Annotated in this window: 57 protein-coding genes (2 of these 57 cut by a window edge); 27 read left to right on the forward strand and 30 right to left on the reverse strand. The window is 59.3% G+C overall.

From position 1 onward, the window contains the following. The 3 genes from AC1RQB_RS14325 to AC1RQB_RS14335 all read left to right on the forward strand — a co-directional run. Positions 1-2,969, forward strand: partial view of a trifunctional serine/threonine-protein kinase/ATP-binding protein/sensor histidine kinase gene (locus AC1RQB_RS14325; RefSeq protein WP_207267341.1) — the 3' portion only. 2,503 nt of this gene lie to the left of the window's left edge; the window shows 2,969 of its 5,472 coding nt (coding positions 2,504-5,472); the start codon falls outside the window, past its left edge; its stop codon occupies positions 2,967-2,969. A 156-nt stretch (positions 2,970-3,125) separates the two neighbouring features. Next, on the forward strand, positions 3,126-3,734 hold the full coding sequence (locus tag AC1RQB_RS14330; protein ID WP_081235318.1) for a lecithin retinol acyltransferase family protein: 609 nt from the start codon (positions 3,126-3,128) through the stop codon (positions 3,732-3,734). 107 nt (positions 3,735-3,841) lie between these two features. Next, complete coding sequence (locus tag AC1RQB_RS14335) at positions 3,842-4,492, forward strand: response regulator transcription factor (RefSeq protein WP_063343354.1); 651 nt, start codon at positions 3,842-3,844, stop codon at positions 4,490-4,492. A gap of 402 nt (positions 4,493-4,894) precedes the next feature. Here AC1RQB_RS14335 and AC1RQB_RS14340 read toward each other — a convergent pair whose 3' ends face one another. Together AC1RQB_RS14340 and AC1RQB_RS14345 are read right to left on the reverse strand one after the other, a co-directional pair. Further along, a complete protein-coding gene (locus AC1RQB_RS14340) occupies positions 4,895-5,389 on the reverse strand; it encodes a GrpB family protein (protein WP_063343355.1) in 495 nt (164 codons plus the stop codon). A 128-nt stretch (positions 5,390-5,517) separates the two neighbouring features. Further along, positions 5,518-6,441, reverse strand: coding sequence for a LysR family transcriptional regulator (locus tag AC1RQB_RS14345; protein WP_063343356.1), 924 nt, complete (start codon positions 6,439-6,441; stop codon positions 5,518-5,520). A gap of 137 nt (positions 6,442-6,578) precedes the next feature. Between AC1RQB_RS14345 and AC1RQB_RS14350 the strand changes: the two genes are divergently transcribed. After that, a complete protein-coding gene (locus AC1RQB_RS14350) occupies positions 6,579-7,634 on the forward strand; it encodes a tartrate dehydrogenase (RefSeq protein WP_008076642.1) in 1,056 nt (351 codons plus the stop codon). 107 nt (positions 7,635-7,741) lie between these two features. Then, the gene (locus AC1RQB_RS14355) at positions 7,742-9,097 is read left to right on the forward strand and encodes a dicarboxylate/amino acid:cation symporter (RefSeq protein WP_008076641.1); all 1,356 of its coding nucleotides are present in this window, start codon (positions 7,742-7,744) and stop codon (positions 9,095-9,097) included. 46 nt (positions 9,098-9,143) lie between these two features. On the opposite strand, the gene AC1RQB_RS14360 is transcribed toward AC1RQB_RS14355, so the two are convergent. Next, a complete protein-coding gene (locus AC1RQB_RS14360) occupies positions 9,144-9,629 on the reverse strand; it encodes a cupin domain-containing protein (protein ID WP_063343357.1) in 486 nt (161 codons plus the stop codon). Positions 9,630-9,817: 188 nt separating this feature from the next. Between AC1RQB_RS14360 and AC1RQB_RS14365 the strand changes: the two genes are divergently transcribed. Together AC1RQB_RS14365 and AC1RQB_RS14370 are read left to right on the forward strand one after the other, a co-directional pair. Then, entirely contained in the window at positions 9,818-10,216 is a 399-nt protein-coding gene (locus AC1RQB_RS14365) for a DUF1801 domain-containing protein (RefSeq protein ID WP_063343358.1), read from the forward strand. Positions 10,217-10,539: 323 nt separating this feature from the next. Continuing rightward, positions 10,540-11,055: a hypothetical protein gene (locus AC1RQB_RS14370; protein ID WP_081235319.1), complete on the forward strand. Its 516-nt coding sequence runs from the start codon at positions 10,540-10,542 to the stop codon at positions 11,053-11,055. A gap of 457 nt (positions 11,056-11,512) precedes the next feature. Here the strand turns inward: AC1RQB_RS14370 and AC1RQB_RS14375 are convergent, their stop codons facing one another. Both AC1RQB_RS14375 and AC1RQB_RS14380 read right to left on the reverse strand, forming a co-directional pair. Further along, positions 11,513-12,160, reverse strand: coding sequence for a helix-turn-helix domain-containing protein (locus AC1RQB_RS14375; RefSeq protein WP_007904465.1), 648 nt, complete (start codon positions 12,158-12,160; stop codon positions 11,513-11,515). Then, entirely contained in the window at positions 12,157-12,318 is a 162-nt protein-coding gene (locus AC1RQB_RS14380; protein WP_008071985.1) for a hypothetical protein, read from the reverse strand. Before AC1RQB_RS14380 ends, AC1RQB_RS14375 begins: the two co-directional genes overlap by 4 nt. 232 nt (positions 12,319-12,550) lie before the next feature. Between AC1RQB_RS14380 and AC1RQB_RS14385 the strand changes: the two genes are divergently transcribed. Continuing rightward, positions 12,551-12,766: a TOBE domain-containing protein gene (locus AC1RQB_RS14385; RefSeq protein ID WP_007904463.1), complete on the forward strand. Its 216-nt coding sequence runs from the start codon at positions 12,551-12,553 to the stop codon at positions 12,764-12,766. 112 nt (positions 12,767-12,878) lie between these two features. On the opposite strand, the gene AC1RQB_RS14390 is transcribed toward AC1RQB_RS14385, so the two are convergent. Together AC1RQB_RS14390 and AC1RQB_RS14395 are read right to left on the reverse strand one after the other, a co-directional pair. Then, positions 12,879-13,019 (reverse strand): hypothetical protein, encoded by a 141-nt coding sequence (locus tag AC1RQB_RS14390; RefSeq protein ID WP_157893831.1) that lies wholly within the window; start codon positions 13,017-13,019, stop codon positions 12,879-12,881. A gap of 68 nt (positions 13,020-13,087) precedes the next feature. Beyond that, positions 13,088-13,948 carry a LysR substrate-binding domain-containing protein gene (locus AC1RQB_RS14395; RefSeq protein WP_063343360.1) on the reverse strand — a complete coding sequence of 287 codons (861 nt, stop codon included), beginning with the start codon at positions 13,946-13,948 and terminating at the stop codon, positions 13,088-13,090. A gap of 252 nt (positions 13,949-14,200) precedes the next feature. Between AC1RQB_RS14395 and AC1RQB_RS14400 the strand changes: the two genes are divergently transcribed. The 9 genes from AC1RQB_RS14400 (at position 14,201) to metC (ending at position 24,290) form a co-directional block, all read left to right on the forward strand. After that, a complete protein-coding gene (locus AC1RQB_RS14400) occupies positions 14,201-15,043 on the forward strand; it encodes a transporter substrate-binding domain-containing protein (protein WP_063343361.1) in 843 nt (280 codons plus the stop codon). A 64-nt stretch (positions 15,044-15,107) separates the two neighbouring features. Further along, positions 15,108-15,959 (forward strand): transporter substrate-binding domain-containing protein, encoded by an 852-nt coding sequence (locus AC1RQB_RS14405; protein WP_063343362.1) that lies wholly within the window; start codon positions 15,108-15,110, stop codon positions 15,957-15,959. Further along, positions 15,956-17,380, forward strand: coding sequence for an FAD-binding oxidoreductase (locus AC1RQB_RS14410; protein ID WP_063343363.1), 1,425 nt, complete (start codon positions 15,956-15,958; stop codon positions 17,378-17,380). The genes AC1RQB_RS14405 and AC1RQB_RS14410 overlap by 4 nt, the downstream gene beginning before the upstream one ends. Further along, on the forward strand, positions 17,377-18,588 hold the full coding sequence (locus AC1RQB_RS14415; protein WP_063343364.1) for an aminotransferase class I/II-fold pyridoxal phosphate-dependent enzyme: 1,212 nt from the start codon (positions 17,377-17,379) through the stop codon (positions 18,586-18,588). The genes AC1RQB_RS14410 and AC1RQB_RS14415 overlap by 4 nt, the downstream gene beginning before the upstream one ends. Beyond that, on the forward strand, positions 18,585-19,319 hold the full coding sequence (locus AC1RQB_RS14420) for an amino acid ABC transporter permease (protein ID WP_063343365.1): 735 nt from the start codon (positions 18,585-18,587) through the stop codon (positions 19,317-19,319). The genes AC1RQB_RS14415 and AC1RQB_RS14420 overlap by 4 nt, the downstream gene beginning before the upstream one ends. After that, entirely contained in the window at positions 19,309-20,097 is a 789-nt protein-coding gene (locus tag AC1RQB_RS14425) for an amino acid ABC transporter permease (protein ID WP_063343366.1), read from the forward strand. The genes AC1RQB_RS14420 and AC1RQB_RS14425 overlap by 11 nt, the downstream gene beginning before the upstream one ends. Then, positions 20,084-20,920: an amino acid ABC transporter ATP-binding protein gene (locus AC1RQB_RS14430; protein ID WP_063343367.1), complete on the forward strand. Its 837-nt coding sequence runs from the start codon at positions 20,084-20,086 to the stop codon at positions 20,918-20,920. The genes AC1RQB_RS14425 and AC1RQB_RS14430 overlap by 14 nt, the downstream gene beginning before the upstream one ends. A gap of 17 nt (positions 20,921-20,937) precedes the next feature. Continuing rightward, positions 20,938-21,534, forward strand: coding sequence for a cysteine dioxygenase family protein (locus tag AC1RQB_RS14435; RefSeq protein ID WP_063343368.1), 597 nt, complete (start codon positions 20,938-20,940; stop codon positions 21,532-21,534). Then, a complete protein-coding gene (gene metC, locus AC1RQB_RS14440; RefSeq protein WP_063343369.1) occupies positions 21,531-24,290 on the forward strand; it encodes a cystathionine beta-lyase in 2,760 nt (919 codons plus the stop codon). Before AC1RQB_RS14435 ends, metC begins: the two co-directional genes overlap by 4 nt. Here the strand turns inward: metC and AC1RQB_RS14445 are convergent. The 4 genes from AC1RQB_RS14445 to AC1RQB_RS14460 form a co-directional block, all read right to left on the reverse strand. Continuing rightward, positions 24,287-25,474 (reverse strand): MFS transporter, encoded by a 1,188-nt coding sequence (locus AC1RQB_RS14445; RefSeq protein ID WP_063343370.1) that lies wholly within the window; start codon positions 25,472-25,474, stop codon positions 24,287-24,289. The genes metC and AC1RQB_RS14445 overlap by 4 nt on opposite strands. A gap of 61 nt (positions 25,475-25,535) precedes the next feature. Further along, positions 25,536-26,234: a dienelactone hydrolase family protein gene (locus AC1RQB_RS14450; RefSeq protein WP_008072007.1), complete on the reverse strand. Its 699-nt coding sequence runs from the start codon at positions 26,232-26,234 to the stop codon at positions 25,536-25,538. A gap of 47 nt (positions 26,235-26,281) precedes the next feature. Next, positions 26,282-26,797 (reverse strand): HvfX family Cu-binding RiPP maturation protein, encoded by a 516-nt coding sequence (locus tag AC1RQB_RS14455; protein ID WP_063343371.1) that lies wholly within the window; start codon positions 26,795-26,797, stop codon positions 26,282-26,284. Between the two features lie 137 nt (positions 26,798-26,934). Then, positions 26,935-27,564, reverse strand: a complete 630-nt coding sequence (locus AC1RQB_RS14460) for a ferric reductase-like transmembrane domain-containing protein (protein ID WP_063343372.1) — start codon at positions 27,562-27,564, stop codon at positions 26,935-26,937. Positions 27,565-27,793: 229 nt separating this feature from the next. Between AC1RQB_RS14460 and glsB the strand changes: the two genes are divergently transcribed. From glsB to AC1RQB_RS14480, 4 genes are all read left to right on the forward strand, one after another. Beyond that, the gene (glsB, locus tag AC1RQB_RS14465; RefSeq protein WP_008072010.1) at positions 27,794-28,702 is read left to right on the forward strand and encodes a glutaminase B; all 909 of its coding nucleotides are present in this window, start codon (positions 27,794-27,796) and stop codon (positions 28,700-28,702) included. 74 nt (positions 28,703-28,776) lie between these two features. Then, positions 28,777-29,895 (forward strand): DUF3616 domain-containing protein, encoded by a 1,119-nt coding sequence (locus tag AC1RQB_RS14470; protein WP_063343373.1) that lies wholly within the window; start codon positions 28,777-28,779, stop codon positions 29,893-29,895. A gap of 82 nt (positions 29,896-29,977) precedes the next feature. Further along, a complete protein-coding gene (locus AC1RQB_RS14475; protein WP_063343374.1) occupies positions 29,978-31,480 on the forward strand; it encodes an aldehyde dehydrogenase family protein in 1,503 nt (500 codons plus the stop codon). A gap of 232 nt (positions 31,481-31,712) precedes the next feature. After that, on the forward strand, positions 31,713-32,054 hold the full coding sequence (locus AC1RQB_RS14480) for a BON domain-containing protein (RefSeq protein WP_063343375.1): 342 nt from the start codon (positions 31,713-31,715) through the stop codon (positions 32,052-32,054). 90 nt (positions 32,055-32,144) lie between these two features. On the opposite strand, the gene AC1RQB_RS14485 is transcribed toward AC1RQB_RS14480, so the two are convergent. After that, positions 32,145-32,804: a carbonic anhydrase gene (locus AC1RQB_RS14485; RefSeq protein WP_008072014.1), complete on the reverse strand. Its 660-nt coding sequence runs from the start codon at positions 32,802-32,804 to the stop codon at positions 32,145-32,147. Between the two features lie 176 nt (positions 32,805-32,980). After that, positions 32,981-33,448, reverse strand: coding sequence for a cyanase (cynS, locus tag AC1RQB_RS14490; protein WP_008072016.1), 468 nt, complete (start codon positions 33,446-33,448; stop codon positions 32,981-32,983). A 117-nt stretch (positions 33,449-33,565) separates the two neighbouring features. Here cynS and cynR point away from each other — a divergent pair, with 117 nt between their 5' ends. Further along, positions 33,566-34,471 carry a transcriptional regulator CynR gene (gene cynR / locus AC1RQB_RS14495; RefSeq protein ID WP_063343376.1) on the forward strand — a complete coding sequence of 302 codons (906 nt, stop codon included), beginning with the start codon at positions 33,566-33,568 and terminating at the stop codon, positions 34,469-34,471. On the opposite strand, the gene AC1RQB_RS14500 is transcribed toward cynR, so the two are convergent. The 5 genes from AC1RQB_RS14500 to AC1RQB_RS14520 form a co-directional block, all read right to left on the reverse strand. Continuing rightward, on the reverse strand, positions 34,457-34,756 hold the full coding sequence (locus tag AC1RQB_RS14500) for a hypothetical protein (protein ID WP_063343377.1): 300 nt from the start codon (positions 34,754-34,756) through the stop codon (positions 34,457-34,459). The genes cynR and AC1RQB_RS14500 overlap by 15 nt on opposite strands. A gap of 126 nt (positions 34,757-34,882) precedes the next feature. Continuing rightward, positions 34,883-35,212, reverse strand: coding sequence for a hypothetical protein (locus tag AC1RQB_RS14505; RefSeq protein WP_008072022.1), 330 nt, complete (start codon positions 35,210-35,212; stop codon positions 34,883-34,885). A 649-nt stretch (positions 35,213-35,861) separates the two neighbouring features. After that, the gene (locus tag AC1RQB_RS14510) at positions 35,862-36,401 is read right to left on the reverse strand and encodes a GNAT family N-acetyltransferase (protein WP_063343378.1); all 540 of its coding nucleotides are present in this window, start codon (positions 36,399-36,401) and stop codon (positions 35,862-35,864) included. Between the two features lie 164 nt (positions 36,402-36,565). Then, positions 36,566-38,515: a DNA topoisomerase III gene (locus tag AC1RQB_RS14515; RefSeq protein WP_063343953.1), complete on the reverse strand. Its 1,950-nt coding sequence runs from the start codon at positions 38,513-38,515 to the stop codon at positions 36,566-36,568. Positions 38,516-38,630: 115 nt separating this feature from the next. Further along, a complete protein-coding gene (locus AC1RQB_RS14520) occupies positions 38,631-38,960 on the reverse strand; it encodes a DHCW motif cupin fold protein (protein ID WP_007907062.1) in 330 nt (109 codons plus the stop codon). 149 nt (positions 38,961-39,109) lie between these two features. Between AC1RQB_RS14520 and AC1RQB_RS14525 the strand changes: the two genes are divergently transcribed. Then, the gene (locus tag AC1RQB_RS14525; protein WP_007907061.1) at positions 39,110-39,472 is read left to right on the forward strand and encodes a DUF427 domain-containing protein; all 363 of its coding nucleotides are present in this window, start codon (positions 39,110-39,112) and stop codon (positions 39,470-39,472) included. 167 nt (positions 39,473-39,639) lie between these two features. Here the strand turns inward: AC1RQB_RS14525 and AC1RQB_RS14530 are convergent, their stop codons facing one another. Together AC1RQB_RS14530 and AC1RQB_RS14535 are read right to left on the reverse strand one after the other, a co-directional pair. Further along, a complete protein-coding gene (locus AC1RQB_RS14530; protein ID WP_063343379.1) occupies positions 39,640-41,262 on the reverse strand; it encodes an MFS transporter in 1,623 nt (540 codons plus the stop codon). 179 nt (positions 41,263-41,441) lie between these two features. After that, positions 41,442-43,091, reverse strand: coding sequence for a GMC family oxidoreductase (locus AC1RQB_RS14535; protein ID WP_063343380.1), 1,650 nt, complete (start codon positions 43,089-43,091; stop codon positions 41,442-41,444). Between the two features lie 133 nt (positions 43,092-43,224). On the opposite strand from AC1RQB_RS14535, the gene AC1RQB_RS14540 reads away from it, so the two are divergent. Beyond that, complete coding sequence (locus AC1RQB_RS14540) at positions 43,225-44,109, forward strand: LysR family transcriptional regulator (RefSeq protein ID WP_063343381.1); 885 nt, start codon at positions 43,225-43,227, stop codon at positions 44,107-44,109. Positions 44,110-44,233: 124 nt separating this feature from the next. On the opposite strand, the gene AC1RQB_RS14545 is transcribed toward AC1RQB_RS14540, so the two are convergent. After that, on the reverse strand, positions 44,234-44,632 hold the full coding sequence (locus AC1RQB_RS14545) for a carbohydrate-binding module family 20 domain-containing protein (RefSeq protein ID WP_219734661.1): 399 nt from the start codon (positions 44,630-44,632) through the stop codon (positions 44,234-44,236). A 227-nt stretch (positions 44,633-44,859) separates the two neighbouring features. Here AC1RQB_RS14545 and AC1RQB_RS14550 point away from each other — a divergent pair, with 227 nt between their 5' ends. Beyond that, positions 44,860-45,075, forward strand: a complete 216-nt coding sequence (locus AC1RQB_RS14550; RefSeq protein WP_063343383.1) for a DUF4287 domain-containing protein — start codon at positions 44,860-44,862, stop codon at positions 45,073-45,075. Between the two features lie 404 nt (positions 45,076-45,479). Here the strand turns inward: AC1RQB_RS14550 and AC1RQB_RS14555 are convergent, their stop codons facing one another. The 7 genes from AC1RQB_RS14555 to AC1RQB_RS14585 are packed head-to-tail and all read right to left on the reverse strand — an operon-like array spanning position 45,480 to position 51,810. Next, a complete protein-coding gene (locus tag AC1RQB_RS14555) occupies positions 45,480-46,883 on the reverse strand; it encodes an ATP-binding protein (protein ID WP_063343384.1) in 1,404 nt (467 codons plus the stop codon). Then, the gene (locus tag AC1RQB_RS14560; RefSeq protein WP_063343385.1) at positions 46,880-47,542 is read right to left on the reverse strand and encodes a response regulator; all 663 of its coding nucleotides are present in this window, start codon (positions 47,540-47,542) and stop codon (positions 46,880-46,882) included. The genes AC1RQB_RS14555 and AC1RQB_RS14560 overlap by 4 nt, the downstream gene beginning before the upstream one ends. An 11-nt stretch (positions 47,543-47,553) precedes the next feature. After that, the gene (locus AC1RQB_RS14565; RefSeq protein WP_063343386.1) at positions 47,554-48,198 is read right to left on the reverse strand and encodes a tetratricopeptide repeat protein; all 645 of its coding nucleotides are present in this window, start codon (positions 48,196-48,198) and stop codon (positions 47,554-47,556) included. After that, on the reverse strand, positions 48,195-49,004 hold the full coding sequence (locus AC1RQB_RS14570) for an SDR family oxidoreductase (protein ID WP_063343387.1): 810 nt from the start codon (positions 49,002-49,004) through the stop codon (positions 48,195-48,197). The genes AC1RQB_RS14565 and AC1RQB_RS14570 overlap by 4 nt, the downstream gene beginning before the upstream one ends. Next, positions 48,991-49,665 (reverse strand): iron-containing redox enzyme family protein, encoded by a 675-nt coding sequence (locus AC1RQB_RS14575; protein ID WP_063343388.1) that lies wholly within the window; start codon positions 49,663-49,665, stop codon positions 48,991-48,993. The genes AC1RQB_RS14570 and AC1RQB_RS14575 overlap by 14 nt, the downstream gene beginning before the upstream one ends. Next, a complete protein-coding gene (locus AC1RQB_RS14580; RefSeq protein ID WP_063343389.1) occupies positions 49,662-51,143 on the reverse strand; it encodes an AMP-binding protein in 1,482 nt (493 codons plus the stop codon). Before AC1RQB_RS14580 ends, AC1RQB_RS14575 begins: the two co-directional genes overlap by 4 nt. Continuing rightward, complete coding sequence (locus AC1RQB_RS14585) at positions 51,133-51,810, reverse strand: thermostable hemolysin (protein ID WP_063343390.1); 678 nt, start codon at positions 51,808-51,810, stop codon at positions 51,133-51,135. The genes AC1RQB_RS14580 and AC1RQB_RS14585 overlap by 11 nt, the downstream gene beginning before the upstream one ends. Before the next feature lie 187 nt (positions 51,811-51,997). Here AC1RQB_RS14585 and AC1RQB_RS14590 point away from each other — a divergent pair, with 187 nt between their 5' ends. Further along, the gene (locus AC1RQB_RS14590) at positions 51,998-52,570 is read left to right on the forward strand and encodes a cytochrome b (RefSeq protein WP_063343391.1); all 573 of its coding nucleotides are present in this window, start codon (positions 51,998-52,000) and stop codon (positions 52,568-52,570) included. Positions 52,571-52,712: 142 nt separating this feature from the next. Here the strand turns inward: AC1RQB_RS14590 and AC1RQB_RS14595 are convergent, their stop codons facing one another. Both AC1RQB_RS14595 and AC1RQB_RS14600 read right to left on the reverse strand, forming a co-directional pair. Further along, positions 52,713-54,521: a monovalent cation:proton antiporter-2 (CPA2) family protein gene (locus tag AC1RQB_RS14595; RefSeq protein ID WP_008071329.1), complete on the reverse strand. Its 1,809-nt coding sequence runs from the start codon at positions 54,519-54,521 to the stop codon at positions 52,713-52,715. A gap of 119 nt (positions 54,522-54,640) precedes the next feature. Beyond that, entirely contained in the window at positions 54,641-55,531 is an 891-nt protein-coding gene (locus AC1RQB_RS14600; protein WP_008071328.1) for a LysR family transcriptional regulator, read from the reverse strand. Positions 55,532-55,699: 168 nt separating this feature from the next. On the opposite strand from AC1RQB_RS14600, the gene AC1RQB_RS14605 reads away from it, so the two are divergent. After that, on the forward strand, positions 55,700-55,749 hold the start of the coding sequence (locus AC1RQB_RS14605; protein ID WP_063343392.1) for a 4-oxalomesaconate tautomerase. The gene runs 1,033 nt beyond the window's last position; the window shows 50 of its 1,083 coding nt (coding positions 1-50); the start codon lies at positions 55,700-55,702; its stop codon lies beyond the right edge, outside the window.

The following is a 55,749-nucleotide window of genomic DNA, read 5'->3' on the forward strand; positions in this document are numbered from 1 at the left end:
GGTCGGCCCATCCGAGCGACGATGAAGTGCGCCAGGAGTACGACCATATCTGGTCGTTACTGGGCGATCGGGAAATCGAGGAACTGATCGATTTGCCGCTGATGGAGGATGCGGGCTCCCTCATGACCGTCAGCGCTCTGAGCAAGCTCTTCCCGCCGGCCTTGCAGACGGATGCGAACCTGACGGACCTGTTGATCTGCAAGGCGATCAGCCTGAGCCTCGAAGGGGGCAACTGCGATGCCTCATGTGTGCATTACGCCAATGCATTCAGAGTCGCCGGACGGCGTTTCGGCGATTATCAGGCAGGATTCCGATTCGGCCAGCTCGGCTGCGAACTCGTTGAACAGCGAGGCCTGAAGCGATTCGAAGCCAGTACCTATCTTTGTTTCTCGAATTTTTCCGTGCGCTGGATGAAGCCTGTAGGGCAATGCCGCGACCTGCTGCACCGCTCATTTGCTGCGGCGAACCGGATCGGTGACTTGCCATATGGTGCTTATGCGGGCAATAGCCTCACCTCCGACGCTCTCTTCGCCGGCGAGCCATTGTCCGAGGTACAGGACGAAGCTGAACGTGGCCTGGCTTACGCCAGGAAAGTGCGGTTCGGGCTGGTTACCGATTTCATTGGCACACAACTGGCGCTGATCCGGATGCTCCGGGGTTCGACGCCAATATTCGGTTGTTTTGATGATGGACAGTTTGACGAGCCAGGCACCGAAGCCCACCTGTCCAGCAATCCGGACCTGGCATTGGCCGAGTGCTGGTACTGGGTTCGCAAATTACAGGCCTGCTACATGGCCGACGACCCCAAGGCGGCCATGCAAGCCGCCGCAAAGGCACAGCAGTTGCTATGGGCGTCATATTTGTTCTTCGAGGAAGCTGAGTTTTACTTCTATGACGCGCTGGCTCGTGCCCGATGGTGCGACAGTGTCCCGGTGGACGAGCGTGCGCAGCACTTGACCGCCATGGCGACGGATCACCGGCAACTCCAGATCTGGGCTGAACAGTGCCCAGAGAATTTCGCGAGCCGGGCCGCGCTGGTCGACGCCGAGATCGCCCGCGTCGAAGGACGCTTGATCGAGGCCGAGTTGCTTTACGAACAAGCCGTCCATTCGGCGCAGAAGAGCGGCTTTGTCCATATCGAAGCACTTGCCAACGAACTGGCGTCTCGCTTCTACGCCGCCCGTGGTCTTGGGAAAGTAGCCCGCGTTTACTTGCAAGACGCCCGCTACGGCTACCTGCGTTGGGGCGCTGATGGCAAGGTGCGGCAGCTTGAGGCGCGGTATCCGTTGCTGAGGACCGAAGAGCAAACGCTCGGCCCGACAACGACGATGGTCGCACCGGTCGAACACCTCGATCTGGCCACCGTGATAAAGGTCTCGCAGGCCGTGTCGGGAGAGATCGTCCTGGAAAAACTCATCGACATGATCATGCGCACAGCCATCGAACAGGCCGGTGCCGAACGAGGCGTGTTGATTCTGTCGGACACGGGTGAGCACCGCATAGCCGCGCAAGTGACCACTGGCAGCCATTCGATGCAGTTGCGCGATGAGCCGATGACTTCGGCGCTGCTGCCGGAGTCACTGCTCTACCATGTCCTGCGCACGGGTGAGAGTGTTTTTCTTGATGATGCCCTGACCGAGGCCCCATTTGCCGAAGACCCCTATATACGTCGGCACCACGTCCGATCGGTTCTCTGCCTGCCGTTGATGAACCAGGCCAAACTGACCGGTGCGCTCTACCTCGAAAACAATCTGACCGCCCGTGTGTTCAGCCCATCCCGGATTGCCGTGTTGAAACTGGTGGCCTCACAGGCTGCTATTTCGCTGGAAAATGCCCGTTTGTACCGCGAGGTTGCCGAGCGCGAAGGGAAGATTCGACGTCTGGTAGACGCCAACATCATCGGGATCCTCGTCTGGAACGCCGACGGTGACATCGTCGAGGCCAATGATGCGTTTCTTCGCATGCTGGGATACGAGCGAGAGGATCTTGTCTCGGGCTGTCTGCGCTGGAGAGATCTGACAACACCGGAATTCCGTGAAGTCAGCGAGCACTTTCTGGCACAAGCCGTGCGGACCGGCTATGCCCAACCCCACGAGAAGGAATATTTCAGAAAGGATGGTAGCCGCCTGCCGGTGATTGTCGGTTTGGCGATGTTCGAAGCCAGCAGCAAGGAAGGGGTCGCTTTCGTGCTGGATCTGACCGAGCGCAAACAGGCGGAAGAAAAAATCCGCGAAAGCGAACGACGCTATCGCGAGGTGCAAACGGAATTGGCCCACGCGAACCGTGTCGCGGCCATGGGGCAGCTTGTCGCCTCGATTGCTCATGAAGTCAATCAGCCGATTGCAGCGGCCATCCTCAATGCCAACGCCGCGCTGCGCTGGCTGAACAGCCAGCCACCGGAGATCGATGAGGTCCACAAAGTACTTGGCAGCCTGATCATGGATGCCAATCGGGCAGCCGATGTATTGGGTCGAATTCGTCGGCATATCCGCAAGGCGCCACCGCAAAAGGGGGCGGTGGACATCAACGCGGCGATTCGCGAGATGATCGAGTTCACCCGTGGCCAGATCATGAAAAGTGGGACCTTGATTCGGACTCAACTCAAAGACGGTTTGCCATTTATCGAAGGCGACCGTGTTGAACTGCAACAGGTGCTGCTCAACTTGATCATGAATGCGCTCGAGGCCATGAATGGTGTGAGCGAGGGTGAACGCCAATTGCACATCAGCGCTCTGTTAAATGACGCCGGTTGTGTGCTCGTCAGCGTGAGCGATTCGGGGCCAGGGTTTGCCTCGGAAAACACCGAGCAGATTTTTGCTTCTTTCTACACCACCAAGCCCACCGGATTGGGGATGGGGTTATCAATCTGCCGCTCGATCATCGAGGCACATGGCGGCCACTTGTGGGCAAGCGTCAACCGACCCCGCGGTGCTACCGTCCAATTCACCCTTCCTGTCGAGCATGGTTGAATCGACTGCACTCTGGTCGCCTGCAACCAAGTGTTCTGTTTAATACTTAGGTTTAGGGGAGGTATATTAATGGTCGCTTAAATTAATCCTGTGTACAAATGAAGCTTCGCAGTCCTGGCGATATATTACATATCAAGGGTCTGTGGAGAATGTGTCGTGAATACTCTGGCTATTAAGTTGATAAGTGGATCTGCATCGCTTCGGTCAGCAATCGTTTTCTGTCTGACGATAATGGCAATAGACCTCGCTGGTTATTTGAAAGCGCTGATGCTCGAAAGTTGTCTGTTTGTCGAGCGCTGCAATGGTAGTCAGTCGCCAAGAAGATCTTTTATGTTTCCATTGGGGTTAGTGCATGTCGAAAAGGATGTGGGTGATTTGCCAATAGGTTCGCACTTGGTTAGTCCGCGCAAATTTTATGCGCATCATGGTATATACCTTGGGCGTGGAGACATAGCTCATTACTCTGGATTTAGTAGTTCACTCAAGCCAGGTCCCATCGAAGTGACTGACCTTGAAAGCTTTGCAAACGGCAAGCCAGTCTGGTTGGTACGGGAGTCGTGTGAATATTCAAGCGATGAAATTGTCAGCCGTGCGCGTTCTAGAATAGGTGAAAGTCAATACAGGATTCTGTCCAATAACTGCGAGCATTTTTGCAACTGGTGCATTAGTGGGAAAAATTGTAGTGTCCAGGTCAGGGCGTTTCTCCATTGCCCACGTTATCTGCTTTCTTTTATTTCAGCGTTGGAACTGTATTTTATTGCATGATTTTTCCCAGTATTTTCGGGTAGTTATAACCATGTTTGTGTACGCGCTTACGCAACGTAAAGTGTTGTGCTAGAATTTTTCCCTCAACCAACCAAAGAGGGCTTTGCATGAACGGAAATCCACCATCCAATGAGCAAGGCAGTAAAGGTTCTATGGTGTTCGTGGTGGATGACGACGCTTCCATGCGCAATGCATTAAGCAATCTTTTACGCTCTGCCGGTATACAAGTCGAGACGTTCGCATCCACTGCGGAGTTTCTTCAACAGCCAAAAACAGAGGGTGCAAGCTGTTTGATCCTTGATGTACGACTTCAAGGTAACAGTGGTCTTGAGTTCCAAAGCCAGTTAGCTAAGTCCAATGCCAGTATTCCGATTGTTTTCATCACCGGGCATGGGGACATCGAAATGTCTGTCAAGGCGATGAAAGCCGGCGCGGTGGATTTTTTGGCAAAACCGTTCCGTGAACAGGACCTTCTGGATGCGGTGTCTGCCGCACTGCAGGCCGATGTCAAACGCCGGCAATTTGAGCAGCAGTTTTCAGATCTGCATGCCCACTATCAGACGCTGACAGCTCGTGAGAAAGAGGTAATGGCCCTTGCAGTCAAAGGTCTGATGAATAAACAGATTGCAGGGCAGATGAATCTGAGCGAGATCACCGTGAAAATTCACCGCGGGCATGCAATGAAAAAAATGCACGCAAAGTCGTTTGCTGATTTGGTTCGGATGGCAGAGTCATTAGGGGAGCGTCTTGATCGTTGATCAGAACAACAGGTTTGAATCGTTCCTGATTTCCTGGACGCACCATGCAGGTGTCTTCGAACCGGCTGCGTAACCTCTACCGCGAATCCATATGCGTTTTTACACAGGCTGGGCCGAAAGCAGCTTATCGCGAGGGCCGCTATCGGTGTCGCACCCGGCTGCACCTCTGCGAGCGGATGTCGAGACTGACCCCATAAGCTCCTCGATAAACGCAATACTGTTCACTTAAGCGAGTTAGCGAGACGCTTCAGTCATGCTGACCTTTGTGGCGAGCGAGCTTGCTCGCGTTGGGCTGCGTAGCGGCCCCAAAATTCTGATAACAATCGCCGATTTTGTGAGTGCTACGCACTCAAGCGGGAGCAAGCTCCCTCGCCACAGGTTTCTCATTGACTCAAGACGTTCTTAAGTGAACAGCATTGCGTCGATAAACGGTGCTTTCTGTGCCAGGTATTCACCTATGCCGCCGGTGTTGCTTGCTTCCAGTTCAAGTTTTAAGTCTTGATACTGCTGGCGAATCACAGGGGCGTCCCTGAGCAAGTCACGAAAACGGAGCATTCTTTCGATTTGACCGTGGCCGGTGATACAAACGTGGGCCTTATGTGTTCGCACACCATCGACATCGCGGCGATAAAAATGGTGTCCCGCGGACAGATCGCTTCCCCGTGCGTAGCCTAGTTCGCGCATGACATTGTCTCGGGAGGATTCGTTTCGATGCTCCGCAACCTCGACCAGGAGGTCGATCTCTGGCTTGGCTGCGAGCCCGGGAACGGCGGTACTTCCGACATGATGGATGGCAACAAGCTCAGTGCCAAACGCCTTCGCGATCTGCTCTTGGGCACTGACGAAGAGCGCGGGCCATCTACTGTCGTAGGGGGAAATCTTGCTGGTTAATGCCATGTGCTTCTTCCTTGTATCCGCGGGTTTGGCAATGGCGATTCCAGGATTGTGCGTGCTCTACACGCCGCCAGGCAGTATCCATGAGAGGGCGGGATGTTAGCGTCTCCAAAGAACCCAGCCAACACTATTCAGTCGAGCGAAGATTCCGGTTCGTCCAGATGATCGATGTGCTTGAAGCGCTCGACCAGGAAATCGATCAGGCTGCGCACTCGCGCCGACAGGTGCAACTGTTGCGGGTAAACGGCATAGACATCGGCGCGGGTCGGTGTCTGATCCTCCAGTACCAGGCGCAGGCGCCCACTGCGCACGTAACGGGCGATGTCCCATTCGGCTCGAAGCAGAATCCCGTAACCTTCCAGCGCCCAATTCAGGGCCACTTCACCGTCGTTACAGCCTAAGGCGCCGCGCACTTTGATGTTTTGCGTGCGCCCGCCGTTGGTGAAGCTCCACACGCCGTAGGGCGTTTCGTTTTGTCTCAGGAAGATGCAGTTGTGTTGTTGTAAATCCGCCAAACGTTGCGGCACGCCATGCTTTTCCAGGTACAGCGGCGAGGCGCATAGCAGGCGGCGATTGGATGCGATCTTGCGTGCATGGAAGGCCGCGTCCGGCAGGGTGCCGAAACGAATGCCCAGGTCAAACCCGTGAGTCGCCAGGTCGAGCGGGTGATCGCTGATTTCCAGCTGTATTTCCACCTCCGGGTACTGCGCGAAGAATGCGCCCAATGCGGGGCCGATGTAGCGCCGACCGAAGCCCAGCGACGCGTTGACGCGAATCAGGCCTTTAGGGGTTGCCCGGCTGCTGCTGAGCAACTGCTCGACCTCATCGATCTGCGTCAGGATGCGGGCGGCATGGGAAAAATACAGTTCACCTTCCGAAGTCAGGCTCATTGAGCGCGTGGTGCGGTTGACCAGGCGGATGCCTAGTCGTGCTTCCAGCGCGGTCAGGCGTTTGCTCACCGCTGGCGGTGTCACGCCCAGCTCTCGAGCCGTCGCCGCCAGGCTGCCCTTGTTGGCCAGCAGGTAGAAAAAAGACAAATCCAGTGTCTGGCTCATTGATAACTCAAATTCATCTATGTAGTTATTTGGAGTAACTCACGCTCATTTGCTCACTACATATACTCCGCTCACACCCTGATTGAACACCCCCGTTCGACAGGCACAACAAGAACGTGACGAGAGTGGAGTTAACGATGAGTGCATACAAAATTGCTGCAGTTCCCGGTGATGGTATCGGTGTTGAAGTGATCGCCGCAGGCGTCGAGGTACTGCAAGCCCTGTCGAAAAAATCCGGTTTTGACCTGACGTTCAAACACTACGACTGGAACTCCGATAACTACCTGAAAAATGGTTACTACATTCCTGAAGGTGGCCTGGAAGAACTGAAAACCTTCGATGCCATTTTCTTCGGTGCTGTCGGTGCGCTCAACGTACCGGATCACATCTCCTTGTGGGGCCTGCGTCTGCCGATCTGCCAAGGCTTCGACCAGTACGCCAATGTGCGTCCGGCTCGCGTATTGCCAGGGGTAAAAAGCCCGCTGCTCAATGGTGATCAAATCGATTGGGTCGTGGTGCGTGAAAACTCCGAGGGCGAGTACTCCGGCAACGGCGGTCGTGTTCACCGGGGCCTGCCTGAAGAGGTCGCCACGGAAGTGTCTGTGTTCACTCGTGCCGGGGTCGAGCGTATTCACCGTTTCGCCTTCGAACTGGCCCGGAGCCGTCCTCGCAAGCACCTGACCATGGTCACCAAATCCAACGCTCAGCGTCACGGCATGGTGTTGTGGGACGAGATTTTCTACGAGGTCGCCAAGGATTTTCCGGATGTGAAGATCGACAAGGAACTGGTCGACGCCGTGACCACGCGCATGGTGCTTAAACCGTCGACGCTGGACGTGATCGTCGCCACTAACCTGCACGCCGACATCCTGTCCGATCTGGCTGCCGCGTTGTCCGGCAGCCTGGGTATCGCGCCGACCGCCAACCTGAACCCTTCGCGTAAATTTCCCTCGATGTTCGAACCCATCCACGGCTCGGCCTTCGACATCACCGGCAAGGGTGTTGCCAACCCGATCGCGACGTTTTGGACAGCGGCGATGATGCTCGAACACCTGGGCGAGACAACCGCGGCCAAGCAGCTGATGTCGGCTATCGAAGCCGTGACCGAAAGCGGTCTGCATACCCCGGATCTCGGCGGTAACGCCACCACCCGACAGATCACCGATGCCGTCATCGCCTTGATCAACCGCTGAAATTTTCCAGCGATTCAAAGTAGTACTGCGGCACAACGCCAAGGGGCGGCTCACTGAGTCCGACCCCTTGGCATCTCCTGACAACAATAAAAAATCAGGGCCCTGTCATGAAAAGAATATTTGGCAAACTCTACGTACAAGTGCTCATCGCAGTCATCCTCGGCGCCATTGTCGGGGTGTTCGTTCCCGAAACCGGAACAGCGCTCAAACCCTTGGGCGACGCGTTCATCAAATTGATCAAAATGCTCCTTGCCCCGGTGATCTTCCTCACGGTGGTGACGGGCATTGCACGTATGGAGAACATGAAAGAGCTGGGGCGTGTTGGTTTTCGTGCGCTGATCTATTTCGAAGTGGTTTCCACGCTGGCGCTGGTCGTCGGCCTGGTCGTGGTCGATGTGTTCAAGCCCGGTGCGGGCATGAACATTGACGTCGCCTCGCTGGATACGTCCAGCCTGGCCACCTACACCACGGCGGTGAAGCATGCGTCGTTCATGGACTTTGTGATGAACATCATCCCCGACACCATCGTGGATGCCTTTGCCAAGGGCAACGTTCTGCAAATCTTGCTGTTCTCCATTCTGCTCGGTGTTGCCCTGGCGCATGTCGGACCACGCGCCAAGGTGTTCGTCGACACGCTGGATAGTCTGATGCAAGGGATGTTTCGCATCGTCAACATGGTGATGCGCCTGGCCCCCATCGGCGCCTTCGGGGCGATTGCCTTCACCATCGGCAAGTATGGCTTCGGCTCGCTGTTCTCCTTGGGCAAACTGATGGCTTGCGTCTACCTGACCTGCGCAGTGTTTGTGATCTTCGTACTCGGGCCGATTTGCCGCTACAGCGGTTTCAGCCTGTGGAAGTTTCTGAAATTCATCAAGGAAGAACTGTTCACCGTACTGGGCACCAGCTCTTCGGAATCGGTGCTGCCGCAAATGATTTCCAAGATGGAAAAGGCCGGTGTTTCCAAACCCGTTGCCGGGATGATCATTCCCTCGGGCTTGACCTTTAACCCGGATGGCCAGGCGATCTACTACACCATCGCTGCCATCTTCATCGCGCAGGCCACGAACACGCCGCTGACCCTGACGGATCAGTTGATCGTTCTGGCGGTGCTGATGTTCACCTCCAAAGGCTCGGCGGGGGTGACCGGTTCGGGGTTCATCATTCTGGCGGCGACGTTATCGTCCCTCGGCACCATTCCGGTGGCGGGCATGGTACTGCTCTTGGGCGTCGACCGGTTCATGTCGGAAGCACGTGCGATCACCAACACCATCGGCAACGGTGTCGGGACCATGGCCATTGCCAAATGGGTGGGGGCGCTGGATACCGTCAAGATGCACAAAGCGCTTAACGGGGAGGCCGCGGAGCAGAAGCCCGAAACGGTTCAAGCGGACATTGTTGCTGTGCCTTCAGCGATGCCAGCCAAAAGCCTGTTGCCGGACTTCAAAAGCGTCTCGCAGGGGTGATAGTGCGGCGGCCAGGCATGATTGATTCATTGTGCCTGGCTATCGCTCACTGCATTTTTTTGTTCCTGGGATCGTCCGCCGGGTTGAGGTAAGTGATCCCCCAGGGCCCTGTGCCGTGGAGTTGAAGCACGGTTTCCTGTTCTCGACTGGCGCCGTACATCGACATGCCCACAGGAATGATCAGGGTGTCACCCGGATGATAGGCCTTGGCCCGTGCCGGATCGAATGTGTCTCCGGTGGCGAAGTAGAAGGTGCCCGAAATAACGGTTACGCGTTCGGTCACGGGATGGGTATGCACGCCGATTTTTGTATTGGCCGGCAGCTTCAAGCGCAGGGTGAAGGGCTCGGCGGCTTTCAGGTCACCTTCAATCACAGCAATCATTGCGCCGGGGCCCACTGCCGGCGCAGGTTTCCAGTTGAGTCCGGATGAGGTGGCGGCAATAAAACCCGCTTCCTCGGCCAGGGCGGTCAATGTCAGAAAGGCAGGGCTGAGCAGGGCCAACAAAACAGCGGCCGCTTTGTGGGCAGTCATCATGGTTTCCTCGTGTCTGGTGGGCTCAACGCACAGGAGCAGAGCCTGTGCAATCAAGTCATATACGTTGACGGTAGCCGAATGCCGGAGTGCGGATATACCCATTGTGAACCGGTGCTATAACGCATAAGCATGAATTTATGCTGGCTCGGTCCTACCGGCGCCCACCCTGAGGAGTGACAACCATCATGAAGAAGATCGACCCAAAAGACGGCGAGGAGGGAGGCTCTGTCTCTGCACTGATAGAAGCAAAAATCAAGGCGCTGACTGACTGGCGGGGTGAGACCCTCGCTCGGGTTCGAACGCTGATCAAGCAGGCCGACCCTGAAGTGGTCGAGGAGTTGAAATGGAGAGGGGTTCCGGTGTGGTCGCACGCCGGCATCATCTGTACCGGTGAGACATACAAGAATGTCGTAAAGATGACCTTCGCCAAGGGTGCTTCGTTGGAGGACCCTTCAGGTCTGTTCAACGCCAGCCTCGAGGGCAACACCCGACGTGCCATTGATATTCATGAAGGCGAAAGGGTTGATGAAGAGGCGTTGAAGGCGCTGATTCGCGCCGCGGTGGCGCTCAATACGTCGACGTAAATTGTTCTATACGGCTAACTGATCGACTCCAGAGTTCTCGGATAAAAAAATCGGCACTGTTTAGATCGATTATTTCTTTCGGTTCTTTATATAGCTCTGGGGCGAATATCCGTAACTGATAAAACCACGTCTTCGTTTTGATTCTGTATGCGATGAAGACGCTGTCGCTGCTATAACAGACGGTGCCGTACCGCCCGCGACACTAAAGCGGTTTCAACATCAAATCCTGCTGCTCGGCCATCATCTTGTCGTCCCTTCGCCAGTCCTTAGAATCCGCCTCCATCAGCTTCGTCCAACTATCGAATCGCTTAGGGAGTTACACCATGATGAACGCCATGCAGATGCCAATGCCGATGATGAACGCCAACATGTCGATGATGCCAATGATGGGCATGCCGATGATGATGGCGACCATGAGCTGCGAAATGATGGACGACGGCATGATGTGCAAAATGATGCCGGCCGCTGGCATGGACATGGCCATGTTCAAGAACAGCGCTGAAATGATGCAGATGATGATGATGAACTGCGGCATGCCGATGATGATGCACTGCGCCAACATGAGCATGATGTGCATGTCCCAGGCGAGCATGGCCATGCCGACGATGAACATGATGATGCCAATGCCGATGATGGGCATGCCGATGCCGTCGATGAAGTGCGTGATGGAGTGCACCATGATGGCCGACTGCATGATGTGCAAAATCATGCCGATGGCCGGCATGAACATGGACATGATGAAAAGCTGCTGCGACTTGATGATGAAAATGATGAACGATTGCAGCATGCCGATGATGATGAGCTGCAATGGCATGCCGCTGATGTGCTGCACCTGCTGATACCTGACAACACAAAAAAGCCCCCGCGACCTAACGGTTACGGGGGCTTTTTCATTCCGGCAGGCACCACATTCCCCCGTAGGAGCGAGGCTTGCCCGCGAAGGCGGCGTGTCAGCCAATATCAATGTTGGATGTGCTGGCCTCTTCGCGAGCAAGCCCGCTCCCACAGGATTTGTGACGTACAAAAATTTTGTTAATGACCGCTTCCCCTGTGGGAGCGAGGCTTGCCCGCGAAGGCGGCGTGTCAGCCAACATCAATGTTGGATGTGCTGGCCTCATCGCGGGCAAGCCCGCTCCCACAGGATTTGTGTCGTACAAAAATTTTGTTAATGGCCGCTTCCCCTGTGGGAGCGGGCTTGCCCGCGATAGCGGTGTGTCAGGCTCGTGGGTGTTGAATATGTCACCGTCATCGTGAGCAAGCCCGCTCCCACCGGGGATCTGCGGTGCTTTCAGGTGTTTAATCCAGGCGTTCCGGATATGTCACCACCAGATAAGCCACGGCCTCACTGTCGGCGGGATTGCGGTAGCGGTGGGGCTGGTCGGCGTAGAACAGGATCGAGTCGCCGGTAGACAGCAGGTAACGTTCATCGTTGACGCTGATTTCCAGCACACCCTGCGACACCACCAGGTTCTCCTGGACACCGGGGCCATGCCCCTCGCTGTGGTCTTCGCCCAAAGGGCTCAGGCGCAGTTCGTAAAACTCCGATTGGCGTGCCACGTCGAACGGGAACAGGGCGCGGCTGACGAAGGCTCCGCTGGCGCTGACCAAGCGTTTGCTCTCACGCGCCGACAGCACGGCCACACCTTCGAAGGCCCGATGCTCCAGAAAGGCGGCCACCGAGACCTTCAGGCCTTTGGCAATTTTGCACAGCACTTTGATGGACGGCACGCTGCGTCCGGACTCGATCTGCGCCAGCATTGCCCGACTCACACCGCATTGTCGGGCCAGCGCGTCGAGGGACAAGTGACGCTTGCCCCGCAGCCGTTGCAGGTTCTGTGCGACTCGCTCGCAGATCGGGTCTTCTTCCAGCGGCTCCAGATTATTCAAGTCCGTCACGGGTTCGTCTGCGCTCGCCAGAAATCGCGAGGGTTGCTGCGCGTTCATGCGTGACGGGTCTCGGTCGAATGGGTGGCCTGGACCCATTGATAGGCCTGTAGACCGGCGTTACGTGCATACATTTCCCACATGGCCCGTGCCCGTTGCTGAGCCTGTTTGCGTTTGCGGTAACTGGCGAAGTCGATGAGGTTGTCAGTCGGATTCATAGGGCACTTCACTGTGGTGATGAATGACGGGATGAGCTGAGAGTACGTGGATATTTTTATAACGATAAATACTGATTTTGTATTTATTAATTCGTTTTTGTTATTTGAATTAATATTCCATTAAGGAATAAACAGATAATTATATATTCCTTTTGTTGTTGGTTCAGGTAATGCACTTTGAGGGTCTGCACATCCATGCGGATGCGCCCGACATCAGACAGGAAGCCTCATCATGACCATCAAAGCGATCAACGTCCGCAACCAGTTCAAGGGTGTCATCAAGGAAATACTAGAGGGCGAAGTGGTGTCTGAAATCGACGTGCAAACTGCTTCCGGGATCGTCACCTCGGTGATTACCACCCGGTCGGTGCGCGACCTTGAATTGAAAGTGGGGAGCGAGGTGATTGCCTTCGTCAAATCCACCGAGGTGTCGATCGCCAAGCTCTGAAATAGCCAATTTGACATTGAGGATCTGCGGCCTCGGCTAATACCAGTCAGTTAAGCGCAACCCATGTGGGAGCGGCGGTGCGACGATTCGACTTGCTCGCGAAGGCGTCGGTTCAGCCAACATCAATGTTGAATGACACACCGCTTTCGCGAGCAAGCCCGCTCCCACAGGTTTCGTTCCTTGACTGACAGGCATTGGCAGCCTCGGCCGCTTTTTTGTCGGTGCTCACTTTCCATAACGTTGAGGTTTTCATGGCGACTCCTTTCAAGCGCACCGCATCTTCTTTGAAGAAGCACACAGCAGCGAGGGAAGCTGAGTGGGTCAGAGCCCCCGGCTGCTTCTGATCAACTCATAGGCCCGACGCACCAGCGGGTTCACGGTGTTGGGCCGAATCCATAAGTGGTAGGTCACGTCCGGCAGCCGTGGCAGGCCATCGGTCTCGCCGAGTACGCGCATGTCCGGGCCGAGCATTTCCATGCTTCTGGGCGTGACGCCCAACCCTGCACGCGTCGCGGCTTTGATGCCAATCAGGTTCGACGCCAGGTACGCCTGGCGCCAGGGAATGTTCGCGCGTTCCAGGGCTTCCAGCGCATAGCGGCGATAGATGCTTGGCTCATCCACCAGGATCAGCGGCAAGGGCTCGCCGGGCGTATGGATGTACTGCGCCGAGCAGATCCACCATACCGGCGAGGTGCGCAAGGCAAAGCCTTCGAGCGTCGGGTCTTCGCGAGTGGAAATCACCATGTCGACCTTGCCCCGATGCAGATCATCCATCAAAAACGGGCTGCGGCCGACATCGATCTCCAGGCGCAAGCGTGGTGCCGAGCGGGCGATGTGGCTGAGGATCGGCGGCAGGATGGTATCGGCAATGTCATGGGGCGAGCCGATGCGCAATACACCGCTCAAGTTGCTTTCGCGCAGCGAGTTCAATGCATCGTCGTTGAGCGAAAGCATCTGCCGTGCATGGCGCAGCAACTGCAAACCGGGTTCGGTGAGTTGCTTCTGTCGCCCGCGCTTCTCGAACAGGCTCACCCCGACTTTTTGTTCCAGGCGTTGCATGTGCTGGGTGACCGACGATTGCGTGCGGGCCAGTTGTGCGCCGGCCTCGGCAAAACTGTGGTGATCGACCACGGCAATGAAGGTGCGCAGTAATTCGAGATCGAGGGTAGATGAGGTCGACATGGCCATTCCCGAGGCTGTTTTTATATCAAGGCTGCAAACATAAACATTACAGTTGTTTATGTATTTTTGGCGATATTTTATTGTGCAAGCCACAAATGCCAGTAATTGCTGGGGTTTCGAAGATTGTCGTTTAGCGGCAACACGTCAAGTTATAACGATATTAGATATTTGAATTTCCGTTACACCAACGCTGTACCTAGGATGCCCTCACATCAGGTCGGGGGACGCCGATCATTCCATGAGGGGAAATCCATGTTGCTTGAGCGCTCACCTGTAAAACGATTGTTGCCTGCCATGCTGGGCGCCTTGATCTCATTGGCCGCCAGTGCCAGTGCTCAGGCTGATGCAACGCTGGACAAGATCCAGCAACGCCATGTGCTGACAGTGGGGGTTGTACTGTCCGGCGGCCCCTTTGGCAGTATCGATCCGGGTACCCAGAAACCACGGGGTTTGAACGTCGACCTCGCTCAGGAGCTGGGCCGGCAATTGGGCGCCGAGGTGCAACTGGTACCGGTATTGCCCGCCAACCGCGTGCAGTTTTTGCAGCAGGGCAAAGTTGATCTGCTGATCGCCAACATGGAATGGACGGCCGAACGCGGCGAGATTCTCGGTTTTGTGCCGACGCCGTTCTACCGCGTCGGCGGTTCCGCGGCGCTGCTCAAGGACAGCAAAATCACCCGTTGGGAAGACCTCAAAGGCCAGCCCGTCTGCACCTCCCAAGGCAGCAGCTACATCAAGCCGCTCACCGAATTGGGCGTTGAGATCAAAGCCTTCAAGAGCTCATCGGAATCCTTGCTCGCGCTGCGTGGCAACAACTGCGTCGCGGCGGTGCATGACGCCACGCTGATCAACCCGTTGATCACCGACAACGCCGAATGGCAGGGCTATCGCGCGCTCAGCCCGGAACTCAACCCGGCCCCTTCAGTGATCTGGACCCGACCAGGCGAAAGCGATACCCAGGCTCGACTCGACCCGATCGTCAAGGAGCTGCATCGCAGCGGTTGGCTGATCGAAGCCCAGACCCGCAATCGCATCACCCCCGCGTCACCGGCCTTGGTGGATTTACAGAAACAGTTCCAGGCCAACGGTGCCTGAGCGGCTCACCTCATCGTTTCAATAAGCCGCCGACTGGCTCGGCGGTCGTTCAAGGAAGTCGCGCATGAACCGATATTTTTCCGCTAGAGGCCTGGCCACGTTGTGCCTGGCAGGATGCGCCGTGCTGGGCGCCAGCCTCGCTCAGGCCGATGCCACACTGGACAAGATCGAGCAACGCCACGCCATCAGCGTCGGGGTGATTCTCAGTGGCCCGCCATTCGGCACTCTCGACCCCAAGACCGGCGAGCACCTGGGGTACAACGTCGAACTGGCCAAGGGCATCGCCAAGGCGCTGGGCGTCGAGGCGCAAACGGTTTCGGTGTTGGCGCCCAACCGGGTGCAGTTCCTGCAACAGGGCAAGGTCGACATCCTGATCGCCAATATGCAGTTCACCGAAGAGCGCGCCGAGATTCTCGATTACGTGCCCACGCCTTATGAAGAAGTCGGCGGTGCCGCGTTGATTCGCAAAGGTACGGGCATCACCCAGTGGGCCGACCTCAAGGACAAACCGGTGTGCGTGTCACAAGGCAGCAACTTCATCAAGCCGTTGCAGGAAACCTACGGCGCACAAATCAAGGCGTTCCGCAGCCAGTCCGAATCGCTGTTGTCGTTGCGCGGCAATGGCTGCGTGGCGGCGGTGCATGTCAGCCCGACCATGCATACCTTGTTGAGCGATGCCGAGTGGGCCGGGTATGAAATCCCGCTGCCGGGTGATTTGATCCCGTCGAACTCGGTGATCTGGGTCCGCAAGGGCGAACACGATACCCAGGCGAAACTCGATGCCATTGTGCGTGATTGGCACCGCAGCGGTTGGTTGATCGAACTGGGCGAGCGTACCGGCATGGCGCCGTCGCAGGCCTTGCGTGACCTGCACGAGCAATACCGCAACGCGGCACCGTTGGCTGTGCGGCCATGAGTCGGCCGTTGTTCGTCGCTTTGCAGCAACTGCTCGGCGCCCGTCATGTGCAGAGCAACGAAGAGGCCGCCGCGTACCTGACCGACAAACAGGGCCGTTATGTGGGGCAGGTGATTGCCGCTGTCCATCCGGCCAGCACCGAAGAAGTCGCGGCGGTGGTTCGTGCCTGTGTGGCGTGTGATACGCCGGTGGTGGTACAGGGCGGCAACACCGGGCTGATGGGTGGCGCGACCCCGGACGCCAGTGGGCGCGCGGTGTTGCTGCTGCTCGACCGGATGAATCGCGTAAGGGCGGTGGACACCGACAACGACACCCTGACCGTCGAGGCGGGCTGCATTCTGCAAACCATTCAGGATGTCGCCCGTGATGCCGGGCGTCTGTTCCCGCTGAGCCTGGGCGCCGAAGGCAGCTGCACCATCGGCGGTAACCTGGGCACCAATGCCGGCGGCACCGCGGTGCTGCGTTACGGCAATACCCGCGAATTGATCCTCGGCCTGGAAGTGGTCACCGCCCAGGGTGAAATCTGGAATGGCCTGCGCGGTTTGCGCAAGGACAACACCGGCTACGACTTGCGCGACCTGTTTATCGGCAGCGAAGGCACGCTCGGCATTATCACCGCCGCGACCCTGAAACTGTTTCCGCTGCCCAAAGCCCAAGCCACGGCGCTGCTGGCCTTCGACTCGTTGGCCCAAGCGGTGACGTTCCTGTCCCATGCCCGCGCCGGTTTCGGTGCCAGTCTCACTGCGTTCGAACTGCTCAACGCCGAGTGCCTCGCGCTGCTGCGTGAGCAATTTCCCGAAGGCCCGCAACCCTTTCTTGGCGCTCGTCAGCCCTGGTTCGCGCTGTTGGAACTGTCCGATAACCACAGCGAAAGCCATGCCCGCGAAGCGTTTGAACAGGTACTGGGCGAAGCCTTCGAACAGCGCTTGCTGGCCGATGCGCTGATCGCCGAAAGCCTCGCCCAGAGCCAGGCGTTGTGGCTATTGCGCGAAAACATGAGCGAGGCGCAGAAGCGTGCCGGTCGCAACATGAAGCACGACATCTCGGTGCCGATTTCCCAGGTGGTGGCGTTTGTCGCCGATACCGATGCTTTGTTGCAGTGTCATTTTCCCGGTGTGCGGCATTACACCTTCGGCCATCTGGGCGACGGTAACCTGCACTACAACGTCGCCCATCCGCAGGATTCGACGGTCGAGGCGCACATGGTCCATTACGCGGCACTCAGCCAACTGGTGCACGACAGCGCCCACGCCCACGGCGGCTCCATCAGCGCTGAACACGGTATCGGCCAGCACAAACGGGACATGCTCGGGCGCTATAAAAGTCCGGTAGAACTCGACCTTATGCGCCGGATCAAGCAGGCGCTGGACCCGAAAAACCTGCTCAATCCGGGCAAGGTACTGGAGGCGATCGAGTCATGAATGTTCGCCTGTCCAAACGTGTGCAGCGCGTCTCGCTGTCGGCCAATGCCGCCGCCAAATCCCAAGCCACGGCGCTACGCGAGGCCGGTCGCGACATCCTTGACCTGACCATCGGCGAGCCGGATTTCGACACCCCGGAACACATCAAGCAGGCCGCTTATGCCGCCATCGCTGGCGGTGCCACCAAGTACACGCCGACACCGGGCGTGAAGGCCTTACGAATTGCGGTGCAACGCAAGCTCCGGCAGGAAAACCATCTGGACTACCCGCTGGAATCGATCGTGATTGCCAACGGTGCCAAACAGATCATCTTCAATGCCTTCGCCGCCACCCTTGATGACGGCGATCAAGTGCTGGTGCCAACGCCTTACTGGCCGTCGTTTCCGGACAGCGTGCGCTTCAACGGCGGTGAGCCGGTGTTCATCGAATGCGGGTTGGCGCAAGGCTGCAAGCTGACGGCCGAGCAGTTGGAGCAATACATCGGCGAGCGAACTCGCTGGCTGATCCTCAATGGCCCCGGCAACCCCAGCGGCGCGGTATACAGCGCGGCCGAGCTGCAAGCCTTGGCCGAGGTGCTGCGGCGCCATCCCCAGGTGCTGATTCTGCTGGATGAGCTCTACGAACATATCCGCTTCGACGGTCGACCGGCCCAGAGCCTGCTCAGCGTCGCGCCGGATTTGCAGTCGCGCTGCCTGCTGGTGGGTGGCGTGTCCAAGACCTACGCCATGACCGGTTGGCGCATTGGTTTCGGCGCCGGACCGCAAGCGCTGGCCAATGCGATGACCGTCGTGCAATCGCAATCCACCTCGGGCGCTTCTTCGGTAGGGCAAGCCGCCGCGTTGGCAGCCTTCGACGGTGGGCTGGATTTCTTGCGGTCGCAGGTCGCGGCCTATCAGCAACGCCGGGATTTACTGGTGAGTGCTTTACGCAAAGTCGACGGCCTTGAAGTGCTTGAACCTCAAGGTGGTTTCTTTGTATTTATCCGCTGCGCCGGATTATTGGGCCGCTATCGCCCGGATGGTCAGCGCTTGCAAACCGATGCCGACGTCGTCGCGTATTTGCTGGAGGAGGGCGTGGCCGGCGTAGCGGGCAGCGCTTATGGCTTGTCGCCGTGGTTTCGCCTGTCCATTGCCACTGCAACTGAAACCGTCGCCGAGGCCGGACGACGCATCGCTCAAGCCTGCGGGCAATTGCGGGGCGAACCATGAGTCATTTGCTGGAGCTGTTCGTCCACTGGGCCGCCGGCTTCGGCCTGAACTACGGCTTTCTGCTGGACGCCTATCAGCGCGGAACCCTGGAGCAGGGCGCGCTGACCACGGTGTTGCTGTGCCTGTTCACTATCGTCGGCAGCTTGCTGGCGGGTGTCGGGTTGGCGGCAATGTTGACCTCGGGTAACCCCTGGCTGGCGAAACCTGCGCGGGTGTTTATCGAAGTCACCCGCAACACACCGACGCTGGTGCAGCTGTACTGCGCGTTCCTGGTGCTGAACATGCTGCTGACCCAGGCCGTCGGCGCGGCCAACCCGCTGACGCCGTTCGCCTGGGTGGTGATCGTGATCTCGCTGCACAAGGGCGCGTTCCATGCCGAAGCCTTGCGCGCCGGCATCGAAGCCGTGCCAGCGGTGACGATGGAGGCAGCCAGTTCGCTGGCGTTCAGCAGCCGCCAGTTGTTGTGGAACGTGCAACTGCCGCTGGCCCTGCGCTTCGCCTTGCCGTCGCTGATCAACAACCTGATCGACCTGGTGAAGATGACCGCCGTCGCCTCGGCGATTGCCGTCGGCGACATTACCTACGCGGCGATCATGATCTGGACCCAGAGCGATAACGTGCTGGAGTTGATGATTCTGATCCTGACGTTTTTTGGTCTGCTGAGTTTTACCGTCAATTGTGTGGGGCGCCTGCTCGAAGCGCGCCTGAGGATGCCCGGCTATGGCCATTGAATCGTCCGTCACCGCGCCAATGGCCTGGCCACGGCGGCATGTCGGCAAGTTGCTGTTGTTGGCGGTTGCCGTGCTCTGGCTGGTGTATTTCGCCCCGTACAGCCCGGTGCTCAAGGCCTTGCTGCAATGGTCGCCAGCGCTGGTCGTGGGCTTTGGTCAGAACATTCTGATCAGTCTGGTGGCGATCGGGTTGGGGTCGTTGCTGGGGCTGCTGGTGGGCGCCCTGGGATTGTCGCCGTTGTGGTTGCTGCGCTTGCCGGCGCGGATCTGGGTGCAGGTTTTTCGCAACGCACCGTGGCTGGTGCTGATCTATTTCACCACCTATGTGTTCCCGTTCGAGATCCACATCGGCAGCGCTTATGTCTCGTTCCCCGATTGGGTCAAGGTCACCCTTGGCCTGGCGTTGCCGGCGAGCGCCAACGTCGCGGAAATCTTCCGTGGCGCGGTCGCCTCGATCCCCAGTACCCAATGGGAAGCCGCACGTTCCCTGGCGTTCACCCGTGGGCAGATTTTCCGCTCGATCATCCTGCCGCAGTGCTTCAAGCGCATGTTGCCGCCGTGGATGAACCTCTACGCGGTGATCACCATGGGCACCGCACTGGCGTCATTGGTGGGCGTGCATGACGTGATCGACACCGCGCAAATCGCCAGCAACACGGTGAACCTGACCGGTTTTACCGTGGTTATTTACCTGAGCCTGCTGGTGCTGTTCTTTGCTTACTGCTACCCGATTTCCCGACTCACCCAACACTTGGAGCGACGTTATGCCTTCTACTGAAACCGTCGCTGAACCTCTGGTCAGCCTGCGCGACCTGCATCTGTCATTTGGCAGCAACCCGGTGCTCAAGGGCATCGACCTCGACGTGCACCGTGGGCAAGCCGTGTCGATCATCGGCCCGTCCGGTTCCGGCAAGTCGACGATCCTGCGTTGCATCACCGGCCTGTTACAGCCTCAGCGCGGGACCCTTCGCGTCGGCACCACCGAGGTTCACACCCTGGCCCAGGAAGCCCAGCGCATCGAGTTGCGCAAGCGCGTGGGGTTTGTGTTCCAGCAGTACAACCTGTTCCCGCATTTGTCGGTGCTGGAGAACCTGGTGATCGCACCGCGCAAAGTGCTGGGGCGCAACCGGATCGATGCCGAGAAAGACGCCCGCGCCTTGCTGGCCAAAGTGCGCATGGAGCACAAGGCCGATGCTTATCCGGGACAACTTTCCGGCGGTCAGCAACAGCGAGTGGCGATTGCCCGTGCGTTGGCCATGCGCCCGGAATTGATTCTGTTCGATGAGGTGACCTCGGCCCTCGACCCGGAAACCGTCGGTGAGGTGCTGACGGTGATTCGCGAGTTGACCGAAGAGGGCATGACCTGCGTGCTGGTGACCCACGAAATGCGTTTCGCCGAAGAGATCAGCGACATCGTCTACTTCACTGAAAACGGTGTGATCGTCGAGCACGGCAGCGCCGCGCAGATTTTCCAGCACCCCACCAGCGAACGCACTCAAGAGTTTCTGCGTCATGCACTGGGCGATCCGGGACGCCGTCCCCGCGTCGCCAACGATCCGTATCTGTTGACCAACCTGAGCCGCTACAGCCTGTCCGTCTAATACCGAGGAGCCTGTTCATGAGTACCGATAACCGTGCCGCCGTCATCGAAGATTTCCTCAAGAAAATCCGCATCATCAATCAGCGTGGCGTCGACCGCGCTGCGTTGACGCAAATCGTCGCCTTGCTCGAAACCCTGGCCGAGCGTCGCGATCTGTTCAATTTCGACGCGTTCCCGGCGCCAGTGCCGGGGCAGGGCAGCACCGCGTTCCGCTACCGCCTCAACGACGATGGCGACACGCCGACGCTGTACCTCAACTCGCTGTTGCCGGGCAAAAGCACCATTGCTCACAACCACGAAACCTGGGCGATCATCAGCGCCGTCGAAGGCCAGGAAATCAATTACGTCTATGCCCGTGATGACGAGGGCCGCGGGCCTGGGTTCACGACCCTGCACCTGGAAAAAGAAGTGATCGTGCAGCCTGGCACATCGATCTCGTTCCTCGGTGAAGACCTGCATGGCATCCGTGTCGAAGGCGAGCAGCCGACCCTGCATTTCCATCTTTATGGTTTGCCGCTGGAATCGCTCAATGGCCGTTATGGGGTCGAGGCCGACGGGCGCATCCTCAACTACAACGCCTCGCAAATGGCGCCGTCGATCAAGGCTTACGCATGAATCGGACCGTAACCCCAGGGCAACTGCAGCAATGGCTGTTCGACGGGCAGGAAATTGCCCTGTTTGATGTGCGTGAGCATGGCCAATATGGCGAAGCCCATCTGTTTCACGGGGTGAACCTGCCCTACAGTCGCCTGGAATTGGAGGTCCGACGCCTGGCGCCGAACCCTCAGGTGCGGCTGGTGATTTATGACCAGAACGGTGGGGACGTGGTGGCCCGCGCCGCTCAGCGTCTGCAGGCGTTGGGGTATGGCCGCGTGCATATTCTCGACGGTGGTGCCGACGGTTGGCAGGCGGCCGGCCTGCAGCTGTTTGCCGGCGTGCACGTGCCGTCCAAGGCCTTTGGCGAGTTAGTGGAAGAGGTCAGTCATACGCCGCACGTCACTGCCAGGCAGTTGGCCGAATGGCAAGCCCGGGGCGAATCGCTGGTGGTGCTGGACGGTCGGCCGTTCGACGAATACCGCAAGATGACCATCCCCGGTTCTGTCTGCTGCCCGAATGGCGAACTGGGCTATCGCGTACACGATCTGGTGCCGGACGACAGCACGCCGATCGTGGTCAATTGCGCCGGTCGAACCCGCAGCATTATTGGCGCCCAGACCCTGATCAATCTGGGTTTGAAAAACCCGGTCTATGCCTTGGAAAATGGGACCCAGGGCTGGGATCTGGAAGATCTTCAGCTGGAGCATGGCAGCACCCGCCGCTATGCCGATGAGGTGTCATCGAAGACCTTGCCGCTACAGCGTCTTGCCGCGGCACAACTGGCCGAACGGGCCGGGGTGAAAACCGTTGCGACCGCGCAGGTTGAGCAGTGGGCCGGGGAGGCCGAACGCAGTCTGTTTTTGTGTGATGTGCGTACCGCCGAGGAGTTTGCCGCTGGAAGTTTGCCGGGCGCGCAACACACGCCGGGTGGCCAGCTGATTCAATCCACCGATCTGTACATCGGCGTGCGCCAGGCGCGGGTGGTGCTGATTGACAGCGATGGCGTGCGGGCACCGATTATTGCCAGTTGGCTTCGGCAGTTGGGGCATGAGGCTTATGTTCTAGCGGACGGGGTGAGTAGCGGTCTGGCGTTGCCGGCGGTGGAGACCCCCGCACACGAAGCGTTGCCAGTGATCACGGCGCAGGCCCTGAGCGATGCGCTGAAGGATAACGCGGTGGCACTGATTGACCTGCGGCCGAGCATGACCTGGCGCAAAGGTCATATCGCCGGCTCGCGCTGGTCGATCCGCTCGTTGCTGGCGACTGAGGTGATGGGAGAGCAACGGCCTCTGGTGCTGCTGGCCGATGATCCGCTGCTGGCCGCTTTCGCGACGCTGGAGTTGCCCAATGCTCAGCGTACACAAACCCGGTTGCTGGACGGCGGTGTCGAGGCCTGGCGTGCGGCGGGGTTTGCGCTGCAGGAGGATGCCAACACACCGCCCGATCACCAGTGCATCGATTTTCTGTTCTTCACCCATGATCGCCATTCGGGCAACAAAGACGCGGCGCGTCAGTATCTGGCTTGGGAAATCGGCTTGTTGGCGCAAATGAGCGCAGACGAAATCGCCAGCCTCAAACCGTTGCGCGCGCAGTCTCAAGCCACCCGTGATGCACGGATTCGTACCCGTCTGGTGCATTCGGCGCGAACTGAAAAAGGCAGTGGCGGTCGGGCGGTCAACGTGCCAGTCACTCGTTTGAGCACGGTGCTGTTCGACAACCTGGCGCAAATGCGCGACGCCCGTGCTCGCCGTGATAGTGAACGGGTTCTGAGCTATGGCGCCCGAGGCAATCCGACGGCTTTCGCCCTGGAAGATCTGGTGACGGAACTGGAAGGCGGTTATCGCACGCGCTTGTATGGCACCGGGTTGGCGGCCGTGGCGCAGACGTTTCTGGCCTACTTGCGGCCCGGCGATCATGTGCTGATCACCGATGCGGTATACGCGCCCGTGCGGCGTCTGGCCCGGGAGCTGCTTGAGCCGTTCGGCATCCAGGTCAGCTACTTCGCGCCTGACGGCAGCGGCCTGCAAGCGCAACTGCAAGCCAATACCAAAATGGTCTACACCGAGGTGCCCGGCTCGCTGTTGTATGAACTCTGCGACCTGCCGGCCATTGCCGCATTGTGCAAACCGCGCGGCATTCTACTGGCCGTGGACAACACCTGGGGCTCGGGCTACCTGTACCGGCCGCTGACCCTGGGCGCGGACATCTCGATCATGGCGTTGACCAAGTACCTGTGTGGTCACAGCGATGTGGTCATGGGCAGCGTCTGTACCCGGCAAGAGGTCTGGCAGCCACTGTCGTCGATGAGCGACACCTTTGGCATCGCCGTCAGTCCCGACGATGCCTATCTGGTGCTGCGAGGTGCACGAACCCTGGCGCCGCGCCTCGACGTACACGAACGCCAGGCCCTGGAAATCGCTCAATGGCTACAGGCGCAACCGCAGGTGAAACGGGTGTTCCATCCAGCGCTGCCCGATCATCCCCATCACGCACTGTGGCGGCGGGACTTCAATGGCAGCAACGGTTTGCTGTCCTTCGAACTGCGCGAGGCCGACGCCACGTACGTCGAACGGTTTATCGATGCGCTGCAGGTGTTTGGTCTGGGCGCTTCCTGGGGCGGCTATGAAAGCCTGGTCACCGTCGCTGATACCAAGGATCGCAACAGCGCGGCAGATCGTGCATTGAACCCGGTGCTGCGGCTGCACATCGGCCTGGAAGATGTCGACGCGTTGATCGAAGACTTGCAACGCGGGTTCGCCGCCGCTGTGGACTAGGGCTTGCGCAGCACCAGCAACAACAGCGCCGCAGCCGCCAGCACCGCCCCGACGATGAAGGTGCTGGCCGAGCCCGTGGTCTCCCACAGCGCACCGGCGAGCACACTGGCGATCAACAGGCACACGCCGCTGATCAAATTGAACAGGCCGAACGCCGTGCCCCTGAGGTGTTCGGGTGCGGTGTCGGCGATCAGCGTCGCGAGAATGCCCTGGCTGAAACCCATGTGCAGACCCCACAGGGCCACGCCCGCCAGCATGGTCATGATCGAATCCGCTTGCGCCAATAACAGGTCCGCCAGGATCAGCAGGACGATGCCGACACACAGCACTTTGGTGCGGCTGATCCGGTCGGACAACCAGCCGGCAGGGTAGGCGGATACGGCATAAAGCAGTGACATGACCACCATCACCGTCGGCACCCAAGTGGCCGTCAGACCTGTTTGTTGCGCCTTCAAAACCAGAAAGGCTTCGCTGAAACGGGCCAGTGTGAAGAGCCCACCGACGATCACGACCCACCAATAATCGCGCGAAAAATCCCGCAGAACCTTCCAGTGGATAGGCGAGCGAAAGGCGCGTTCGCCAGCGACAGTGGTTGGCTCTTTGACCCCACCGACAATCAGCGCCACCGATATCACCGCCGGGATCACCGCAAACCACAACACCAGATGGATCTGCCCGAGCCAAAGCATCAGCACGATGGCCAGAATCGGACCCAGAATGGCGCCCACGGTGTCCATCGACTGGCGCAAGCCAAAGCAGGCACCGCGGATTTCGGCGGGGGCGATGTCGGCGACCAGCGCATCTCGCGGCGCGCCACGGATGCCTTTGCCGATGCGATCCAGAAAACGCGCGGTGAACACCACATCGACCGAGTGCGCGAGGGGAAAGAGCGGTTTCGACAAGGCGGCCAGACCGTAGCCCATCAACAGCAAGCCTTTGCGCCGGCCGATAAAATCGCTGATGGCGCCGGAGAAGATCTTGGTCAGCATCGCGGTCGCCTCGGCGATGCCCTCGATCACCCCGACGGTCAACGCGCTCGCGCCCAAGGTCGTGACCAGAAACACCGGCAGCAGGCTGTGCACTAGCTCTGAAGACAGGTCCATGAACAGGCTGACAAAACCCAGGGCCCAGACCGTGGTGGGGATACGCAGTGAAGCCGGTCTGGGTTTTGAGAGGTTGTCCATGCTGGTTTCCGGGATTGAATGCTCACCGATTGTTTATGTCGCCAACCCCGGCGATCAGGCCTTAAAGGTTCTGACTCAAAAAGAGCAACGTATTGCCATGTGCCTCGACCGCCGCCCGTTGGTCATAGCTGTCACGGTGCGAGCAATTGAAGCCGTGTTCGGCCCCCGGATACACCTCGATATCGACGTCATCGTTGAACTCGAAACGCTCGGCGATTTGCTTCACGGCGTCGATGGGGATGTGGCTGTCCTGTTCGCCGAAGTGCATCAGCATCGGCACCTTGATTTCATCGGCCCGATCCAGTTGGTTTTGAATGCCGCCGCCGTAATAGGCGATCGCCACGTCGACGAAACCATTGGCCGCGGTGTTGTACGACAGCATGCCACCGAAGCAGAAACCGATAGACGCGATCCTGCCGTCCAGCCCCGGATGAGCCTTCAGGGCGTCAATGGCCAGTTTGATGTCGGCCTGCGCTTTTTGGGTGTCGGTGGCGTTCATCAACTCGACGGCGCGCTTCCAGCCGGCTTCGTCGTAGCCCAGTTCGGTCCGGTGGCCGTGGCGCCAGAACAGATCCGGCGCGATGACCAGGTAGCCGTCGGCGGCGTATTGCTCGGCGACCGAGCGAATGTGCTCGTTGACGCCGAAGATTTCCTGAATCAGCACAATCCCCGGACCTTTACCGGTGTGGGGAATGGCCAGGTAAGCGCCGAAGGTGCCCTCGGTGCTGGTGATCTCGATCCATTGGGTGGTTACGCTCATGATGGCTCCTTTACATAAGTTGGGTAGGTTATCGAGACGCTGGCGTATCAGCGCAGACTGCGCCGCCAGAAGTATCGAGCCAACAGCGCGTCCACGCTGAGTTTGCCGGCCCCCGAGAGCAGCAACGGCATGAGGGCTGCGAGGTAGATCAGCGGCAGTTTGAAGTTGCCATGGCCTTTATTGCTGATGGCATAACCTTGGGCAAGTTCACTCAATGTAGACCAATCGGCCGGCCAGTGAACGGCAGCAGTCGCGACGATCGTGACCACGGTCAGAATAATCGCCGAAACCCGCGTTCCCAGGCCCACCAACAGGGCGAGGGCGCAGATCAATTCGGCCCACATCGCCAGTTCCCAGTTCAACGTGGCCGGAATGTGGTTGAAGGGAAACGGGAAGCGGTTCTGGATGTCGGCGAACCAGTTCTGGCCGTTCCATTTTTCCAGGCCGGACTCGAAAAATTCCCAGGCCAGAAACACCCGCAAGGTCAGGGGGGCGATCCAGCTGCCGGCACGGTCGAGGTTCAGGTGCAGGCCTTTGAGGGCCGATGAGAGGGAGGTATTCATGGGCTGAGCTCCGAGGATTCATTGTGGGAGCGGGCTTGCTCGCGAAAGCGGTGTGTCAGGCGACATCAATGTTGACTGACACTCCCTCTTCGCGAGCAAGCCCGCTCCCACAGGGGAATGTTGGTGTTGTTGAGGTTTCATTCGGTCAATAACGCATGCCTGGTTGATCGTTTGTACTTCAACGCAATCTTGCCCAGCAGCCGAACGACGATTGCCGAGAACATCAGGCCGAACGGCAGGACGTACCACCCGCTCATGGGGATGCGTTTGAAGTTGGAGTAGGTGAACACCGCCGCGAGCACCCACATGCCGCTGACGTGCAGGGCTTTCCAGGGTTTGGGGCCGATCAGCCGCGCCGTGGTTTTGAACGAGGTCAGCGCCATCAGCAGAATGAACAGGTAACCGACCGAGCCCGGGACGTTGCCGACCGTGGTGCGGCTGGGCCAGAACTCGGGGTTCAGTTGGCCATAGCTGTAGATCAGGATGGCGTGCACCAGGTGGGAAAACGCGAAGGCCAGGCCGATGAAGCGTCGTTCGCGCACCAACGAACGGGTGAAAGGCGAGGGCACCAGCACGGCGAGGGCCGATGCGGTGAACGCGGCAAGAAACAGTGCAAACGAAGTGCGCGCGGTAGCGCGAATGGCGCTGCGGGTGGCTTCCACCAGATCCGGGTTCAGCAGCAGAATCAGGCCGGTCATCAACAGCACCAGCAAGGACAGCAAGCCAAACAACGACCAGCCGTGGTAACGGGGAACTTGGGTCATCATGACGACACTCCTGAGCAAGAGCCGACCCGGTTTTGCCGGTGGTCAGCGGACAGCAGGAGTTTTTCAACCGGGTGTATAGGCGGTATGTCCGAAAGATCGCCCGGCGCAAGTTCATGTATCCCGGGCCGCGACAGATACATTCCCATACAAAACTGTGATTCAGCCCCGACCAGCGGCGTCTAGCGACAGTGTCCCCGCAATCCCATGGGGCGAGACTTCGGAACCCGGCATGCAAGCGCTGTTGAACGAGATCCTTGACGCAGTCCGACCGTTGATCGGTCAGGGCAAAGTGGCTGACTACATTCCCGCCCTCGGCACAGTGCCGGCCAATCAGTTGGGCATTGCCGTGTATGGCAATGACGGCGAGTTGTTTTGTGCTGGAGACGCCGACACGCCGTTCTCGGTGCAGAGTATTTCCAAGGTGTTCAGCCTGGTGCAGGCCATCGACCATTCCGGCGAAGCGATATGGGAACGTTTGGGCCACGAGCCGTCCGGGCAACCGTTCAACTCGCTGGTGCAGCTGGAGTTCGAGCGCGGGCGCCCGCGCAATCCCTTCATCAACGCCGGCGCGTTGGTGATTTGCGACATCAACCAATCACGCTTTGCCGCGCCGGCATTGTCGATGCGCGATTTTGTCCGGCGCTTGTCCGGTAATCCGAATGTCATGGTGGACGGCAAGGTCGCCGAGTCGGAATACCAGCACCGTGCGCGCAACGCGGCCATGGCTTATCTGATGCAATCGTTCGGCAACTTTCATAACGACGTCGAAGCCGTGCTGCGCAGCTACTTCAGCCATTGCGCGCTACGCATGAGTTGCGTGGATCTGGCCCGCACGTTCTGCTTTCTGGCCAACGACGGTTTCTGCAAACACAGCGGCGCCCAGATCCTCAGCGCCCGCCAGACCCAGCAAGTCAACTCGATCATGGCCACCAGCGGGCTGTATGACGAAGCCGGTAACTTTGCCTATCGCGTCGGTCTGCCGGGCAAGAGCGGCGTGGGCGGGGGCATCGTCGCGGTAGTGCCGGGGCAATTCACGGTGTGCGTCTGGTCTCCGGAATTGAACGCTGCCGGCAACTCCCTCGCTGGCATGGCCGCACTGGAGTTGTTGAGTCAGCGGATTGGCTGGTCGGTGTTCTGATGACCTGTCTTGACTAGCGCCCGATGAACGCTACCGTGAAGCAGGCATTCTTTGACTCAAGGGGCGGGTACTTCATGGTGAATTTCGGTTCCGCGCTTCTGGTCTTCAATGACCCGGACACTCATTTGCGCAAAGGGTTGTCTGCCGTGGTCCAGATTGGCGACACCCTGTGGGTCGCCAATGATGAATCCTTGAGCCTGGAGCGCTTCACCTTGCGTGAGCGCGTCGGTGCGGGCGAGTTTCTGTTTGATCAGCACAAGCAATTCCCGTTGGCGTCCCTGTTGGCGCTGCCGGTCATCCCGACGATTGGCGAAGAATTCGTTGAGGCAGACCTGGAAGGCATGAGCTACGACCGCGACACGGGTTATCTCTGGATTGTGGGGTCTCACAGCCTGAAACGGAAAAAACCCGATAGCACCAAGTCCCTGAAGAAAAACGCCGAGCGTCTGGCAACTGTCAGTCGCGATGGCAATCGTTTTCTCTTGGCCCGGATTCCGGTGGTCGAAGAAAACGGGACGTTCACTTTGGTAAAGAGCACCATCAACGATGCTCGAGTTGCCGCCCAATTGTCCGGCGATCAACTGGGTAACGAATTGCTCGATGAACTCAAGGACGACGAGCATATAGGGGCATTTCTGCACATTCCCGGCAAGGACAACGGGTTCGATACCGAAGGCCTCGAGGTCAATGGCAAGCGGGTTTTTATCGGATTGCGCGGGCCTGTGCTGCGGGGCTGGACCATTGTTCTGGAGGTCGAACCCGAAGACCATCCCAAGGCCGTCCACACGCTGACGCTGAAAAAAATCGGGCCCAAGGGGCGCAAATACCGAAAGCATTTTCTCCAGCTGGATGGACTCGGCGTCAGGGACTTATGCATCGATGGTGACGACATGTTGATCCTGGCCGGGCCGACAATGAACCTCGACGGGCCTGTCAGCTTGTTTCGATGGCACAACGGCGCCAGACCAACAGACGAAAGTTTTGTCTTCAGCGAACAACTGACGCCGGCCCTGGAGGTTCCTTATGGGCAAGGAGAGGATAAAGGTCGCGATCATGCCGAAGGAATGACCTTTGTCAGCACCGCCGGCGTAGAAGAGCCCTTGCTGCTGGTGGTCTATGACGCGAACGCCGGATGGCGCAAACAGAGGAGCAATCGCCTGGAGCAAGATGTGTTTCGACTGGCAAAAAAGTAACGCCAGTGTGCCCCGGTGAATGACGCTTCATGGATTTTCCTATACATTTTCTGGCCGCTCTCCTGCATGGTGAAACCGTTTCATGTCTCTTGCGCTCGAACGTCTAGTCGCTGGCACGCCAATCCCTTTTGCCGGTAATCGTGTCACTGTCGTCAGCCCCGAACTGGCGGCGCGCTTTCAGCCCGGCGACCATCTGCTGGTGGAGCAGGTCAGCGGCGAATTGTTGTTGATCCCGGTGGCGGACCAGCAAGCGGCGGCTGTCGCCATCGAGCGCGCGGAATCGGCATTCGCTGCAATGTCCGGCGTCCCGGATCACGCCATCAGCGAGTTCTTCGATCATTTTGCTCAACGCTTGGAAACCCCGGAATGCTGGGCCCTGATTGCAGCCGCCAACCTGGCCGACATCGAGCGAGCCAAGGCGCGCGGGCGTTCCACCACGCGGTTGCTGGCCGATGAACGCATGCGCGGCGACATGATCGCCGGCCTGCGGGCCTGGCGTGATGCACCGGCCACTCGCGGCAAGGTCGTGAGCTGCGTCGAGCACGACGGCTGGAAAGTCGAGCAAGTGGTCTCGCCGCTGGGCATCGTCGCGTTCGTGTTCGAAGGCCGACCGAATGTCTTTGCCGATGCCGCCGGTGTATTGCGCACCGGTAACACCGCAGTGCTGCGCATTGGCAGCGACGCGTTGGGCACCGCCCAGGCCATCGTCACCCATGCATTGAATCCGGCACTGGCCGACGCCGGATTGCCGACCGGAGCAGTTTCGCTGGTGGAAAGCGTCAATCATGCCGCCGGTTGGGCGATGTTCGCCGACCGACGCCTGTCATTGGCCGTGGCCCGTGGGTCGGGACGGGCGGTCAGCCAGTTGGGCAGCATCGCGCAACAGGCCGGCACGGCCGTCAGCCTGCACGGCACTGGTGGCGCCTGGCTGATCGCCGACAAGGACGCCGATGCCCAGCGCTTTGCCGCCGTGGTGCGCAACTCGCTGGACCGCAAAGTCTGCAACACCCTGAACGTGTGCCTGATCCACCGCGATCGCGCTGCCGAACTGGTGCCGCTGTTTCTCGACGCACTGCAACAGGCCGGTACCGCTCGGGGCCAGGGCTGCAAGCTGCATATCGTCGAGGGGAGCGAGGCCTGTTTGCCGGCCGATTGGCAGAGCGCTAGCGTCGAGGTGTACCGCGCCGAAGGCTATCAGACCGAAGCGTTGACCGAACCGCTGCCCGAGGATCAATTGGGTCGCGAATGGGAATGGGAAGAAACCCCGGAAGTCAGCTTGAAGATCGTCGACGACCTGGAGCAGGCCATCGTCTTGTTCAACCGCTACAGCCCGCAATTCACCGTGTCGCTGATCAGTGAAGATGCCCAGGCGCAGGAGCGTTTCTACAACGCGGTCAACGCACCTTTTGTCGGCAACGGGATTACCCGCTGGGTCGATGGACAGTACGCGCTGAACAAGCCGGAACTGGGGCTTTCGAACTGGGAGAGTGGCCGACTGTTTGCGCGCAGCGCGATTCTCTCGGGGGATGGTGTGTTCACGATCCGTAGTCGCATGACGCAGACCAGTCTGTCGGTCAAGCGCTGAGACGTAAGCCGCGCAAACCTGTGGGAGCGAGGCTTGCCCGCGAAGAATGCACCGCGGTTTTCAGGTATTACGCGTCATCGTTCTTCGCGGGCAAGTCGGATCGCCGCACCGCTCGCTCCTACAGGATTTTCGTCGCCCCGACCGCAGGCAACGGCACGCACTATACTTAATGTGTGTCCGTGTCTGCGTGGGGACGGACAGCGCATCTGATTACGTCAGAGAGGGTTGCGCCATGAAACTTCATTCCTTTCAACATTATTCTCATGGTCTGGAAACGGTCGTTCACGACATGTGGATTACCGCCCGGGTGAAGTCGGCCCTGGCATTGGCCGAAACCACCCTCGGCCTGAATGTCCATGTCAAAACCCATGCGGGCAAGGTGGCATTGAGCGGCCGCGTCAACACTCACAGGCAGTGTGAGCAGGCTGTTGCTCTGGCCCGTTCGGTTCCTGGTGTCGTTGACATCGATGCCAGCGAATTGCTCACTCACGTGTTCACCCCAGGACATTCTCCAGAAGCACCGAATGCCGAAGAGACCACTGAGCGTCGGCCACCCTCGTCAGACGACAAATGACTATGGTGATCCAGTGAGTGTCATGCCTGTTCGCAGCCATGGACGGGCGTAGTCGCGTGCCAGCCCATTTTGTAACGCTGCGCCAAACCTTCAGGCGGCTTCGACCGCTTGGCCATAAACGGCACAGGTGTCCGGATGCTCGGCCAGCGATACGAAGTTGCGACGGCTGGCATCCAGCGCATCTACCGAGCCAGTCTCGATGTCATAAACCCAACCATGCAGATTCAGCAGGCCTTTTTCCTGGGCCAGACGCACGCTCGGGTGAGTCTGGATATTCGCCAGTTGGGCGATGACATTTTCCCGGACCATCGAACTCACCTTGGCTGCGTCGCTGGCGTGAGGGCGGGAGTCATTGATTACCTTGGCCGACTCGGCGTGTTGCAACCAGCCGCTGACGGCGGGCAGGTGATCCATGCATGTGCACTGGGCGATGGCGGTCATGGCGCCACAGTCCGAATGCCCGCAGATCACGATGTCCGTCACGCCCAATACCGCGACCGCATATTCGACCGTGGCCGACACGCCGCCGGGATGCGGACTGTACGAGGGCACGATATTGCCGGCATTGCGCACCACGAACAGTTCGCCGGGCTCTTGCTGAGTCAGCAATTCCGGTACTACGCGGCTATCGGAACAGGTGATGAACAACGTGCCGGGATGCTGGGTGGTGGCAAGGTGTTTGAACAGGTCGGTACGTTGCGGGAAGGCTTCTTTCTGGAACTTCAATAAACCTTCGATGAGCGCTTTCATGGCGGACTTCCTTGCATGAGTGAGGGGGGGTAATGCCAGTGAGTTAACACACAAAACCTGTGGGAGCGGGCTTGCCCGCGAAGAATGCACCACGGTTTTTCAGGTATTACGTGTCATCGTTCTTCGCGGGCAAGCCACGCTCCCACAGGTTCTGCGTCTTAATTGATTGGATTGTCTTAGAACGGACGCAACGGCAGGAACTTGCCGTCCAGGGTAATCACTGCGCGAGAACCACCTTCCGGATCTTCAACTTTCTTCATGTCCAGCTTGAAGTTGATCGCGCTGATGATGCCGTCGCCGAATTGCTCGTGAACCAGGGCTTTGAGCGTGGTGCCGTAGATCTGGATCATTTCGTAGAAACGGTAGATGGTCGGGTCGGTCGGGATACCCGAGAGGCTGCCGCGCAGCGGAATGATCTGCAGGCGGGCCACGGCGTCGGCGTCCAGTTCGAGTTTCTCGCCAATCACCTTGGCGGCAGCTTCCGGCAGCGGATGCTGGCCGAGCAGGGCGGCGGTGACATAGGCCAGGCCCAGGCCGGTGCCATCGGTCAAATCCTGCCAGGACAGATTCCTGCGCGCCTTGGCATCGAGGATCGAAGTGGTCAGGGCCAGACTCGGGTCCTGGTAAGCGTGGGACTGTTGCATGGTGTGACTCCTATCGGTTGTGGCTGGAAAGTGCAGCCATCTTCGGTCGATTGATTCATAGCGTCCAAGACCGATATACAATACTTCGCATAAGTCCTGCCTATAGATGGTGTGCCCATGCTGCTCCGACATTTGCGCTACTTGCTGGCAGTCGCCGACCACGGCGGCTTCACCCGCGCCGCCGAGGCGTTGCACGTCTCCCAACCGACGCTGTCCCAGCAGATCCGGCAACTGGAGGAAACCCTCGGCGTCAGCCTGTTCGACCGCACCTCGCGCACGGTCAAGCCGACCGATGCGGGGCAGGCCTATATCGAAAGTGCCCGTCGGGTACTCGTGGAACTTGAAGCGGGGAAACGTGCGCTGCATGACGTGAAGGACTTGTCTCGCGGCACTTTGCGACTGGCCATGACGCCAACGTTCATGGCGTATCTGGTGGGGCCGATGGTGCGCGACTACGTGGCGAAGTTTGCGAACATCCATCTGCAGATTTTCGAGTTATCGATGGATGACATCGAGGCCGGGTTGCTCGATGACTCGCTGGACATTGCCATTGCCTTTACCCCGGTGAGGAGCCCCGACATCGAGTGCCTGCCGGCATTTGTCGAGACCTTGGGCGTGATGGTCGGGCGCAGTCATCCGTTGTACGAGCGCCAGAACCCGTTATCGCCAAAGGAGGTGGCGCAATTGGATTTCGCGTTGCTGACGCCGGGCTTCATCACCCGATCCTCCATCGACGGGTATTTTCGGCAGCAGAACATCACGCCCAAAGTGGCGATCGAGGTGAACTCGGTGAGTACGCTGTTGGAGGTCATTCGTCACGCGCCGATGGCCACCATCCTGCCGGAACCCATCGCCACTGCGGAGAGGGCATTGCGCAAAATTCCGCTGCAGGGGGCGGCGCCCAACCGAGGGGCCGCGCTGCTTCGGCGCAAAAACAACTATCACAGTGCGGCGTCGATGGCCTTTATGGACCTGGCGTTGGGCGCGGCTGCGGTCGAGTCGGCGAAGTCAGTCATCCACTGATTGGCACAGCCCATTGGGAGCCTTGCCGGTGGAGGACACGGTCACCGAATCGTCATCGGCGAGGATGATCGAGATCGTGATGCCCGAACCCCTGGCTTCGAAGTGGCGATCGTTGATGGCTTTGGTTACCGCCTCTTTGCTGTTGATCAATACCGGACCGTCCTGATCCGCATGGACGACGACTTTACCGGGGCAGTCCACATCGAATGAGGGAATGCCAGGGAGGGTGTTCGCATGGACAGAATTCGCCATCGCGAACATTATGAATATCAGGATTTTGTTCATCGCAAGCCTCCAGGGATCCAGCAGGGCATACGGTTAACCATAGCTTTATTTGGTGCGCACGAGACAAACGAAAAGGCCCCGCTCGATACTCCGAGCGGGGCCTTCTTTCTTTACTGAGGGGGGATATCAATACAAGCGATCAATCACCCGAACTTCGTTCTGGTTCTGCATCGATGCCCACGCCTGTTTCAGCGTTTGCAGCACATTACCGATGAAGTCTTTGTCGGCCGCGGCTTTCTTGCCGACATAACCCTGGCCGCGACGGTACATCTTCAGTCGGGCGAGCAGGTTCTGGTTGTTCCGGTCGAACTCTTCTTCGTGGGCATGGGGCGACAGGCAGTCGATATGGACCTGGCCCGATTTGCTGATCCACAGAATATGGCTGTCCTGGCTGTCTTTTTGCGCAGCGAACAAGCGAGCCAGTTCATCGATAGTAGGTTGATTGTTCAGATTCATTGTAAGCCCCTTGACCATTTGGTGATCTTTCAAAGTTGATTCGCTAATACAAGTAGCCCATCGGTTAGTTGATCCCTGGCACCGAAACCAGGACGTCAGCGGTCGGCCGTCAATACGACGGGGTCTCGCGTCTGTTGCATGTAGTCGTGTTGAATAACTGCTACGCAATAGCGTCACAACGAAGAGAAGCGGCGAAAACCTGGAGGCCACTGCCGACGTTTTCAGGGTCGGCCACAAGCTTCATGAGGATTGATCGCCAGCGCTTCTCGTCCTTTGTACTGGACGTTCAGGCCAGGTCAGCTTCTTCAATCTGCCTTGTGGGCAGCGTGTATCCGGGAAAAACAGCTCGGCGGTCAGACGAGCTTGCTCAAACGTGTTGCCTGTACTCCCGATCGGGGAGATGTCTGCATCATGCAAGGGCAAATCGGAGGCGTCAACGGTTTTGTAGTGATTATTTTTGTTCACTACATATTGTCGGACAAAGTGGTTTTGGAATTAGAAAGTCGGCGTGGCTAGCACCAGCAGAACTTTTGCGGTGCTGGAATCGTCAAGATCGCAGCCTTCCGTAGGAGCGAGGCTTGCCCGCGAAGAACGATGACGCGGTCCAGCAGTTTGTCCGTGTGATGGCCTTCGCGGGCAAGCCTCGCTCCTACGGGGCCGGGGTAGGAGTTGCCGCAGGCTGCGATCTTTTAAAGCGGTAAACGGTGCATGGATAACCATCGATCGGCAGGTGATGCAGGGTGAACTCACCGCCCGTGAGATCAGGTATTACCCTGGCCCAGAACCGCTGCGCAGGCTGGTTGGCATCGATGTGGAAAATCTGCCATTGACCGGGGAGCCGGTTCAAGAGGGCGCAGACGACAAACTTCGCGACGCCTTGGCCACGAAAGCGTCGGCTGACAAAAAAGTAGCCGATGTTGTGCTCCGCACCGACGATATGGGTTTCGTTATCCACGGTCACGAAACCGGCAAGCTCGCCGTCGACCTTGATCAGAAACGGCCTGGTTGCCGGGTTTCGCCAGTAGTCCTGTTTGGGCTGGATGTTGAAGAGGCCATGTTCACCGAGTTTCAGTGGCAGCCATTCGCTGAAGTCATACACGTAGAACTGCATCAGGTTCTCGATGGTTTCCAGTTCGTCGCGCTGAGCGGCGTGCAGTTCTATTGAGGGCTGATTCCTGATTGTCTCCATGGTCGTACCTTTTCAGAAAGCAGGGCTGTTGCCTGATGCGCCGCAAAACCTGTAGGAGCGAGGCTTGCCCGCGAAGAACGATAACGCGTAATACCTGAAAAACCGCGGTGAATTCTTCGCGGGCAAGCCACGCTCCTACAGGTTTCGATTCGTTGCAAGTGCCCTCAAGCCTTGCCCGTCGGTTTCGCCACGCGTTTGGCACCGGTCGAAGGCTTGCGTTTGGCCGGTTTGCGTTTGTTCTTCCACGGTGTGGCGCCACGCCCGGCCGGGCTTGCCGGTCCGCTGATGGTCAGGTTCAGGCCGGCGCAACGGGCCACTTGCTTGCTCATCCACGCCGCCTGTTTGGTGACGAATTCTTCCAGACTCATTTCACCGCTCTGCACCATGTCCAGGGCCTGCTCCCAAATCGCCGTGGTACCGGGATCGGCAATCGCGCGCGGCACGGCATCGATCAGGCTGAACGCTGCCGGTGTCGCCGCCAGGGCCTTGCCGTTCTTGATCAGGTAGCCGCGGTCCAGCAGGCCCTGGATGATCGAGGCGCGTGTGGCTTCGGTGCCGATGCCGGTGGTGTCCTTGAGCTTTTGCTTGAGCAGTGGATCTTCCACCAGTTTGGCGACGTTCTTCATCGCCTTGATCAGATCGCCTTCGGTGAACGGTTTGGGCGGCTGGGTCCAGAGGTCCTTGAGCTTCACATCGGCCACCGCGCAGTCACGCCCTTCGGCCAGTGCCGGCAGTGTTTGCGGTGCCGGTGCTTCGCGGCCCTTGGCGGGTGCGAGGGCCTCGGGCAGGGCGCGTTTCCAGCCGGGCTCGACAATCTGCTTGCCCACCGCGCGCAAGGCTTCACCGGCGCAGTCGAAGTCGGCCTGGGTCCGGTCGTATTCATGGTTGGGCAGGAACTGCGCCAGGTAACGTGCACGAATCAGGGTGTAGACCGCCCGTTGTTTGCCTGCCAGGCGGTCGAGGTTTTTCGCCGCCGCCGTGGGGATGATGCCGTGGTGAGCGCTGACCTTGGCATCGTTCCAGGCCCGTGAGCGGCGCAGGGGCTCCAGGTGATCGTGCAAGGCGTTCAGGGCCGGATCGGCCTGCCTCAGCGCAGCAAGAATGCTTGGGGCTTCGCTGTGCTGACTCAGCGGCAGGTAGCCGCAGTCGCTGCGCGGGTAGGTAATGACTTTGTGGGTTTCATACAGCGCCTGGGCGATGTCGAGGGTTTCCTGGGCGCCGAGCCCGAGCTTTTTCGAGCAGACTTCCTGCAAGGTGCCCAGGTCGAACGGCAAAGGCGCGACTTCGCGCATGCGTTCGGTGCGCAGTTTGATCACCCGAGCGCTTGCTGCGTTGCCCATTGCGTAGGCTGCCTGTTGCGCCAAGGCTTGATTCAGGCAGCGATCCTGATCATCGCAAGCGTCGGAGGCCGCGCGCCATTGGGCGGTGAACGCGGTGCCGTCGTGCAGCAGTTGCACATCGATCGCCCAATAAGCGACCGGGACGAAATCGGCAATGCTGCGGTCGCGATCCACCACCAGGCGCAAGGTCGGCGTCTGCACCCGACCGACCGGCAACACACCCTGATAGCCGGACTGACGCCCCAGCAGGGTGAACAGTCGACTCATGTTCATCCCGATCAACCAGTCGGCCCGGGAGCGCCCCAACGCCGAATGATAAAGGCTGAACGTCTCGGCCCCCGGCTTGAGCGCCGCCAGTGCCTTGCGGATCGATGCATCGTCCAGCGCCGACAGCCACAGCCGCCGGATCGGCCCGCGATAACGGCAATGTTCCACCAGCTCCCGGGCGATCATCTCGCCCTCACGATCGGCGTCGGTGGCAATCACCAGTTCACTGGCTTCGCCGAGCAAGCGTTTGACCGCCTTGTACTGGCTGGCCGTGCGCGGTTTGACGGTCATCTTCCATTTTTCGGGAATGATCGGCAGATCTGCCAGCACCCAACGCTTGTAACGTGCGTCATAGGCATCCGGCGGTGCGGTTTCCAGCAGATGGCCGATGCACCAGGTCACCGTGACACCCGTTCCCAGCCAGCAGCCGTCGCCCCGACGCTTGGCGCCGAGTACGGCGGCGATGTCTTTGGCCTGGGAGGGTTTTTCACAGAGGTACAGCTGCATAACCACCATCATCAATCAGTGTTCGAGAGGTGCACAGAATGGCGGCTGATGAGCGATGGAGCAATCTTTATCTGTATGGATGTACAGCTTAAGCTGTTGCGGTTGATGACAGCCGTCAGTCCACCACAAACAACCTGGCGCCAATGGCGGTGGATGAACGATGCGCTTCGGCATTGTCCGCGACCTGATAGCTCATGCCCGGCGTGAGGACGAAGACTCGACCATCCTCCAGTTCGGTGTGCAGTTCCCCTTCCAGGCAAAACAGCACATGCCCCTTTGAGCACCAGTGATCGGCCAGATACCCCGGCGTGTATTCGACGATACGCGCGCGAATCGCGCCGAACTGCCGGGTGCGCCACAGGGCGCTGCCAGTCTCGCCCGGGTGTTCGGTGGGTTCGATTTGCGACCAGTCGGTGGTGCCGAAGGGGATATTGGCAATGTCCATGCTGCTCTCCTGGTGAGGCATGCTGTTTTGGGGGCTTCACTGTAGCGCAAGCAAGCTCCGTTCGGCTGTGAAGCAGTCGCGATACCGAAACATGAGGTATACCTGTCGGAGCGCGGATACAGCGCAGCAGCGACAGAGGATCCTACTCTATGAAAGCCCCCGGACCCGGTAATCCCATCGCCATCAGCCCTCAACCCGGCTGCGTGGTGGTGAAGTTCCATGGCATTCAAGTGGCGTCATCCACTCGGGCGCTGGTGATGCATGAGGCCAATTATCCTCCGGTGTACTACATCCCGCGGGAGGACATTGCCGAACAATATTTCGCCCGCACCGACCACACCAGCTATTGCCCGTACAAGGGCGATGCCAGCTATTTCAGCCTGCAAATCCCTGGGCATGAAGGGGCCAATGCGGTATGGAGTTATGAGCATCCGAAGGTATCAGTCGCGCAGATTGGCGGGTATGTGGCGTTTTATCCTGAAGAAGTGACGTTTGAGGTGCTCGACACCTGATGTACCGAAAGCATTGTGGTGTAGGGACTTGTTGCCTGAACGCAATCCATGTGGGAGCGGGCTTGCTCGCGAAGGCGGTGTGCCAGGCAACATTGATGTCGACTGACACTCCCTCTTCGCGAGCAAGCCCGCTCCCACAGGTAAGCCAGGGCTAGAGGTTCGCGTCGTCAGTTCTTGTCCAGATCCACATCCTTCGTCTCACGCAAACACATCATTCCCACCACCAGGCTCACCCCGGTAATCACCACCGGGTACCACAGCCCGTAGAAAATATCCCCGGTGTACACCACCAAGGCAAACGACACCGTCGGCAGGAAACCACCGAACCAGCCGTTACCAATGTGGTAGGGCAGGGACATGGAGGTGTAGCGGATGCGGGTCGGGAACAGTTCAACCATCAGCGCCGCCAGCGGGCCGTAGCACATGGCGGAGATGATGATCAGCGCGACGATCAGCGCCACGATCATCGGTTTGTTGATCAGCTGGGTGTCGGCTTGTGACGGATACCCGGCCAGGGTCACTGCGCCGCGCAGGGCGGCTTCATCGTAGCCATCGATTTTCACCTCGCCGATACTCACCTGCACGGCGCTGCCGGCCGGGGCCGCTTCGCTGTTGTAGGGCAGGCCCTGTTTGACCAGGAAGGTTTTGACCTTGTCGCACGGGCTATCAAATTTAGCCTTGCCCACCGGGTCGAACTGGAAGGTGCAGGTGGCCGGGTCGGCCAGCACGGTGATCGGTGCCTGGCGGCTGGCCTGGTCGATGGCCGGGTTGGCGTAATGGGCCAGGGTCTTGAAGATCGGGAAGTACAGCGCGGTGGCCAGCAACAGGCCGATCATCAGCACCGGTTTGCGCCCGACCTTGTCCGACAGCCAGCCAAAAAAGATGAAGAACGGTGCGCCGATGATCACGCTGACGATCAGCAAACTGTTGGCCAGGGCCGGGTCCATTTTCAGGAACTGGGTGAGGAAGAACAGGACGTAGAACTGTGCCGCGTAGAAGGTCACCGCTTGCCCGGCGTTGATGCTGAATAGCGCAATCAGCACCACTTTGAGGTTGTCCCATTTGCCGAAGGAATCGCGCAGCGGCGACTTGCAGAGCTTGCCTTCTTCTTTCATTTTCACGAACGCAGGCGATTCATGCAGGCTCAGGCGGATCCAGGTCGAGATGCCCAGCAGCACGATCGAAAACAGAAACGGAATGCGCCAGCCCCAGACTTCGAACTGGTCGCCGGTGAAGTAGCGGCAGCCGAGCACCACCAGCAGCGACAGCAGCAAGCCGAGGGTGGCGGTGGACTGAATCCAGCTGGTGTGGAAACCGCGTTTGCCCATTGGTGCGTGTTCGGCGACGTAAGTGGCAGCGCCGCCGTACTCACCGCCCAGTGCCAGGCCCTGAAGCATGCGCAACACCACGAGGATGATCGGCGCGGCAATGCCGATGCTCGCGTAGGTGGGCAGTAAGCCGACGCAGAACGTCGCCACCCCCATGAGGACGATGGTTGCAAGGAACGTGTATTTACGCCCGATCATGTCCCCCAAGCGTCCGAACACCAGCGCACCGAATGGCCGCACGATGAAGCCGGCGGCGAAGGCCATGAGCGCGAAGATGAACGCCGTGGTGTCGTTGACCCCGGCGAAGAACTGTTTGCTGATGACCGCCGCGAGGGCGCCATAGAGGAAAAAGTCGTACCACTCGAACACCGTCCCGAGGGACGAAGCGAAGATGACTTTCTGGGTTTCCTGACTGGTGCCGGCGCTGCGGACGGCTTCCATGGGCTGAACATGTTCTGACATATCGGTATCCCTCACAGTGATTGTTTTTGTTGTTCCACTGTCGGCACCAGCCTTGTGGGCGGGTGCCGCGTTTATCCATAAAGCGGGGTGTACGTCGATCTTTGTAGGAGCGAAGCTTGCTCGCGAAGGCGTCAGACCTGACACACCGCGTCATCGTTCTTCGCGGGCAAGCCTCGCTCCTACAGTGGGTTGCTCAGCAGTTCCTTCTGCGGGTTGAGGCTCCTTGTGCTGGGGCTGAGCATCAGTTGCGCGGCTTTCTCAGCGATCATCAGCGTAGGCGAACAGGTATTGCCCGAGGTGATGCGCGGCATGATCGAGGCGTCGGCGATGCGCAGCCCTGGGATGCCGTGAACGCGCAACTCGGCGTCGACCACCGCGTGCGCATCGTTGCCCATCCGGCAGGTGCCCACCGGGTGGAAAATCGTCGTGCCGATCCGGGCGGCGGCTTCGTGCAATTGTTCTTCGCTCTGCAAGCTGTCGCCGGGTAGGTACTCGACCGGTTTGAACGCTTGCAAGGCGGGTGCGGAGACGATGCGGCGGGTCAGGCGGATGGCGTCAGCTGCTACTCGCAAGTCTTCAGGATGGCTCAGGTAGTTGGGCTGAATCAGCGGCGCTTCCCGCGGGTCGGCGGAGCGAATGTCTATCCGGCCACGGCTTTGCGGACGCAGATCGCAGACCGATGCAGTGAACGCGGGGAAGGCGTGCAGCGGCTCGCCGAAACGCTCCAGCGACAACGGTTGCACGTGGTATTCGAGGTTCGCCGAGGTTTGCTCCGGCCCCGAACGGGCGAAGGCACCAAGTTGGCTCGGGGCCATGGACAGCGGGCCGCTGCGGTCATACAAATAACGCAGGCCCATGCCCATCTTGCCCCACAGCGTGCCGGCGATCTGGTTCAGGGTGCGGGCGTTTTCCAGTTTGTAGATCAGCCGCAGTTGCAGGTGATCCTGCAGGTTGCCGCCCACGCCGGGCAGTTCATGGGTAACGCCGATGCCCAGTTTCTGCAGCAGCGGGCGAGGGCCGATACCGGAACGCTGAAGAATGCCCGGTGAACCGACGGCACCGGCACACAGGACGATTTCCTTACGCGCCTTGAAGGTTTTCGCCTGGTCTTGCCAACGTGCGCTGACCGCCGAGGCACGGCCGTTTTCCAGCAGTACGCGGTCCACTTCGACGTCGGTCAGCACCGTCAGATTGGCGCGCTGGCGGATCGGTTTGAGAAACGCTTTGGCCGCGTTCCAGCGGATCCCGGCTTTTTGATTGACCTGGAAGTAGCCGCAGCCTTCGTTGTCGCCCTGATTGAAGTCATCGATGCTGGCGATGCCGCTTTGCTCGGCTGCCGTGCGAAACGCATCAAGGATCGGCCACGACAGCCGCTGCCGCTCGACTCGCCATTGCCCGGCAGCGCCGTGAAATTCCGAGTCGCCGGCAAAATGGTTTTCGCTTTGCTTGAACAGTGGCAGCACGTCTTGCCAGCCCCAGCCGGCATTGCCCTCGGCCGCCCAGCCGTCGTAATCGCCGGCCTGGCCACGCATGTAGATCATGCCGTTGATCGAGGAACAGCCGCCGAGCACCTTGCCGCGCGGGTAGCTCAGGGCGCGGCCTTGCAGGCCCGGTTGCGTTTCGGTCTTGAAGCACCAATCGGTGCGCGGATTGCCGATGCAGAACAGGTAACCCACCGGGATGTGAATCCACGGGTAGTTATCGCGGCCGCCGGCTTCGAGCAGCAGCACCCGGTGCTGCGGGTTGGCTGATAGTCGATTGGCCAGCAAACAACCGGCCGGCCCGGCGCCGACCACGATGTAGTCGTATTCATCAAGGGAAGTCTGCATCCCTGACCTCGTGTTGTTGTTCTTGTTGTCGGTCATCCTAGTTGTTAGCTTTCGTTAAAAGAATGTTAGTTTTTGCGCAGCCGCTGTGCGTTTTTAAACAGCGTCATTAACGGCATAACGTCAAGGATGGTTCATGTTCGACTGGAATGACCTGCGGTTTTTTCTCGAATTGCAGCGCAGCGGCCGCTTGCTCACCGCCGCCCGCCGTTTGAACACCACCCACGCCACCGTGGCCCGGCACATCGAAGCCATCGAAAAAAGCCTCGGCACTGCGCTGTTCGTCCAGCATGCCCAGGGCTACGAATTGACCCCGGCCGGCGAAGCACTGCTCAAACACGCCGAAGCCATGGAAAACGTCGCGCTGCTGGCTCAGGAAGAAATCACCCAGTCATCCGCGCCGCTGGGCAAGATCCGCGTCGGGGTGACGGAAGGGCTGGGCATCATGTTCCTCGCCAGCCGCATGAACGGGTTGTTCGAACGCTATCCGGGGCTGGAAGTGGAGCTGGTGGCGGTGCCGCGCTTCGTCAGCATCCTCAACCGCGAAGCGGAGATCAGCATCCACCTGGAACGCCCGGCTGCCGACATGCTGGTCACCCGCAAACTCACCGATTACCGACTGGCGCTCTATGCCAGCCAGGCCTATCTGGACCGCTCGCCACCACTGCACAGCCGCGAAGACCTCGGCCGTCATGCGTGGATCGGCTACGTCGACGACTTGCTGTTCAGCCAGGAACTGATGTTCCTCAACAGCTTCTGCCGCAACCCCCAGGTGGTCTTTCACAGCACCAGCGTCATCGCCCAGCAACAGGCCGCGCGCTCGGGGTTGGGGATTGCTGTGCTGCCGTGCTACATGGCCAGCGCCGATCCCCAACTGGTGCCGTTGTTGCCGGATGAAAGCATCCAGCGCAGTTACTGGATCAGTACGCGGCGCGAGCTGCACAAATCCGTGCGATTGCGGGTGCTGTGGGATTACGTGGTGGAGTTGTGTGAGCGCGAGCAGGGGTTGTTGCTGGGATAGTAAATATCAAAAAATCGCGGCCTTCTGCGGCTCCTAAGGGAGAGGTGTAGGAGCTACCGGAAGGCCGCGATCTTTTGATCTTGGAAGAGTGTCAGATTCATTTTTCCATATGTTCACGCACGCCTCAAAACGTGCCGACACTCGTTATTGTGAAAGTCACTTTCACTATGTTGTTGGGATCGTCCTGCCACTTTTGCACGTCGGTCGGTATGGTCTCGTGGCGCACGATACACTTCCATTCCACATCTTTGCCGTCGTCCGTGCCTGGGAAAAGTACCTTGCCGGTCCATGTAGGGTAGGAAGTAGGGGCGAGCTTTACGGCCTTGGTCGGATCCCAATTCCCTAACTCTGGACGGTTACCGACAACATAAATGCTGTAACCCGGCGTCGTGATGCCGTTGTCGCATTGAAAGTTCACTTCGGATCGTAAGGGTATCCACTGGCCGCCTTGGACATCGCGGAACACCGGTAGCATTGCCAACAAGAGAACGCCCAGCGGCAACAGGTAACGATTTCGGGACATGATGAACACCTCAATTCATTCCAGTGGGGGCAGCTTAGCCCCGGCCAAACTGAAAGTGACCTGTTAGAACTGACAGTTCATTAGAGCGCTTCGCGATAACTTTAATCATTGCTTATTAACGGCGAGCTTGTTTGCGCTGGACTACGCAGCCGTCCTGGACTTCAATTCTTGGGATGAAGACAAGGAGCGTCCACCGACACTCCGTCGCGAACAAGGGAGCTTGCAGCATGACCGGAGATACAAAAGTGAAAGGGCCGGCGTCGTACTTCCCCTCAATTGAAAAAAAGTACGGCCAGCCAATCGACCATTGGCTGGATCTGCTCGGAACAGTGAGTGGCAAGAAACATATGGAAATGGTGGCTTGGCTGAAGGCTGAACACGGTATGGGTCACGGGCATGCCAATGCTTTGGTTGCGCATTATTTGGCGAGTTCACCAACCTAGCCCACAGCCCATTTTAACAAGAAAAAACGCGATCGTTTAAATGAAGCTTTCCGTTACCATCCAAAGGCTACAAGGCCTTGCGCCACCCCCTACACGTAAGACAGAATCCGCCGGCTTGTGCGTCTAGGGGGCCGTCGGTAACTTGATTCCCGTCACTGCCCATCAGTGATCGGGTCTGCAGGCCCGCCGGAATACCAGTCGCATAGCCCTGCCGCAGGACGCTCGTTTATGTCCGCGAAATGGCGGCTTTGTACGGGAGATCTTCGGATCTGCCGGGTTCCTGGTTTCCCGGTCTTGCAGACCCGCGCATAGCTGCCACCCATCATCTGCAAGTGATGCAGCTAGCTCCTAATGAACAATCGGGAGTTTCACCATGATCAAACCTGCGTTCGGCGCACAGACATTCAGCCATTGGACGTCCGTTGCGCAGGGTTGTGGTGTTGGCCATCAGGAATCGACAGGGTCGCCCGCAGCCCGCCTTCAGGTGGGTTGACCAGCGTAATCCGCCCACCCAGCCGCGTCGCAATGGTGCTGACGATGGTCAGTCCCAACCCGGCGCCCCCGGTATTTCCACGGCTGTAAAAGCGTTCGAACAACCGTGCGCGATCCGCTTCGTCGATGCCCGGCCCCTGGTCCTGGACGCTCAAGTTGTAGAACCCTTCCTCCTGGCTCAATTGCACGGTGATGACGCCATGCTCCGGCGAAAAATTCGCGGCGTTGGTGACCAGATTGTTCAGGGCGATGTCGATGGCGGCGGCGTCGGCAAGCACTTCAAAGGGCTGGTCAGCGACATCGAAGGCCAGCTCCAGGTTCTTGCTCAACAACCAGGGCGTGAGTTGGGCCAGACTGGCGCGCACCGTTTCGCTCAGGTCGATGCTTTGCTCCACCGGTGCCACGGCTTTGGGTTCGAGACGGGCCATGGTCAGCAACTGATTGACCAGGCGGCTGGTGCGGTCGACCCCGGCAATCAGAAACGCCAGGGACTCACGACGTTCCTGTTCCGTGCCGGCTTCCTGCAGGTTTTGCGCATGCACCCGCAGCACCGCCAGCGGCGTGCGTAATTCGTGCGCGGCGTCGGCGATGAAGCGCCGCTCGCGGCCAAGTACCTCTTGAATTTGCGCGAGCATGCGGTTGAGCGCTGCCTGCATCGGTTCCAGTTCGCTGGGCAACGGGGTCAGTTGCAACGGCTCCAGAGAACCACTGTGCCGTGCCCGCAACGTTTGCGCCATATTGGCCAGGGGTTTGAGCCCCCAGCCAATAGCCAGCCAGACCATGGCAGCCAATATCAGGCTACCCAGCACATTGGGCCACAGGGTATGACGTACGATCCGGTCTACCAGGTCCGCACGCACATCGTCCCGTTCACCGACCCAGATGCGCAGGTCATTCTGTTTGTCTTCGAGCATGAACACCCGCCAATGGCGGTTGTGCAGATCCACCACATCGCTGAAGCCGGATTTCGTCGGCGGCGCCGTGAAGGAGGGCGCACTGGCGGTGTGCACCAGTACTTCGCCCTTGCGATTCCACACCTGAAAGGCAATTTTGCTTTCATAGGGATGACCATCGACTCTCGGCACCGCTTCACTCAAGGCCTTGTTGAACGCTTGATACAGTTCGGCGTGTTCGTTGCTGGCCAGCGGCATGCGCATCACACCCTGCAGCAGCCGGGCGTTCTGGGCCAGTTGGGCGTCGTAGACTTCGGCAATCTCGTGATTGCTGTCGTGCAGGTTGAGCACGCTGATGATCGCCAGGCCCGTCAGCAACAGGCCAATAATCAGCGTCAGGGTGCGACGCCGGATCGAAGTCATCGACGCTCCTCCACCAGGTACCCGACACCGCGAATAGTGCGGATCAGGTCGGTGGAGAACTTCTTGCGCAGGTGATGAATATGCACTTCCAGAGTGTTGCTTTCGGCTTCTTCGTTCCAGCCGTAAAGCAGTTGCATCAGATGATCGCGGGTCATGACCCGGCCCGGAGGCGAAAGCAATTCGTGGAGCAGTTGATACTCCTTGGGCGTCAGCGCCACCGGCTCGCCTTGATAGCTGACTTGCTGGGTGCCGGGGTTCAGGCTGATGCCGGCATGTTCGATCAGCACTTGGGCGCGACCGGCGCTGCGTCGCAACAACGCTCGCAGGCGAGCCTTGAGTTCGGCCAGGTCGAAGGGCTTGATCAGGTAATCGTCGGCGCCGGCATCCAGCCCGGCGATGCGGTCTTCGGTGGCATCCCGGGCGGTGAGGATCAGTACCGGCAGGTTGGCGCCGCTTTCGCGCAGACGGTGCAACACTTGCAGACCGTCCATGCGCGGCAGGCCGAGGTCGAGCACCGCCAGGTCAAACGTCTCGCTGAGCAGCGAATGCAAGGCACTGCTGCCGTCTTGCAGCCAGTCGACGGTGTAACCCTCACGGCCCAGGGCCTGATGAATGCCCTCGCCGAGGGCCACGTCATCCTCGATCAGTAGTAAACGCACGCGGACTCCTGTCAGTTGAGTTTTTTGTTCACGTCCACCAGTAACGCTTCGATCTCTTTGCGGCGCCCGGCATCGGCGCTTTCCCGGCCTGGGCGGGGGGCCGCTTGCAGGGCTTTTTGCAGTGCGTCCCTGGCTTCACCATAGCGCTTTTGACGGTAAAGGTGATCGCCCCAGAAGTACAGACTGTCGATGCCGGCGGGATTCAGCTGCAAGGCCTGCTTTAACAGTTGTTCGGCCTTGTCGGCATCGCCGAAACCGAGGGGCCAGCCGGGCACGCGATCATACAGCGCCGCGAGACTGGTATAGGCCGAGCCTTGCAAGGCCTTGGGATCAATAGCGAGGGCTTTTTCCAGGTCGACTTTGGCGGCCTTGACCTTGCTCAGGGCGCCGAGGCCACCTTGGGCTCCGGCCCAACTGCTGGTGACAATGCCGGACCAGATCCACGCTTCGGCCAGGGATTGGCGTTCCTGGGTAAACGCCGAGGCTTGGGTCGCGAGTTTTTCGAAGGCCGCGGTGCGCTGTTCGGCGGGCAGCTCGTATTGGATGTGCGCCCAGTTTTGCTGAATGCCATTAAGACGCTGTTGATCGGCGGCGTCCAGCGCCCACACGCTTTGGCTCAACACCCCGAACAGCAGGCAAGTGACGATTTTTTTCATGGTTTGAGACTCTCGTTATCGGGCTTCTGACTGAGGCGACGGATCAGCGGCAACTGCTTGCGCAAGCCACGGTCCACCAGATGGGGCAACAGACTGTTCAGGCGGACGAAAAAGCGTTCCGGCCAGCCCAGGTACACATCGCGCCGGTCACCGGCAATCGCGTGGATGACCGCCGAAGCGACAGTTTGTGGACCGTCGACATTGGCTTTGAGTGCATCGTTCAGCGCCTGGGCCGCCGGGCTGTTCATGCTGGTGTGGGTCGCCCGGGGAGCAACGTAAAGCACGCTGATCCGGGTATCGGCCAGCTCCCGGCGCAGGGCTTCGGAGAAACCGCGCAGGGCAAACTTGGTGGCGCAATAGCTGGCGTAACCGGGATAACCGATGGAGCCGTAGGTCGAGCCGACGTTCACCACCATGGCGCTCTCGGCTTGCTTGAGCAGTGGCAGCAAAAGCTTGGTCAGGCAGATTGGCGCACTGATGTTCACCGCCAGCATCGCATTGATCTCGCTGTCCTCGAGCTGTTCGAGCATGGCGAAGTGGTTGACCCCGGCGGCGTTGACCAGCAGGTTGATGCCACCGATGGCTTCGGCCGCAGCCAGTACTTTGCGTCGGTCGCCGGGGACGGTCAGGTCAGCGCCGACCCAACACAGGTGCAGCGGGTAGCGTTCGAGCAAGGGTTCCAGCGACTCCTGGTGCCGGGACACGGCCAATACCCGCGCGCCACTGGCACACAGGGCGCTGGCGATGGCCAGGCCGATACCACCGCTGGCTCCGGTCAAAACCACACGGGCTTCATGCAGCTGCATGCAGGTTCTCCCCATCGCGGGGCAGGCCACGGAACATGTCGGTATAGAGCGTGTAAACGACCTTCGAGGCATGAATCACCGCGGCTTGATCCGCCGGGTCTTGGAGTGTGTTCATCAGCCGGCGGTAGGTCTGCATGTGTTCGATGTCCAGCGAACCGTGGGAACTCAGGTAGCTGAAGGCGGTTTCCGGCAGTGCCAGGCGCTCGCGGATGCTGCCGGCCGCGTGGGTGGCCAGGGCAATGCTGGTGCCTTCCAGCACGTTGACCATGCCGAACAGGCCCACCGGGTTGTCCCGGGCAATCAGGTCGTAGAGGAAGCTGACCATCAACTCGATCGGCAGCGATGGACGACCGTCCCGCACCGCCTCTTTGTCACCGCCACAGGCTGCGATGTCGTCGAGTACCCACTGTTCGTGGCCGTACTCCTCGTCGATGTACTCGCACACCGCTTTGCGTAGCCATTCCAGCCGCTGGGGCAGACGTGCGCCGCACGCCATCATCAACGGCACGGTATGGCGCACGTGGTAGTAGGCCTGGGCGAGGAAGGCGCGGTAGCTCTCCAGGCTGACCTTACCCTCAAGGGCATCACGGATGATCGGCAGGTTGAACAACTCGTGGCGTTCCTGCTGGGTGGCTTCTTGCAGTGTGTCGAAAAAACTCATGATGCGGATTCCTCGGAAAAAACGAAGTCAGTGAGCTGCGCCCGGTAACGCTCGACGATGGCGTCGCGGCGCGGTCGGCCATTGGCGGTCAGCAAGCCGTTGGCGGCGCTGAATGGTTGATCGAGACGGGTCCAGTGATGAACCTGGGCGTAATCGGGCAAGGCCTCGTTGGCCTGGGCCACGGCGGCGGCCAGCTCTTCATCGGTGCAGTCCGGCCGATGGGGCCAGAGCAGGGCGTGGTTGGTTGGCATCGCTTCGCCGTAGACGAACGCCTGAGCGATGTGGCGACGCTGAGTGAGTTCGGCCTCGACCCATTCCGGATTGACGTTGCGGCCGAAACTGGTGACGAACTGATGCTTCTTGCGCCCGTTGAGGTAGAGAAAACCTTCCGGGTCGAACTCGCCGAGATCGCCGGTCGGCCACCAATCATCGCGCAAGGGGGATTGCCCCAGATAGCCGAGCAGGGTCGAGCCCTTCACCAGCACTTCACCATCGTCGGCCAGGCGAATCCCGACATGGGGCAGGGGCCTGCCAACGCTACCAGGGCGGCGCGCGCCCGGGCGATTGAGGCACACCACCGACGAGCATTCCGACAACCCGTAACCTTCATAGACCGGGATGCCGATGCGCTGGGCGCGATGCAATAATTCTTCGCTAACCCGTGCACCACCGACTGCAGCAAAACGCAACGATTGGGGGTTGAATGCTTTTTGCTCGGCGGCGCTGACCAGCATCAGCAGCAACTGCGGCACCAGGATCAGACTTTCCGGTTTTCGGGCGGCCAGACAGCCCAACAGCCGCGGCACATCGACACCGCTGGCACCCTGAATGCCCAGGGTTTTCTGGCTCGGTACGCTCAAGGTCGCGCCGGCATACAGCGCGGCGTAACAACCGAGGTTTTCCAGCAGAATCGCCAGGGGCAGCAGCGCCAGGTGATGCCGTGGATCGGTGGGTTTGCTTGCCTGATCCAGCTCACGGGCCACTCGCAAAAGGCTCTCGGCGCTCAGGCACACGCCTTTGGGCGTACCGGTGGTGCCTGAGGTAAAGGTCAGTTTGGCGGTGCCTTCGGGTATCAGGTTCGGGCCGCTGAAAGGGCGACGCCAGAATTCGCCGGTCTTCTCGTAGCCGGCTGCTTGCAGTTCGGCTTCCAGTTCCGGTTCGGCAATCACCAGTGTCGCCTGGCTCTGTTGCAGGCAATGATTGCGTTGTGCCGGACTGAAGAAGGGCGGCAGCGTCAGGCAGGTCAGGCCTTCGAACAGGACGGCCAGATCCCAGAGCATCGCCTCGATGCCGTTGTCCAGGGCCAGCGCAACCACTTTGACGTGCTCATCGCGCAGACGCTGCTGGCGATACATGACTTCGGCGTACAGCGTGGCATAGTCCAGTTTCAACTGATCGCCCCACAAGGCGATGGCGTTGGTCTTGCGCTCGGCGTGACTGCGCAGGGTCTGCTTGAACCGCTCCATTTCAGGCGACATGGCTGGACTCCTCAAGGGCCGTCGGCAATCCCAGGCGATTGAACAGACCGATATTGCGCAAATGGATGAAACCGGCGCGGATGTTGCCGACATGCACCCATGGCTGACTCTCGTAATAACTGCCCCAGAGGTGACGGTCGTCGCCCAGCCGCGCAGGATCGGCGGCGCAGAGCGTCACCGGCTTCAAGCCCAGGCGATGAAAACTGTTCACCAGCCCGATGTTGCCGGTGAACGCCACCCATTCCAGCCCGCCCATGGCCAACAGGTAGGTGATGGCGATGATGCTCAGGCGCGCACTGCCGGTATCGCTGGCGGCGAGGTTGCCGACCTCGACGATACCGGCCCGGTCCACGGGTTGGCCGGCGGTGTCGCTGATCAGCGGATCAATCGCCTCGTCCAGGTAACGCTCCAGAAACAAGGGTTCGGCACTGGCCAGTCGTACGCCAGCCACCGCACACAGCGTGCCTGACGCATCGCTCATGCCGAACAGCTGCGGCATGAATTGGCGGATGTCGGCGCCGTGGGCCTTTCGAAAACGCTGCTGGATAAAGGCTTCGAAGACCGGACGCTGGGGATCGTCCGGCAAGGCTCTTGCCAGACTCATCTGCGGGGTTTCGGCTTGACCGAAGTGCAGGGGCAGAGGGATGTTCCAGTCGAAATCGGGCATGGGCAAGAACGCCTCCCTGGGTAAGTTCGGGAGGAGTATCAAAGGCAATTCTTAACGGAGTCTGAAGGTGGACCTTCAGATTGTCTTAAGACTGGACGGGCAGGGTGGCGCCGGTCGGTTCGACGAAACCGGATCCAGGCTGTACGGAATGAGTCGGCAGCCGCCACCGATCTTCACGAGGCTCTGTATGACCCGAAATTCAGCAGTACACCGCTATGGAAAACTCTCGATCACCTTGCATTGGCTGATGCTGGCGCTGTTCATCGGCGTTTATGGTTGCATCGAGATCAAAGGATTGCTGCCCCGTGGGCATGCCTTGAGGGGCCTGTTTCTGGGGCTGCACGGCGTATTCGGGTTGAGCATTTTTGCGCTGGTCTGGGTCCGCTTGCTCGGGCGCCTCTCGCCCCGACCACCGATTACCCCGGCCCCGTCCACCTGGCAGACGGGCGTCTCGCACCTCATGCACCTGGCGTTGTATGGGCTGATGATCGCTACGCCGCTACTGGCCTGGTTGATGCTGGCCGCCGGGGGCAAGCCGATGCCGTATTTCGGCTTTTTCCTGCCGGCGCCGGTTGCGGTTGATCCCGATCTGGCCAAGCAACTCAAGCATTGGCATGAGTTGTTCGGTAGCACCGGCTACTGGTTGATTGGTTTGCATGCAGCGGCGGGGTTGTTCCATCACTACTGGGTCCGCGACAACACGCTCACACGCATGCTGCCGGGGGGCTCTGGTGTGGGTGTCAATGAGCGTCAGCGATAATTCGGGGTTGCCAGGAATACCGCGTTATCGTTCTTCGCGAGCAAGCCCGCTCCCACATTGACCGAGTCAGCCGCAAATTTTGTGGCTGACATAGACCCCATGTGGGAGCGGGCTTGCCCGCGATGAGGCCCGCACAATCACCTCAAACCTTACCCGCTTCCTCTTCCAACTGATCCGACTCAAACAGTTTCGCCAATTCCGCCCGCGCTTCCTGCGCCGTTTGCATCACCTTGGCCGCATCGTCATAGACCGCGTGCTGAGCCTCCAGCACCTGTTCATCGTGATGGGTAAAGCGCTTGATCCGCGCATCTGCCTGGGCCTGTGTCAGCCCCAGCCCGACCAGAGTCCGTCGGGTCATTTCCAGGCTGGAATAATAGGTTTCCCGCACCGCCTGCGCCCCGACATCCACCAACCGGTGCACATGCTGACGGTTACGCGCCCGGGCGATGATTTTGATGTGCGGATAGAGCTTGTGCACCACCTCGGCCGTCTTGATGTTGGTGTCGGGATCATCGGTGGCGATCACGAAAAACTCCGCTTGCTCGACCTTGGCCGCACTGAGGATTTCCGGGCGCATCGGGTCGCCATAGAACACCGGCACGCCGCCGAAGCTGCGGGACAATTCGATGGTTTCCACCGACGTGTCGAGGGCGATGAACTTGATGTTCTGCGCCCGCAGAATCCGCGCGACGATCTGCCCCATACGGCCCATGCCGGCAATGACCACGCGGGGCGTGTCGGCGTCGATTTCGCGGAACTTCTCCGGCACCACCACGGGCTGAACCTTGGGGCTGACCAGTCGGGCGCACAACAGCAACAACAGCGGCGTCACGGCCATGGACAAGGTAATCGTCAGCACCAGCAGGTCGTACAGGCGCGGCTCGAATAGCCCCTGATCACGACCGATCTTGAACACCACAAATGCGAACTCACCACCGGCCGCCAGTACGATGCCGAGGCGAATCGCACTGACCTTGCCCAAACCTCCGGCCAATCGACCGACAACGAACAGCAGCGGCAACTTGATAGCGATCAGCAACAGGGTCAGCCCCAGCACCACGACCGGCGCGCTCAGCAGCAGACTCAAATTGGCGCCCATGCCGACACTGATGAAAAACAGCCCCAGCAGCAGGCCCTTGAACGGCTCGATCTGCGCTTCCAGCTCGTGGCGATATTCAGAATCCGCCAGCAGCAAACCGGCGAGGAACGCGCCGAGGGCCATGGACACGCCGACCAGGTCCATCAGCCATGCCGTACCGATCACCACCAGCAACGCGGTGGCGGTGGACACCTCCGGCAGACCGGTTTTGGCCACCACCCGAAACACCGGGCGCAGCAAGTACCGTCCGCCAATCACCACCACCGCGATACTGCCCAGCACCCGCAAGCCATGGTTCAAATCTTCGGCGGCACTGGTGGTGTGATCGCCCCCGGCCAGCAGCGGCACCATCGCGATCAGCGGGATTGCGGCGATGTCCTGAAACAGCAAAATCGCAAACGCCAGTCGCCCATGGGGGCTGGTCAGTTCCTTGCGCTCGGCCAGGCTTTGCAAACCAAATGCAGTAGACGACAACGCCAGGCCCAGGCCCAACACGATGGCGCTGTTCAGGGATTGGCCGAACACGAACAACGCCAGCACACCAATCACCGAACCGGTCAGCAACACCTGCGCCAAACCCACGCCGAACACCGATTTGCGCATCACCCACAAGCGTCGCGGCGACAGCTCAAGGCCGATAATGAACAGCAACAACACCACCCCGAGTTCAGAGATGTGGCTGACGCTTTGCGGGTTGCCGATCAAGCCCAGCACCGACGGCCCGATGATCACCCCGGCAAACAGATAACCCAACACCGCCCCCAACTGCAGGCGCTTGGCCAAGGGGACGGTGAGCACCGCCGCGAATAAAAAGACGACAGCGGCTTGCAACAGGTTGCCTTCGTGGGGCATGGCGAAACTCCTGGGTGGGGGCAGGCGAGAGCGGCGTTCGCCCGATTTTCAGCGGGGCGTCAGGATAAAGGCTGGCGTCCATTCAGTCAGCAACGAGGTTATTGATCGAACTCCACGGCTCAGTGGGGCCATTGTTCGAGCAGAATCGAAACGAACTTCTCCGCCGCCGGCGATAACGATGCGCCCCGACGGTACACCAGGCCGAGTGTCCGGTTCACGACGGGGTCAGTCAGCGGGATGCTCACCAGTGTCGGGTGATCCGCCGCCGGCATTGCGAGGCTCGGCATGGCGGAAACCCCAAGCCCGGCTTCGACCATGCCCAGCGAGGTGGACAAATGCTGCACTTCATAAAACCACTGCGGACGCCAGCTCAGGCCCGACAGGGCGTGGTCCAGCAGCATGCGGTTGCCGCTCAGGCGTCCGACGCCGATCAACCGGTAATCGCTCAGTTCTGACCAGGTCACGGACTTGCGCTGGGCCAGTTCATGGTCACGACGACAGGCTAGGACGAAGGGTTCGTTGACCAGTGAAACGAATTCGATGTCCGGGTGCTGGCCGCTCATCATGTTGATGCCGAAGTCGGCTTCCCCCCGCAACACTGCTTCGAGCCCTTCATTGGCACTGAGGTCGAGCAAACGGATGCGGATTTTCGGGTAGCGCTCGTTGTAAAGACGAATCACCGACGGCAGGAAGTAAAACGCAGCAGTTGGAATGCAGGCCAGGGTCACCTGGCCGATTTGCCGTTCGGCCAGCTCACGGATGTTCAGGATCGAATCGTCGAAGTCATCCAGTAATCGACGAGCCTTGGGCAGGAAGTCGCGGCCGACGCTAGTCAGGCTGACCTTGCGCGTGGTGCGATCGAGCAACGTAGTCCCTAAACCCTCCTCAAGTTTTTTTATCCGTCGACTCAAGGCTGGTTGCGACAGATGCAGTGCATCGGCAGCTTCGTGAAAACTCCCAAGTTCGGCGATTTTCACGAAAGATCGAATGTCCTGGAGCTCATATTCCATGTTTTATCTCGTCGGGAAGGGGCGTTGAACTGCGTTCTGAACGTTAAAACTTTCTTTTGTGAAACGCAATAATTGCTCCGATCTTTGCATTGGAAACACAATTACTTCCCTGTCACTCTTGTTTGCAAGACATCAATTACCCCGATTGATTAACAAGAGTTAGTGGCCATGCAACGAATTCCTTGTGTGCTGATGCGCGGTGGTACCTCAAAAGGACC

It is taken from the genome of Pseudomonas sp. GW822-FHT02E03 (assembly GCF_058802325.1).

Coding starts and splice junctions, on each gene's coding strand:
- AC1RQB_RS14480 (WP_063343375.1), top strand. CDS start 31,713: ATGAAACTTCATTCCTTTCAACATTATTCTCATGGTCTGGAAACGGTC.
- AC1RQB_RS14405 (WP_063343362.1), top strand. CDS start 15,108: ATGAACCGATATTTTTCCGCTAGAGGCCTGGCCACGTTGTGCCTGGCA.
- AC1RQB_RS14360 (WP_063343357.1), bottom strand. CDS start 9,629: ATGACTGCCCACAAAGCGGCCGCTGTTTTGTTGGCCCTGCTCAGCCCT.
- AC1RQB_RS14525 (WP_007907061.1), top strand. CDS start 39,110: ATGAAAGCCCCCGGACCCGGTAATCCCATCGCCATCAGCCCTCAACCC.
- AC1RQB_RS14340 (WP_063343355.1), bottom strand. CDS start 5,389: ATGGCATTAACCAGCAAGATTTCCCCCTACGACAGTAGATGGCCCGCG.
- cynR (WP_063343376.1), top strand. CDS start 33,566: ATGCTGCTCCGACATTTGCGCTACTTGCTGGCAGTCGCCGACCACGGC.
- AC1RQB_RS14395 (WP_063343360.1), bottom strand. CDS start 13,948: ATGTCGACCTCATCTACCCTCGATCTCGAATTACTGCGCACCTTCATT.
- AC1RQB_RS14555 (WP_063343384.1), bottom strand. CDS start 46,883: ATGACTTCGATCCGGCGTCGCACCCTGACGCTGATTATTGGCCTGTTG.
- AC1RQB_RS14375 (WP_007904465.1), bottom strand. CDS start 12,160: ATGAACGCGCAGCAACCCTCGCGATTTCTGGCGAGCGCAGACGAACCC.
- AC1RQB_RS14460 (WP_063343372.1), bottom strand. CDS start 27,564: ATGATGACCCAAGTTCCCCGTTACCACGGCTGGTCGTTGTTTGGCTTG.
- cynS (WP_008072016.1), bottom strand. CDS start 33,448: ATGCAACAGTCCCACGCTTACCAGGACCCGAGTCTGGCCCTGACCACT.
- AC1RQB_RS14575 (WP_063343388.1), bottom strand. CDS start 49,665: ATGAGTTTTTTCGACACACTGCAAGAAGCCACCCAGCAGGAACGCCAC.
- glsB (WP_008072010.1), top strand. CDS start 27,794: ATGCAAGCGCTGTTGAACGAGATCCTTGACGCAGTCCGACCGTTGATC.
- AC1RQB_RS14335 (WP_063343354.1), top strand. CDS start 3,842: ATGAACGGAAATCCACCATCCAATGAGCAAGGCAGTAAAGGTTCTATG.
- AC1RQB_RS14390 (WP_157893831.1), bottom strand. CDS start 13,019: ATGAAAACCTCAACGTTATGGAAAGTGAGCACCGACAAAAAAGCGGCC.
- AC1RQB_RS14355 (WP_008076641.1), top strand. CDS start 7,742: ATGAAAAGAATATTTGGCAAACTCTACGTACAAGTGCTCATCGCAGTC.
- AC1RQB_RS14520 (WP_007907062.1), bottom strand. CDS start 38,960: ATGGACATTGCCAATATCCCCTTCGGCACCACCGACTGGTCGCAAATC.
- AC1RQB_RS14570 (WP_063343387.1), bottom strand. CDS start 49,004: ATGCAGCTGCATGAAGCCCGTGTGGTTTTGACCGGAGCCAGCGGTGGT.
- AC1RQB_RS14510 (WP_063343378.1), bottom strand. CDS start 36,401: ATGGAGACAATCAGGAATCAGCCCTCAATAGAACTGCACGCCGCTCAG.
- AC1RQB_RS14540 (WP_063343381.1), top strand. CDS start 43,225: ATGTTCGACTGGAATGACCTGCGGTTTTTTCTCGAATTGCAGCGCAGC.
- AC1RQB_RS14445 (WP_063343370.1), bottom strand. CDS start 25,474: ATGGACAACCTCTCAAAACCCAGACCGGCTTCACTGCGTATCCCCACC.
- AC1RQB_RS14550 (WP_063343383.1), top strand. CDS start 44,860: ATGACCGGAGATACAAAAGTGAAAGGGCCGGCGTCGTACTTCCCCTCA.
- AC1RQB_RS14545 (WP_219734661.1), bottom strand. CDS start 44,632: ATGTCCCGAAATCGTTACCTGTTGCCGCTGGGCGTTCTCTTGTTGGCA.
- AC1RQB_RS14580 (WP_063343389.1), bottom strand. CDS start 51,143: ATGTCGCCTGAAATGGAGCGGTTCAAGCAGACCCTGCGCAGTCACGCC.
- AC1RQB_RS14505 (WP_008072022.1), bottom strand. CDS start 35,212: ATGAATCTGAACAATCAACCTACTATCGATGAACTGGCTCGCTTGTTC.
- AC1RQB_RS14385 (WP_007904463.1), top strand. CDS start 12,551: ATGACCATCAAAGCGATCAACGTCCGCAACCAGTTCAAGGGTGTCATC.
- AC1RQB_RS14475 (WP_063343374.1), top strand. CDS start 29,978: ATGTCTCTTGCGCTCGAACGTCTAGTCGCTGGCACGCCAATCCCTTTT.
- AC1RQB_RS14420 (WP_063343365.1), top strand. CDS start 18,585: ATGAGTCATTTGCTGGAGCTGTTCGTCCACTGGGCCGCCGGCTTCGGC.
- AC1RQB_RS14500 (WP_063343377.1), bottom strand. CDS start 34,756: ATGAACAAAATCCTGATATTCATAATGTTCGCGATGGCGAATTCTGTC.
- AC1RQB_RS14350 (WP_008076642.1), top strand. CDS start 6,579: ATGAGTGCATACAAAATTGCTGCAGTTCCCGGTGATGGTATCGGTGTT.
- AC1RQB_RS14370 (WP_081235319.1), top strand. CDS start 10,540: ATGATGAACGCCATGCAGATGCCAATGCCGATGATGAACGCCAACATG.
- metC (WP_063343369.1), top strand. CDS start 21,531: ATGAATCGGACCGTAACCCCAGGGCAACTGCAGCAATGGCTGTTCGAC.
- AC1RQB_RS14485 (WP_008072014.1), bottom strand. CDS start 32,804: ATGAAAGCGCTCATCGAAGGTTTATTGAAGTTCCAGAAAGAAGCCTTC.
- AC1RQB_RS14365 (WP_063343358.1), top strand. CDS start 9,818: ATGAAGAAGATCGACCCAAAAGACGGCGAGGAGGGAGGCTCTGTCTCT.
- AC1RQB_RS14590 (WP_063343391.1), top strand. CDS start 51,998: ATGACCCGAAATTCAGCAGTACACCGCTATGGAAAACTCTCGATCACC.
- AC1RQB_RS14415 (WP_063343364.1), top strand. CDS start 17,377: ATGAATGTTCGCCTGTCCAAACGTGTGCAGCGCGTCTCGCTGTCGGCC.
- AC1RQB_RS14595 (WP_008071329.1), bottom strand. CDS start 54,521: ATGCCCCACGAAGGCAACCTGTTGCAAGCCGCTGTCGTCTTTTTATTC.
- AC1RQB_RS14455 (WP_063343371.1), bottom strand. CDS start 26,797: ATGAATACCTCCCTCTCATCGGCCCTCAAAGGCCTGCACCTGAACCTC.
- AC1RQB_RS14585 (WP_063343390.1), bottom strand. CDS start 51,810: ATGCCCGATTTCGACTGGAACATCCCTCTGCCCCTGCACTTCGGTCAA.
- AC1RQB_RS14470 (WP_063343373.1), top strand. CDS start 28,777: ATGGTGAATTTCGGTTCCGCGCTTCTGGTCTTCAATGACCCGGACACT.
- AC1RQB_RS14600 (WP_008071328.1), bottom strand. CDS start 55,531: ATGGAATATGAGCTCCAGGACATTCGATCTTTCGTGAAAATCGCCGAA.
- AC1RQB_RS14535 (WP_063343380.1), bottom strand. CDS start 43,091: ATGCAGACTTCCCTTGATGAATACGACTACATCGTGGTCGGCGCCGGG.
- AC1RQB_RS14425 (WP_063343366.1), top strand. CDS start 19,309: ATGGCCATTGAATCGTCCGTCACCGCGCCAATGGCCTGGCCACGGCGG.
- AC1RQB_RS14435 (WP_063343368.1), top strand. CDS start 20,938: ATGAGTACCGATAACCGTGCCGCCGTCATCGAAGATTTCCTCAAGAAA.
- AC1RQB_RS14450 (WP_008072007.1), bottom strand. CDS start 26,234: ATGAGCGTAACCACCCAATGGATCGAGATCACCAGCACCGAGGGCACC.
- AC1RQB_RS14400 (WP_063343361.1), top strand. CDS start 14,201: ATGTTGCTTGAGCGCTCACCTGTAAAACGATTGTTGCCTGCCATGCTG.
- AC1RQB_RS14515 (WP_063343953.1), bottom strand. CDS start 38,515: ATGCAGCTGTACCTCTGTGAAAAACCCTCCCAGGCCAAAGACATCGCC.
- AC1RQB_RS14345 (WP_063343356.1), bottom strand. CDS start 6,441: ATGAGCCAGACACTGGATTTGTCTTTTTTCTACCTGCTGGCCAACAAG.
- AC1RQB_RS14380 (WP_008071985.1), bottom strand. CDS start 12,318: ATGAATCCGACTGACAACCTCATCGACTTCGCCAGTTACCGCAAACGC.
- AC1RQB_RS14430 (WP_063343367.1), top strand. CDS start 20,084: ATGCCTTCTACTGAAACCGTCGCTGAACCTCTGGTCAGCCTGCGCGAC.
- AC1RQB_RS14530 (WP_063343379.1), bottom strand. CDS start 41,262: ATGTCAGAACATGTTCAGCCCATGGAAGCCGTCCGCAGCGCCGGCACC.
- AC1RQB_RS14410 (WP_063343363.1), top strand. CDS start 15,956: ATGAGTCGGCCGTTGTTCGTCGCTTTGCAGCAACTGCTCGGCGCCCGT.
- AC1RQB_RS14565 (WP_063343386.1), bottom strand. CDS start 48,198: ATGAAAAAAATCGTCACTTGCCTGCTGTTCGGGGTGTTGAGCCAAAGC.